This is a genomic window from Streptomyces sp. NPDC060028 (assembly GCF_042736725.1).
GTDB lineage: Bacteria > Actinomycetota > Actinomycetes > Streptomycetales > Streptomycetaceae > Streptomyces.
This window is the reverse complement of sequence record NZ_JBHWVJ010000062.1, coordinates 1-44,141: the sequence shown is the minus strand read 5'-3', so window position 1 is coordinate 44,141 and position 44,141 is coordinate 1. Positions and strand designations below refer to the sequence as shown.

Below are 44,141 nucleotides of genomic sequence, written 5' to 3'. Positions count from 1 at the left end.
ATGGGGCGCGGATCACATCGATCCGCGCCCCATCGCCGTATGAACGTACTGACCGACCCTACTGGTCGCGGTACATCTCGGCGACCAGGAACGCCAGGTCCAGGGACTGGCTGCGGTTGAGCCGCGGGTCGCAGGCCGTCTCGTAGCGCTGGTGCAGGTCGTCGACGAAGATCTCGTCGCCGCCGCCCACGCACTCGGTGACGTCGTCACCGGTGAGCTCGACGTGGATGCCGCCCGGGTGCGTGCCCAGCTCCTTGTGGACCTCGAAGAAGCCCTTGACCTCGTCGAGCACGTCGTCGAAACGACGCGTCTTGTGGCCGGAGGCCGCCTCGAAGGTGTTGCCGTGCATCGGGTCGGTGACCCAGACGACGGTCGCACCCGAAGCGGTGACCTTCTCGACGAGCTCGGGGAGCTTGTCGCGGACCTTGTCGGCGCCCATGCGGACGACGAAGGTCAGCCGGCCCGGCTCGCGCTCGGGGTCCAGGCGGTCGATGTACGTGAGCGCCTCGTCCACCGTGGTGGTGGGGCCGAGCTTGACGCCGATCGGGTTGGCGATCTGCGAGCAGAACTCGATGTGCGCGTGGTCCAGCTGGCGGGTGCGCTCACCGATCCAGACCATGTGGCCGGAGGTGTCGTACAGCCGGCCGGTACGCGAGTCCGTGCGGGTCAGCGCGCCCTCGTAGTCGAGCAGCAGCGCCTCGTGCGAGGCGTAGAACTCGACGGCCTTGAACTCGGCCGGGTCGGTGCCACAGGCCTTCATGAAGTTGAGCGCGTTGTCGATCTCGCGGGCCAGCTGCTCGTAGCGCTGTCCGGAGGGCGACGACTTCACGAAGTCCTGGTTCCAGGCGTGCACCTGGCGCAGGTCGGCGTAGCCACCGGTGGTGAAGGCGCGCACCAGGTTCAGCGTCGAGGCCGACGCGTGGTACATGCGCTTCAGCCGCTCGGGGTCCGGGATCCGGGCCTCTTCGGTGAAGGGGAAGCCGTTGACCGAGTCACCGCGGTAGGTCGGCAGGGTGATGCCGTCGCGGGTCTCGGTGTCCTTGGAGCGGGGCTTGGAGTACTGGCCGGCGATGCGGCCGACCTTGACGACGGGCACGGAGGCCGCGTACGTCAGGACGGCGCTCATCTGGAGCAGCGTCTTCAGCTTCGCCCTGATGTGCTCGGCGGACACGGCGTCGAAGGCCTCGGCACAGTCGCCGCCCTGCAGCAGGAACGCCTCGCCCTTGGCGACGGCTCCCAGGCGGGCGCGCAGCTGGTCGCACTCGCCCGCGAAGACGAGCGGCGGATACGACTCGAGGTCCGCGACGACAGCGCGCACAGCCTCGGCATCGGGGTACGAAGGCTGCTGCGCCGCGGGAAGGTCGCGCCAGGTCGCCTTGGCGGCGAGGGCTTGGGTCTCAGCGTTCACGGTCACCCCATACACATTACGGCGTCACAGGGCCCCTCAGGCCAGCCGCCCACTACGTGAGACGAAGATCCCTCGAAGGGTTCGGGGCCCCCGAATGAACGGAATCCAAGGTTCAGGGCCGGGTATGGGTTCAGTACAGCGTGATGGGGCCGACTTGGACTAGGGTGCGGTGCATGTACTCGCAAGCGAACCTGAACTGGTGGTGGACCGCTCCCGGCGGCCCACCTCTCGCGCGTACACACTGACAGCGACGCGAAGGCCGCCCCGAGGGGCGGCCTTCGGCGTTTGCGCGCCGAGTCCCCGGGCCGTCCCTCCCACCTCCACCGGAAGGACGCCCCACCCCCATGCGACTCAGCCCACTCAGCCGACTGCTCGACGACTCCTGCCCGCCGTTCGCCCTGCTGCGCCGGCGCACCCCGGGCCGGGACCACGACACCGTCGAGGTCCTGATCGGACCGGTGCACGAGGCCGAGCGGCTCGCCGACCTCCCCGTGCGCGAGCTGCCCACCCTCGCCCTCGTTCCCTTCCGGCAGATCCGGGAGCGCGGGTTCGACGTACGCGACGACGGCACGCCGCTGAGCGTCCTGGCCGCCGAGGAGGCGTACGAGATCCCGCTCGCCGAGGTTCTGGCCGCGCTGCCCGCGCACGAGGTACGGGTCGAGGACGGCGGCTTCGACGTCGCCGACGAGGAGTACGCGGCCACCGTCGAGCGCGTCATCGAGGACGAGATCGGCCGGGGCGAGGGCGCCAACTTCGTCATCCGGCGCACCTACGAGGGCCGGATCGACGGCTTCGGCCGGGCCGATGCCCTCGCGCTGTTCCGGCGGCTGCTGGAGGGCGAGCGGGGCGCGTACTGGACCTACGTCGTCCACACCGGGGAGCGCACGCTCGTCGGGGCCAGCCCCGAGGTGCACGTGCGGATGTCCGGCGGCACCGTCGTGATGAACCCCATCAGCGGGACCTACCGCTATCCGGCCGGGGGCCCGACCGCCGAATCGCTCCTCGCCTTCCTCGGCGACCGCAAGGAGACCGAGGAGCTGTCGATGGTGGTCGACGAGGAACTGAAGATGATGTGCACCGTCGGCGACCGCGGCGGGGTCGTCGTCGGGCCGCGCCTGAAGGAGATGGCGCACCTCGCGCACACCGAGTACGAGCTGCGCGGCCGGTCCTCGCTGGACGCGCGGGAGGTGCTGCGCGAGACGATGTTCGCGGCGACGGTGACCGGCTCGCCCGTGCAGAACGCCTGCCGGGTGATCGAGCGGTACGAGACCGGCGGCCGCGGCTACTACGCGGGCGCACTGGCGCTGCTGGGGCTGGACCCCTCCGGGGGCCAGACGGTGGACTCGCCGATCCTGATCCGTACCGCCGACATCGCCGCCGACGGGACCCTGCGGGTGCCGGTCGGCGCGACGCTGGTACGCCACTCCGACCCCGCGGGAGAGGTGGCGGAGACCCACGCCAAGGCGGCCGGGGTGCTGGCGGCCCTCGGGGTGCGGCCCGCGGCCCCGCGGCCGGCCTTCGGCGGGGTGCGCCTCGCGGACGACCCCCGGGTCCAGGCGGCCCTCGCGGCGCGCCGGCAGGACCTGGCACCGTTCTGGCTCCGGATGCAGGAACAGCCGGTTCCGGTGACGGGGCACGCGCTGGTGGTGGACGGCGAGGACACCTTCACGGCGATGCTGGGCCACGTGCTGCGGGTGGCCGGGCTGGACGTGACCGTACGCCGCTACGACGACCCCGGGCTGCGCGCGGCCGCGCTGGCCTGGGACGGCCCGATCGTGCTGGGCCCCGGCCCGGGCAACCCCGCGCGGTCGCAGGACCCGAAGATGCGGCTGCTGCGCGGGCTGGCGGCGGAGCTGCTGGCCTCGCACCGGGGCGGGATCCTCGGCGTCTGCCTCGGGCACGAGCTGCTGGCGGCGGAGCTGGGCCTGCCGCTGATCCGCAAGGCGGAGCCGGCGCAGGGGGCGCAGACCCGGATCGACCTGTTCGGGGCGCAGGAGGTCGTCGGCTTCTACAACACCTTCACGGCACACTGCGACGACGCGGCGGAGGCCCGGCTGGCGCTGTCGGGGGTGGAGATCTCCCGGGACCCGGCGACGGGCGAGGTCCACGCCCTTCGTTCGGCGTCGGGCTTCGCGGGGGTCCAGTTCCACCCGGAGTCGGTCCTCACCCTGCGCGGCACGGACCTGGTCCGCGAACTCCTGACGGGCGTGCGGACCCCGGCCCAGGCCTAGCCGGCCCAGTGCGGGCGTGCGCCCGACCGCCGGCGGGACCGGATGGACCGCCGGCGGTCGACGTCAGGAAGGGGAGGGAACCAGCGTGTTCTCCGAGCGGCGGCCCGCCACGTAGTCGGCGACGTTCTGCACCGTGGTGTCGATGATCTGGCCCACCGCCTCGTGCGTGTAGTACGCCTGGTGCGAGGTGACCACCACGTTCGGGAAGGTGACCAGGCGGGCCAGGGTGTCGTCCTCCACCGCCTCCAGGGACTTGTCCAGGAAGAAGACCCCGGCCTCCGCCTCGTACACGTCCAGGCCGACGCCCGCGAAGCGGCCGGCCCGCAGTTCCGTCACCAGCGCGTCGGTGTCGACCAGGCCGCCCCGGCTGGAGTTCACCAGCAGCGCGTCGTCCTTCATCGCCTTCAGCGCCGCCGAGTCGATGACGTGGTGCGTCGAATCCAGGAGCGGCACGTGCAGGCTGATCAGGTCCGCCGACGCGAACAGCTCGTCCTTGTCCACGTACTTCATGCCCAGCTCCACGCACGCCGGGTTCTGCGCGACGTCCCAGCCCAGCAGGTTCATCCCGAAGCCGTGCGCGATCCGTGTGAACGCCTCGCCGATCTTGCCGGTGCCGAGCACGCCCACCGTGCGGCCGCGCATGTCCCGGCCCATGAGCCCGTTCAGCCGGAAGTCGAAGTCGCGCGTCCGGTTCGAGGCCCGGACGATCCGCCGGTTCACGGCCATGGCCAGGGTCCAGGCGAACTCGGCCACCGAGTAAGGGGAGTAGTACGACACCCGGCTGACCGTCATGCCCAGCTGCCGGGCCACGTCCAGGTCGATGTTGTTGAAGCCGGTGGAGCGCTGGGCGATCATCCGCGTCCCGCCCGCCGCCAGCGTCCGCACCACCCGGCCGTTCAGGTCGGCGTTCACGCTGGACGAGACGATCTCGTACCCGGCCGCGATGGGCGCGGTGTCCTCGCTCAGGAAGACGTCGAGGCAGCGGACCTCGTGCTGCCCCTCGAAGGCGCGCTCCAGGAGCGGCTTCTCGTCGGCCGTCACACCGAATGCCAGGATCTCCACGCTCTGCTCCCGTACGTCGGACCATGGGTCGTTTGTCACCTTACGACCCATGATCCCATGACCCGCCCTCGCGCCCCGGCTCAGCCGAAGAAGACCCCGACCTCCTGGTACAGCGCCGGATCCACCGTCTTCAGCTTCGCCGTCGCCTCCGCGATCGGCACCCGCACGATGTCCGTCCCCTTCAGCGCGACCATCTTGCCGAAGTCCCCGTCCCGCACCGCGTCGATCGCGTGCAGGCCGAACCGGGTCGCCAGCCACCGGTCGAACGCGCTCGGCGTACCGCCCCGCTGGACGTGTCCGAGCACCGTCGTACGGGCCTCCTTGCCGGTCCGGGCCTCGATCTCCTTGGCCAGCCACTCGCCGACGCCCGACAGCCTCACGTGCCCGAAGGAGTCCTTGGTGGCGTCCTTGAGGACCATCTCGCCGTCCTTGGGCATCGCACCCTCCGCGACCACCACGATCGGCGCGTAGCTCGCCTTGAACCGCGAGGTCACCCAGGCGCACACCTGGTCCATGTCGAAGCGCTGCTCCGGGATGAGGATGACGTTGGCGCCGCCCGCCAGCCCCGAGTGCAGCGCGATCCAGCCGGCGTGCCGGCCCATCACCTCGACGACCAGCACCCGCATGTGCGACTCGGCCGTGGTGTGCAGCCGGTCGATGGCCTCGGTCGCGATGCCGACGGCGGTGTCGAAGCCGAAGGTGTAGTCCGTGGCCGACAGGTCGTTGTCGATCGTCTTGGGGACGCCGACGCACGGGATGCCGTACTCCGCGTACAGCCGGGCGGCCACCCCCAGGGTGTCCTCGCCGCCGATCGCGACGAGTGCGTCCACCTCGTACTTGGCGAGGTTCTCCTTGATCCGGCGCACCCCGTTCTCCTGCTTGAACGGGTTGGTGCGCGAGGACCCGAGGACGGTCCCGCCGCGCGGCAGGATCCCGCGGACGGCGGGGATGTCGAGGGGCACGGTGTCCCCCTCGACCGCGCCGCGCCAGCCGTCCTTGAAGCCGATGAAGCCGTACCCGTACTCCTGGACGCCCTTGCGGACCACGGCCCTGATCACCGCGTTGAGCCCGGGGCAGTCGCCGCCGCCGGTCAGCACTCCGACCTTCATTGAATCTCCCTTCGCCATGACGGTCACGCTAGTGGTGACTCAGGTCACAGCAAGGGCGCCGGTTGGGCCAATTCCGTTGGAATCACGAGGCGTTGCGTACACACGTTCACTCGGACGAGGAAGTAAGTACGACTACGCGTCGTCGAGGCCGCGCTCGATCGCGTACCGGACGAGCTCGACCCGGTTGTGCAACTGGAGCTTGCCCAGGGTGTTCTGCACGTGGTTCTGCACCGTGCGGTGGGAGATGACCAGCCGTTCCGCGATCTGCTTGTACGACAGACCCTTGGCCACCAGCCGCAGCACCTCGGTCTCGCGGTCGGTCAGTTGCGGGGCCTTCGGCACGTCGGCGGCGGCCGGCGCGGGGTCGGTGGCCAGGCGCCGGTACTCGCCGAGGACGAGGCCGGCCAGGCCCGGGGTGAACACCGGGTCGCCGGCCGCCGTGCGGCGGACCGCGTCGATGAGCTCCTGGGCTCCGGCGGACTTCAGCAGGTAGCCGGTCGCGCCGGACTTCACCGCCTCCAGGACGTCGGCGTGCTCCCCGCTCGCGGACAGGACGAGGACCCGCAGGGCGGGGTCGGCGCCGACGAGCTCCTTGCAGACCTGGACCCCGGGCATGCCGGGCAGGTTGAGGTCGAGGACCAGCACGTGCGGGGCGGCCGCGGGAGCCCGGCGCAGCGCCTCGGGGCCGTCGCCGGCGGTGGCCACGATGTCGTAGCCCGCGGCGGCGAGGTCGCGGGCGACCGCGTCCCGCCACATGGGGTGGTCGTCGACGACCATCACCTTGATGTCGCCCGGCCGGGTCGGCTGGCTCGGGTGGCTCGGCTCGTTCACTGGGTTCTCTCCCTCGGTACTTTCAGTTCCACTTCGGTGCCCTGCCCGGGGACGGACACCAGCTCGGCGCTGCCGCCGAGGTCCCGCAGCCGGCCGCGGATGGACAGGGCCACCCCCATGCGGCCCTCGCCCTCCGCCTGGTCGAGGCGGCCGGCCGGGATGCCCGGACCGTCGTCGCGGACGGTCACGATCACCTCGTCGCCCCAGTCCTCGACCAGGATCCAGGCCCTGGCCCCCTCACCGGCGTGCCTGCGCACGTTGTCCAGGGCGGCGCCGACGGCCGCGGCCAGCTCCCGCGCGGCGGGCACCGGCAGCGGCACCGGGGTGCCCGGTTCCGCGAAGGTCACCCGCGAGCCGGCGTACGGGGCGAGGAGGGTGCGCAGGTCCAGCTCGCCCTCGTCGGCGCCGGACTCCTCCACCTCGTACGCGGCCACCAGCGCGCCCCGCGACCCGTCGCGGGAGACCCGGGAGGCGGGCAGCAGCCCGCTGGAGACGAGCGTGCGCAGCGCGACCTCCTGCTCACCGGCCATGCGGCCGAGCTCGGCGGCCTCCCCGCCCAGGTCGGTGCCGCGCCGCTGGACCATGGCCAGCACCTGGAGGACCCCGTCGTGGATGTCGCGGGCCAGGCGCTCGCGCTCCCGGGTGGCGGCCTCGATCTCCAGGGCGCGGGCGAGGGTGGCCTCACTGGCCCGGGCGACCTCGACGACGTAGCCGATGGCGACGGAGGCGACCCAGACCAGCAGGACGTTGTGCAGGGTGTCCCGGGTGGGGGCGCCGCGCTGGACGATGTTGGCGGCGGCGACGAAGGTGGAGGCGAAGCAGGCCCAGCGCCAGCCGCCCTTGATGGCGAAGGCGAGGACGGACCCGGCGGTCCAGATCGTGGGCAGGGTCGGGCCGCCGGAGGCGATCCGCTCGTGGGTGTCGGCGAGCGGGGTGAGCAGGATCCCGACGCAGGCGACGGTGAGGTCGGCGCACAGGAACCGCTTGGTGCAGCTGGCCGCGTTCGCCGCCTTGGGGAGGGTGAGCAGCGTCCAGACCGCGAGGACGGCGAGGTAGCCGATCGCGATCCGGGGCCGGTCGAACTCCTTGTACGCGGAGGCGAAGAGCAGCACCGCGTAGACCATGGTGAGCAGCCGGTAGGCGGTCAGCGCCCGCCAGAGCGGCTGCTCGACCGACATGCGTACGACGCGCTCGCGTTTGGCCATCTCCCCCACCCACCCACCCCGGGCCCTGCGGGCGGCAGCGCCCGTACTGCTACTCCGCGGTCGTGTCGGCGGCGGCCTTGTCGGCGGCCGCCTTCTCCGCGGCCTTCTCGCTCTTGGCGGCCTTCTCGGCGTCGGCCATCTGGCGCTTGGCCGCCGTCGCGTAGATGTCCACGTACTCCTGGCCGGACAGCTTCATGATCTCGTACATGACCTCGTCGGTCACCGAGCGGAGGATGAAGCGGTCGCCGTCCATGCCGTGGTAGCGGCTGAAGTCCAGCGGCTTGCCGATCCGGATGCCCGGGCGCATCAGCTTGGGGACCACCTTGCCGGGCGGCTGGATCTTCTCCGTGTCGATCATCGCGACGGGGATCACGGGCGCGCCGGTGGCCAGGGCCACCCGGGCCAGACCGCCGGGCTTGCCGCGGTAGAGGCGGCCGTCGGGTGAACGCGTGCCCTCGGGGTAAATACCGAACAGCTCCCCGCGCTCGATGACCTCGACGCCGCTCTTGATCGCGGCCTCGCCGGCCCCGCGCGCACCGGAGCGGTCCACCGGGAGCTGGCCGACGCCCTTGAAGAAGGCGGCCGTCAGCTTGCCCTTGACGCCCGGGGAGGTGAAGTACTCCGCCTTCGCGATGAAGGTCACCTTCCGGTCCAGCACGGCCGGGAGGAAGAAGGAGTCGGAGAAGGACAGGTGGTTGCTCGCGAGGATCGCCGGCCCCTCCGCGGGAATGTTCTCGAGGCCCTCCACCCACGGCCTGAAGGCGAGCTTCAGGGAACCGCCGATGGAGAACTTCATTGCGCCGTAGATCAACTCGAAAGCCTTCCTGTGTCTGTCGAACAGACCTTATCCCCTGGCTCCGCCCGGAGGGGCCCGACGACCCTGGTCGGTGTCATCCCGGTCGCGTACGGTGAAGTCACACAGAGCAACGCACCCGCCAACCCCTCATGACCTAGGAGATCCTGGTGCCCGTCCTCCCTGGAGCCGAGCCGTTCCGCCACGAGGGCGGAGAGGTCGGCGTCCTCCTCTGCCACGGCTTCACCGGTTCCCCGCAGTCCCTGCGTCCTTGGGCCGAGTATCTGGCCGGGCGGGGGCTGACGGTCTCCCTGCCGCTGCTCCCCGGACACGGGACGCGGTGGCAGGACATGCAGCTCACGGGCTGGCAGGACTGGTACGCCGAGGTCGACCGGGCGCTGCGGGAGCTGCTGGAGCGCTGCGAGCAGGTGTTCGTCTTCGGGCTGTCGATGGGCGGAGCGCTCACGCTGCGGCTGGCGGCCAAGCACGGGGAGTCGATCAGCGGGCTCGTCCTGGTCAACCCGGCCAACAAGGTGCACGACCCGATGGCCTTCGCCCTTCCGGTGGCCCAGCACTTCATCCGCTCCACGGCGGGCATCGCCAGCGACATCGCGAAGCAGGGCTCGGAAGAGGTCGGCTACGACCGGGTCCCGACCCGTGCCGCGCACTCGCTGCGGAAGTTCCTCCAGATGCTGGACGCCGAGCTGCCGCAGGTGACGCAGCCGGTGCTGCTGCTGCACAGCCCGCAGGACCATGTCGTACCGCCGGTCGACTCGGCGCGGATCCTGGCGCGGATCTCCTCGGCGGACGTCACCGAGACCCTGCTGGAACAGAGCTACCACGTCGCGACGTTGGACCATGACGCGGAGCGGATCTTCGCGGACAGCTATGCGTTCGTCGGCCGACTGGCGGAGAGCGTGGGCAGGGAGGGGGCGGAGGCGGGTGGCTGAGCACGAGGAACAGTCGGGCGGTGTTCCGCCGCTGGACGAGGAAGCGGCGTGGGCAGCGATCGTCGCCGGGTACGGGCAGGAGCCGCCGGACCCGCCGGGGGCGCGGCCGTTCAAGCCGATCGAGAACCTGCTGCTGCCGGAGGAGGACGTGAAGCCGGAGCCGCCGGCTGCGCCCCCGGCGGCGGCGCTGGGGAGCTCGGTGGTGTTCGCCCCGGGCGTGGGCCTGAGCGGCCCCCGGGACCACTCGCCGGTGGAGCCGAAGGACGAGGACCCGGCCGACCGGGCGGAGGAGGGACACTTCGTCCCCCCGGAGCCGGAGCTGCCGCCGGCGGACGCGACGTCGAAGTTCGCGTGGCTGGCGGTGGTGGGCGGCCCGGTGCTGTTGCTCCTGGCCGTCGTCTTGCAGTGGGAGATGACGTGGTGGCTGACGACGCTGGGCATCGGCGGCTTCCTGGGCGGTTTCGCGACGCTGGTGGCCCGCATGTCGCAGGGCGACGACGACGAGGACGACCCGGGCCGCGGCGCGGTGGTCTAGCCCGACCCGGAACACCCGGGGCTCCGCCCCAGACCCCGCGCCTCAATCGCCGACGGGGCTGAATTTCGGCTGATGCCGCCTTTTCCGGGTGAAGATCAGCCTCGCCTGCGTTTGAGGTCAGGGGGCCGCGGGGACACGGAGGGCCGCCAGGACCGGGAGGTGGTCGGTCGCCGAGGAGAAGTCGGCGGGGGTCAGCCCCGGCAGCCCCGCAGGGACGCCGCAGGCCAGCACCTCCACCCCCCGCGTGGCGAAGACGGCGTCGATCCGCCGCTCCGGCGCCCGCGAGGGGAACGTGGACTCCCCTCCCCAGGGGGCGACGGCCCGGCAGTCCTGGAGCGCACCGGCGAGCCGGGTGAACGAGGGCCCGGCCGGGCCCTCGTTGATGTCGCCCGCCGCGATCCCGTGCGGGGCGCCCATCGCCGCGAGCCGGTCCAGGAGCAGCTCCGCCTGGGCCCGCCGCTCCGCCGCGTCGAGCGACAGGTGCGCGCTGACCACGCCCATCCGCGCCGCACCGAAGCGGACCACGGCCGTCGCGAAGCCCCGCCGGTGCCGGCCGGGCGTCAGCGGGAGCAGCACGTCCTCGGTGCGCTCCACGAAGGCCCGTAGCGAGCACAGCAGCAGCGGCCCGGCGGCGGTGGCACCGCCCGACAGCACCACCAGTTCGGACTTCGCGGCGAGCCGCGCCGCGTGCTTGCGCCACCGGAAGAACCGCGGCGCCTCCTGTACGAACACCAGGTCGGGCGCGCACGCCCGGATCACCCGGACCAGCGCCTCCTCGTCGTCGCGCAGCGAGCGGATGTTGTAGCTGAGCACCCGGATCACGGCGGAACCATCAGTGGCAGTGTGGGAGTTCGGCAAATCCATACGGGCAACATAACCAGACTGCCCGCCGCTCCCCAGGGGGCGCGGCGGGCAGTTCGAGTCGTACGGGTCAGCCCTGGCGGGCCAGGTCCGCCGCGCCGACCAGGCCGGCCTTGCCGCCGAGCTGCGCGGCGAGCACCTGCGCGTGCGGCCGCCACTGCCCGCCGATCAGCCAGCGCCGGAAGGACTTGCGGATCGGGTCGAGGACGAGTTCGCCCTCGTCGGAGACCCCGCCGCCGACGATGAACGCCGACGGGTCGAAGAGGGAGGCCAGGTCCGCGAGGCCCGCGCCGGCCCAGCGGGCCAGTTCGCGGAAGGAGTCCACCGCCACGGCATCGCCCTGCCGGGCGGCCGCGCTGATGTGCTTGCCCTCGATGCCCTCGACCGTGCCGTCCCCGAGCGCGAGGAGGATCTGCGCCCGCTCCGGGGTCGCGTTGGCGCGCTGCTTCGCGTACCGGACGAGCGCGCGCCCGGAGGCGTACTGCTCCCAGCAGCCCTGGCTGCCGCACCCGCACAGCAGGCCGTCGGGGACGACCCGGATGTGGCCGAACTCGGCGGCGACGCCGAAGCGTCCGCGCCGCAGCTTGTTGCCGATGATGATGCCGCCGCCCAGGCCGGTGCCGAGCGTGATGCAGATGACGTCGTCGTGGCCCTGCCCGGCGCCGAAGCGGTATTCGCCCCAGGCCGCGCAGTTCGCGTCGTTCTCGACGACGACGGGCAGGCCGATGCGCTGCTCGACCTTGTCCTTCAGCGGCTCGTGCCGCCAGTCGATGTTCGGCGCGAAGAGTACGGTCGCGCGCTTGTCGTCCACGTATCCGGCGGCGCCGATGCCGACGGCGTCGATGGTGTGGTTGCTGCTGACTTCGGAGACGGCGGCGCAGATCGCGTCCGTCACTCCGTCCGCGGTCGGCGGGGTGGGCACCTTGTACGTCTCAAGGATGGTGCCCTCTTCGTCGACCACGCCGGCCGCGATCTTCGTGCCGCCGATGTCGACGCCGATGGTGAGTCCCATTAGTCCCTCGGTTTCCGGTCAAACCCCGCCGCCGTCAACGGTACCCGAGTGAGCAGCAGGATCAGTCGAGATCGATCCGCTCGCCGCCGCCGCCGTCGCCCTCGTCACGGGGGTCGTCGCGGGGGTCGTCGCGCGGGTCCTCGGCACTGCCGCGGGCGGGCTCGCCGCGGGTCCAGCGGCGCTCGTGCCCCTCGACCGCCGAGCGGTAGGCGGCGAGGAGCTCGGAGCCGGCCGCGGCGAGGTGGTCGAAGACCTCGGGGTTGCGCTCGATGACGGGTTTGGCGGCGTTCTTCGCCTGGTCCACGAACTGGCGCACCGCGCCCTGGGCGGCGACGCCGAGCAGCGGGTTGTTGAGTGCGGAGACCTTGTCGGCGACGGCCTCGAAGAGTTTGAACAGCTCCTCGGCGGCGGTCCCCGTGGCCCCCGCGCCGGCGCCCTGCTCCGTGCGGAGCCGCTCCTTCTCCGCGGCCAGGTCCTCGGCGCAGGCCTTGGCCCAGGCGTCTTCGTCGGTGGGGCGGTCGGTGGCCTCGCTCATGGCGGACTCTCCTGCGGCGGCTGCTGGGCGTGCGGTACGGGCTACCTTCGACGTTACCCGAATGGTGGTAGGGCGTTCAGTGCGTCCGTGGCCAGAGGTCGGGGTCCGGGGTGAAGCGGATGCGGAGCCGGTCGTCGGCGAGGGCGGCGCCGGAGACCGTGCAGCGGCGCAGCGCCCCCGGCAGGGAAACGATCCTGCGGTACGGGCCGACCGTGAGCAGCAGCTCGTCGCCGCGGCGGATCAGGTCGAGGTCGCGCTTCTCGGCCCGGGGCAGCGGTACCGCCCAGACGAGTACCCCGTCCTCGGCGAGCCGGTCCTCGACGGGCCAGGCGGGCCGGAGCCCGGCGGCGGCGCCGGCCGGCCCGGCCGATCCGGCCGGCTCCAGCGACTCGGCCAGTTCCGTCAGGTCGGCGAGGCCGCGCGGGTCCCGCCCGAGGTGGGCCAGCTCCCGCAGCGGGACGTCGAGGCACCACTCGTCGGCGAAGGCGCGCTGCTGGGCCGCGAGGGAGGCGAGCCAGGGATCGGGGGAGTCCTTCGGCACCAGCCGGTTGACGACGAGGTCGCCGATCCGGACCTGGTGTAGGGCGAGCCCGAGCACCCCGGTCCGCAGCGCCGCGGCGGCGGCCGGCCCGGGCTCGGCGACGAGCCGTACCTCGGTGGTGGCGTCCTCCACGACGGCCTGCACGGCGGCCAGCTCCTCGTCCCAGCGCGCGGCGGCCTCGTACAGCCACTGCGCGGGCATCGGCACCCCGGCCAGCTGGGCCAGTACGGGACGCAGGGCGCGGGCCGCCTGGCGCTCCGCGGGCAGCAGCCGGGCGAGGTAGCGGCGCAGCTGTGCGGGGAGCGCGAGGGTGGTCACCGTCTGATGCAGCGGCGGCATGTCCACGACGACGAGGTCGAAGGCGGGCGCGGCGGCGGCCCGCCGCAGGGCGCGCAGCAGCGCGAACTGCTCGGCGCCGGGCAGCTCGGTGAGCTCGTCGGCCCCGAGCGGGCGGGCGCCGACCATGCCGAGGAGGGTGGAGCCGCGCTCCTGGAGGGCGACGAGCTCTTGGCGGAACTCCTCGCCGGAGTCGATCCGGCCGGCCCACAGGTTCGCCGCCACGGGTGCGGCGCGCAGCCCCGCCACGAGCTCGGCGGGCTCTCCCGTCGGCGCGCCCACCAGCGCGGCCAGCGGGTCGCCGGAGAGCACCAGCACCCGCCGCCCGTCGCGGGCCGCGGCGAGGGCGGTGGCGGCGGCGACGGTGCTCCGCCCTGCCCCTCCGGGGCCGGTGATCAGCAGCATGGTCATGGTGCGGGTGCTCCGGGGTTCGATTGGTGCGCGGCGGCACTGCTGGGACTCCGCCCCAGACCCCGCGCCTCAAACGCCGGCGGGGCTGAAATTGCCCTGCGGGCAATCCAGCCCGCCAACGGCGGGTCAGGCGACGGACTCGACGCGCTTCTTCAGGCCGGCCAGGGCGCGGTCGATGATGACCTTTTCCGCCTTGCGCTTGATCATGCCCAGCATCGGGATCTTGACGTCCACGGTCAGCTGGTAGGTGACCTCGGTGCGCTCGCCGCCGTCCAGCGGCGCCAGCAGGTACGAACCGTCGAGCTGGCGGAGCATCTGGGACTTGTCCAGGGTCCAGCTGACCTCGTCCGCACCCTTCCAGGTGTAGTTGAGGGTGTGGTCGTCCTTGATCGCGCCGGCGTCGAGCAGCAGCCGGACCTTCTCGGCCCGGCCCTCGGCGTCGGCGGCCAGCACCTCGGCCTCCTTCACCTCGCCGGTCCACTCGGGGTAGCGGGCGAAGTCGGCGATCACGGCCATGACGTCGGCCGGGGCCGCCTCGATCGTGATGCTCGAGCTGGTGTGTTCCGCCATCGCGGTCGCTCCTCCGTGGGTGTACCTCCCAGCGGTGGCTGGGGGAGAGTAGTCGAGGAATTGTGCGGCCTACGGCCGCCGCGTGAAGGCTATCGCGCGCGCAGACCTCACCACTCCAGGGCCCACGGCCGCCCGGTCGCCGCGAAGTGCCCGACGTTCACGCACTCCGTGCCGCCGATCCGCATCCGCCGGGCCAGCGGCTGGTGCACGTGCCCGAAGAGCGCGTACCGGGGCCGGGTCCGGCGGATCGCGGCCAGCAGCGCCTCGCTCCCCCGCTCGAACCGGCGCGCGACCGTGTCGTAGCAGAGCTCCGGCACCTCCGGCGGGATGTGCGAGCACAGTACGTCGACCTCGCCCAGCGCCTCGACCTTGGCGGCGTACTCCTCCTCCGCCACCTCGTACGGGGTGCGCATCGGCGAGGGCAGGCCGCCGCCGACGAAGCCGAAGACCAGGCCGCCGATCTCCGCCCGCTGGCCGTCGAGCACGGTCAGGCCCGGGCCCGCGTACTCCTGCCAGAGGGCGGGGACGTCGACATTGCCGTAGGTGGCGTACGTGGGGCTGGGGAAGGCGGCGAACATCTCGGCGTACTGGCGGCGCACCGCGCCCTCGATCAGCCGCTCCCGGTCCAGCCCGTCCCACAGCCGGCGGCCGAATTCGCGCGCTTCCTCGAAGCGGCGGGCCGTGCGCAGCTCGACGATCCGGTCCGCGTTCTCGACGCCGAAGAGGTCGGGGAAGATGCCGCGCGAGTGGTCGGCGTAGTCGAGGAAGAGCACCAGGTCACCGAGGCAGATCAGCGCGTCGGCGCCGTCGCCGGCCCGGGCGAGGGCCTGCGCGTTGCCGTGGACGTCGCTGACGACGTGGATCCGTGTGCTGCTTTTCCTGCCACCCATGCCGCCACCCTAGGGGCGCTTGGCCACGGCGGGTAGTGGCAGCGGCTCAGGCGGCCGGACCTGCGGTTACTTCCGAGTCCAGAACGGGGTCGACTACTGTCGGCTCGGTACCGGCGCGTCGTGTGACGCACGGAACATCTGGCCGGTTCCCTCTATCGGGAACCCACTACCGGTGGGTAACGTCCGGTCGGTCCACACGTGGCGATGGCGCCCAGAGGAGCAGCAGTCTTGCGCGAGTTCAGCCTTCCGGCCCTGTACGAGGTCCCGTCGGACGGGAACCTGACGGATCTCATCCGCCGCAATGCCGCTCAGCATCCAGACACCGCCGTGATGGCGCGCAAGGTCGACGGCCAGTGGCAGGACGTGACCGCGACCGAGTTCCTCGCCGAGGTGCGTGCCGCGGCCAAGGGCCTGATCGCCTCCGGCGTCCGCCCCGGCGACCGGGTCGCGCTGATCTCGCGTACCCGCTACGAGTGGGTGCTGTTCGACTTCGCGATCTGGAGCGCGGGCGGCGTCACCGTCCCCGTGTACGAGACCAGCTCCCCCGAGCAGATCCAGTGGATCCTCGGCGACTCCGGCGCCGTCGCGGTCGTCGTGGAGTCCCCCGGGCACAGCGCGTCCGTGGCCGCCCTGCGCGAGCGGCTGCCCGACCTGCGCGAGGTCTGGGAGATCGAGCAGGGTGCGCTGGAGAGCCTCAAGGCCGCCGGCGCCGGGGTCACCGACGCCGAGGTGGACGAGCGCAGCAGCCTCGCGGGCGCCGACGACGCCGCCACCATCGTCTACACCTCGGGCACCACCGGCCGTCCCAAGGGCTGTGTGCTGACCCACCGCAACTTCTTCGCCGAGTGCGGCAACGTGGTGGAGCGCCTGAGCCCGCTCTTCCGCACCGGTGAGTGCTCGGTGCTGCTCTTCCTGCCGGCCGCGCACGTCTTCGGGCGCCTGGTGGAGGTGGCGGCCGTGCTGGCGCCGATCCGGCTGGGCTGCGTACCGGACATCAAGAACCTGACCGACGAGCTCCAGTCGTTCCGGCCGACGCTGATCCTGGGCGTCCCGCGCGTCTTCGAGAAGGTCTACAACTCGGCGCGCGCCAAGGCGCAGGCCGACGGCAAGGGCAGGATCTTCGACGCGGCGGCCGAGACGGCGATCGCGTACAGCCGCGCGCTGGACGCCCCGGGCGGCCCGTCCTTCGGGCTCAAGCTCAAGCACAAGCTGTTCACGAAGCTGGTCTACAGCAAGCTGCACGGGGTCCTCGGCGGGCGCGGCGAGTACGCGATCTCCGGCGGCGCCCCGCTGGGCGAGCGGCTCGGACACTTCTTCCGCGGCATCGGCTTCACGGTCCTGGAGGGCTACGGCCTGACCGAGTCCTGCGCGGCCACGGCCTTCAACCCGTGGGACCGCCAGAAGATCGGTACGGTCGGCCAGCCGCTGCCGGGCTCGGTGGTGCGCATCGCCGACGACGGCGAGGTGCTGCTGCACGGCGAGCACATCTTCAAGGAGTACTGGAAGAACGAGACGGCGACCGCCGAGGCGCTGACCGACGGCTGGTTCCACACCGGCGACGTCGGCACCCTCGACGAGGACGGCTACCTCGCGATCACCGGCCGCAAGAAGGAGCTCATCGTCACGGCGGGCGGCAAGAACGTCGCTCCCGCGGTGATCGAGGACCGGATCCGGGCACACGCGCTGGTCGCGGAGTGCATGGTGGTGGGCGACGCGCGGCCGTTCGTGGCGGCGCTGGTCACCATCGACGAGGAGTTCCTGGGCCGTTGGGCCGCGGAGAACGGCAAGCCGGCCGGGGTGACGGCGGCGGAGCTGCGCGAGGACGCGGAGCTGATCGCCGCCGTCCAGAAGGCCGTCGACGACGGCAACGCGGCGGTTTCCAAGGCGGAATCGGTGCGGAAATTCCGCATTCTTCCCTCCCAGTTCACGGAGGAGTCGGGCCACATCACGCCGTCGCTGAAGCTGAAGCGCAACGTGGTGGCGAAGGACTTCGCGGACGAGATCGAGGCGCTTTACCGGGGCTAGTCCCCGTCCCCCTTACCGCGGGTCCTCGGCGAGGATCCGGGCCATGTTCCGTTCGGCGAGAGCGGTGATGGTCACGAACGGATTGACGCCGAGCGACCCGGGGATCAGGGAGCTGTCGACGACGTACAGCCCCTGGTACCCCTTGGCGCGGCCGTAGTCGTCGGTCGCGGCGCCGAGCACGCAGCCGCCGAGCGGGTGGTAGGTGAAGTTGTCGGCGAAGGCCCTGTTGTCGCCGAACAGGTCGTACCGGTAGATGGTGAAGTTCTTCCGGTTGATGCGGTCGAAGAGGTTCTTCGCCGCGTTGACCGAGGGCGTGTTCTGGTCCCGGGTCCAGTTCAGGCGCGCCGAGTCGGCGGCCGCGTCGTACGTGAAGTGCCCGCGCTCGGGGTTCTTGGTGATGGCCAGGTACATCGAGATCCAGTGCTCGATCCCCATGGGCAGCGGGGCGATCTCCGCGAAGACCGGGTTCGAGGCGTTGTCCCAGTCGTCGATGCCGAGGGCGGGCATGGTGGCCTGGTTGGCGCCGACGGTGTCCCACAGGTGGTTGGCGCGGGCGGTCATGACGTTGCCGTTGTGGCCCCAGCCGAGCCCGACCTTGTCGTTCAGCGCCGGGAGGGTGCCGGTTTCGCGGGCCCGGAGCAGGATCTCCGTGGTGCCCAGGCTCCCGGCCCCGAGGAACAGCTGCCCGCAGCCGAGTTCGCGCACCTGGACGACCCTTCCCGTGACGTCGCTGGTCCGCACGGTCAGTACGTATCCCCCGGCGGGGTCCTGGCGGACGCCGACCACGCGCTGCATGGTCTCGATGGTGACGTTGCCGGTGCCGAGTGCCGCGGCGAGGTAGGTCTTGTCGACGCTCTTCTTGCCGTGGTTGTTGCCGTAGATGACCTCGCCGGCGAGCGCGGACCTGGTCGCGGTGCCGGCGGCCTCGCGCTTCATGTACTCGAAGTCGTAGACGTTGGGGACGAAGGTGGTCTTCAGGCCGGTGTTCTGGGCGTGCTTGCGGGAGATCCGGGCGAAGCGGTACCACTCCGTGGACTCGAACCAGGCGGGGTCGATGTCGTTGACGCCGAGCATGGCGCGGGCGCGGGGGTAGTAGGTGCCGTACATCTCGTCGGCGTCGACCTGCGGGAGCACCTCGGAGAAGTAGGACCGCTTCGGGGTGGGCGCCATCCCGCCGTTGACCAGTGATCCCCCGCCGACGCCCCGTCCCACGTACACGGACATGTCGCCGTAGTTCACGCGGTCCAGGACTCCGGGGTACGGGCTGATGTTGCGGTTGACGACGTCCAGCCAGAGGAACTGCGCGAGGGGTGCCTCGGTGCGGGTGCGATACCACATGGAGCGCTGGTCGGGAGCGGACGTGGAGGGGAAGACCTTGCCGTCGGGGCCGGGGGTGTCCCAGAGCCGTCCCATCTCCAGGACGACGGTACGCACGCCGGCCTGTCCGAGGCGCAGGGCGGCGACGGCGGATCCGTAGCCGGAGCCGACGACGATGGCGGGGGCGTAGTGGGCTGCGCCCGGCTCCACGGCGGAGGCGGAGGCCAGGCCGATCCGGGTGAAGCCGAGGGCCGCGGCCGTCTGGAGGGCGCCGATCCCCAGAAGGTGACGACGCGTCAGGTTTGGTGTCATGGGCGCATCATGGGCGGAATCCGGCCTTCCAGCTAGACGCCGCCTTGACAGGCATCTGAGAGACAGTCAGACATGGCTCCGGCAAAAACCGGCCTCGCCGGCATGTGAGCGCGGGGGTCCGGGGGCGCAGCCCGCGCATCGGGGCCGCACCTGTCAGAGCAGCTCGCGCAGGCGCTCCGCCAGGAGGTCCCAGCGCCACTTCTCCTCGACCCAGGCGCGCCCGGCCGCGCCCATGCGCGCCCGCAGGGCCGGGTCCTGGAGGAGGGCGACGATGCGGTCCGCCGCGTCCTCGGGGGACCCGCCCCGCACGACCCACCCCGTCTCCCCGTCCAGCACCGCGTCCGGCGCGCCGCCCGAGTCCCCCGCCACCACCGGCAGGCCCGTCGCCGACGCCTCCAGGTAGACGATGCCGAGTCCCTCCACGTCCAGCCCGCCCCGCCGGGTCCGGCACGGCATCGCGAAGACGTCCCCCGCGCCGTAGTGGGCGGGCAGTTCGGACCAGGGGACCGCCCCCGTGAACACCACCGAGCCGGCGACCCCGGCAGACGCGGCCAGCGCCCGCAGGTCCGCCTCGTACGGCCCGCCGCCGACCACCAGCAGCACCGCCTCCGGCACCGCCGCCAGGATCCGCGGCATCGCCTCGATCAGCGTGTCCTGCCCCTTGCGCGGCACCAGCCGGGACACGCACACCACCACCGGCCGCTCCGTGAGCCCCAGCCGGGCCCGCACCTCGGCGCCGCCCGACCCGGGGTGGAAGGTCTTCTCGTCGACCCCCGGCGGGAGTTGCACCATGCGCGCCGCCGCCCGCCGCGTCACCGCCGAGGCGATCCGCGAGCGCGTGTACTCCCCCAGGTACGTCAGCGTGTCCGTGCCCTCGCCGATCCGCCGCAGCAACTGCCGCGCGGCCGGCAGCTGCGCCCAGCCCGCCTCGTGCCCGTGCGTGGTCGCGACGATCCGCCGCGCCCCCGCCCGCCGCAGCGCCGGACCCATCAGCCCGAGCGGGGCCGCCGCGCCGAACCACACCGACTCGCAGCCGTGTTCGCGCAGCAGGCCCACCGCCCGCCGGGTCACCCGCGGTGTCGGCAGCAGCATCGTCGAGCGGTCGCGCACGACCTGGAAGGGCTGCTCCGCGTCGAAGGCCGCGGTGGCCTCGCGGCCCTCCGCGCCGTGCTTCCAGGTGGAGGCGTAGACGACGATCCGGTCCGGATCCAGCCGCAGCGCCATGTTGTGCAGGAAGGCCTGGATGCCGCCCGGTCGAGGCGGGAAGTCGTTGGTCACGATCAGCGTCTTGTGCATCGCCTGCCGACATTACCGGAGCCGCTACCGGGCCAGCTCCCGGCGCAGGTCCTCCTGCCAGGCCCGGGTCAGCCCCGCCTGGTCCGTCCCGAGCGTCTCCTGGAGCGCCGTCGCCAGCGGCTCGCGCCCCGCCTTCCCGTACAGCGCGACCAGCGCCGCGTCACCCCACCGGTCCGCGATCAGCCGGCAGGCCAGCCACGCGCCCTCGTACGCCCGCGCCAGCGCGTCCGCGTCCCCGCCGAAGGCGAACGCCTCGTTGGCCGGGAGCGCGCCCGGCAGCTCACCCGCCCGCACCGCGCGGCCGAGCGTCGGCGCGGCCCGCACCGGAGCGCTGCCGCTGCCGCTGCCTCGGTACGCCGCCCAGTCCGCGAAGCCCTCGGAGAGCCACAGCGGGGTCGTCGCGGTGGTCTCCGCGCGGGTGGCCACATGCGTGGTCTCGTGGGTCAGGATGATCCGCCGACCCTCGGCCGTGAGCTGCCCGTACCCCTCCGGGTTGACGACGACCCGGTCCGCGGCGGCCGGGGCGCCGCCCACCCGCCCCACGGTGACCGCGCCCAGCCCCCGGTACTCGTCGGCCGGCCGGCCCAGCAGCTGCGCCATCCGCTCCAGCGACCCGGGGACCAGCACCACGACCCGCCCCGCCCAGGGCCCGGGCCAGGCGGCGCTCACCGCCGGGACCGCCCGGTCGGCTTCGGCGGCGACGGCGGCCAGGGTCCCGGGGCTCTGACCGGCGCCGCCCAGCACCAGTGCGTGCGCGCCCCGCTCCACCGTGACGGGCCCCTGGTCCCACAGTTGCGGCAGCGCGCCCGGCGCGGGCCGGTCGGCGGTGACCCGCCATCCCCCGTCGGCCGCGGCCGCCAGCTCGACCTCGCGGGCCGATCCGGCGGGGGCCGCGTCGTAGCCGGTGAGCCGGTAGTGCAGCTCCGCCCGCGCGAAGGCCCGTACGCCGTCCTCCCGGACGGAGGTGACCTCGTACGACCACCCCTCCAGCGGGAGCCCGGCGAGCCCCTCGGGCGGGGCCGCGGACCACGCGGCCACGGCGCGCCGTACCTCGCGTCCGGCGGTGTCGGCCGGCCGCGCCCCGGGCCCGCACCCGGCCAGGAGCGCGCTCAGCAGCATCGGCAGGGCTCGTACGGCGGTACGACGGAGGGGGTGGTGCGCCGGCAGCATCAGCCGATCGTACGCACGGCAGGGTCAGGGGCGGGTCACCGAGGACACCGGCATCATCCCGACGGGGTCGTACCGCACCCGGGCCCCGGGGTACGGGGCGTGCACCACCTGCCCGTTGCCGACGTACATGCCGACATGGCTGGCGTCCGAGCGGTACGTCACCAGGTCGCCCGGCTGCGCCTCCGAGAGCGGGACGCGCCGGCCGGCGTACCGCTGGGCCTGCGAGGTGCGCGGCAGGGAGACGCCCGCCTGGCGGTAGGACCACACCATCAGCCCGGAGCAGTCGAAGCCGGAGGGCCCGGTGGAACCCCACACGTACGGGCGGCCGACCGCGGACCGGGCCGCCATCACGGCGGTCGCGGCGCGCCCCGAGGAAGGGCCGAGCGAGGGCAGGTCGGGCGGCCCGTCGGGGCGGCCGCCGGAGCGCGAGGCACGCTCGAAGTCGGCGCGTTCCTGTGTGGGCATCGCGTTCAGCAGCCGGCGGGCGGCGGCGAGCTTCGCCGTGACCGCCCGCTTCTGCCGGGCCACGTCCGCGCGTACGACGTCCAGTTCGGCGAGCTTGCGGGAGGCCTCCTCGCGCTGCAGGGCGAGCCGGCGCTGCTCGGAGCGCAGTTCGTCGAGGCGGCGGGCCTGGGCTCCGGTCAGCCGGTCGAGGGCGGAGGCCTTCTCCAGGTAGTCGTCCGGGCTCTCGGACAGCATCAGCTCGACGGCGGGATCGATGCCGCCGGAGCGGTACTGGGCCCCGGCGAAGGTGCCGAGGATGCCCCGCATGGTGTTGATGCGGTCCTGGCCGCGGGCCACCGCGTCCTGGGTCCGGTTGACCTCGGCGCGGAGCTTGTCGGCCTTCTCCCCCGCCTCGTTGAAGTGCTCGGTGGCCTGCTCGGCCTCCTCCAGAAGCCGGTCGACCTGGGCCCGGGCGCTGGTCTTGCCCCCTCCGACCGGTTCGTGGGGCAGGCCGGGGGCCGCGCTCGCGGATGCGGCCGTCATGGCGACCGCGGCTCCCGCCGCGGCGGCGGTGAGGACGGTGACCTTCGTGTGCCGGTCGAGGGCACTGAGCCCGGGCCGGCGATGGGACGCCACGTGAAACCGCTCCCTTCCGCTGCGCGGGGCCCGGGTCCGCCCTCCGTGGACGGCCGTGTGCCGGGTTCCGCGCTGGCAGACAGTAGCCGCGTGGACACGCACCGGCCAACGACCGCCGACGGGCACACACAGTGACGCCCCACCGGAGACGCAGGTCACCGGCGGGGCGTGTGGTCAGAGCGGGGCCTCGGAATTCGCCCGGATGGGCGGTCTACGGCGCGCCTTGAGGGGGTGTCCGGGGCGGACGTCAGCCGACGCGGACGCCGAACTGGAAGGGCATGTTGTTCATCGATTCGTACTTGACGCCGCCGCGCGGGTTCGAGGCGTGCAGCACCGTGTTGTTGCCGGCGTACAGGCCGACGTGGTGGAGGTCGTCGTAGAAGAAGACCAGGTCGCCCGGCTGGAGCTGGCTCTTGCCGATCCGGGTGCCGTCATTGATCTGCGTGAACGTGGTGCGCGAGATCGAGACGTTGGCCTGCTTGTACGCCCACTGGGTCAGGCCCGAGCAGTCGAAGGAGTTGGGGCCGGTGGCGGAGGGGACGTACGCGCTGCCCAGCTTGGTCTGGGCGGCGGCGAGGGCGGCCCCGGCGCGGCCGGAGGGCTTGACGTCGCCGAGGTCGACGCGGTCGTTCTGCCCACGGCTGGCGCGGCTGTCCTCGTCCTTGAGCTGCGTCCGCTCCTGGGCGGTCAGGGTGTTGAGGAGCGCCTGGGCCTCGGCGAGCTTGTCCGTCGAGGCCTTCTTCTTCTCGCCGAGCTCCTTGCGGGTGGCCTCGAGGTCGGTGAGCTTGCCCGCGGCCTCCTGGCGCTGCTGCGCGAGGCTGCGCTGCTTGGCCTGGATCTTCTGGACCGCTTCGACCTGCTTGCCGCTCAACTGCTCCAGCGTGGAGGCCTTGTCGAGGTAGTTGTCCGGGTCGGCCGAGAGGAAGAGCGCGAGGGACTGGTCGATGCCGCCGGTGCGGTACTGGGCGCTCGCCATGGACCCGAGGGTGCCGCGCAGGTTGTTGAGGTCCTCCTGGCCACGGGCGACCTGGTCCTGGAGCTGCCCGATTTCCTTCTCGAGCTTGTCCTGGTGCTCCTTGGCCTTGCTGAACTTCTCGGTCGCCTGCTCCGCCTCTTCGTAGAGGGCGTCGACCTTGCTCTTGACCTCGTCCTTGCTCGGCTTGGCCGGGGCGGCGTTGGCGGCCTGCCCGGTGAGGGCCACGGCCGCGGCCGCGGTGACGGTGAGCACGGTCACGCGAGTGCGGGTCGGCTGCTTGGGTCGACGGTGGGACGCCACGAAGGCGAGCTCCTTCTTCCTAGAGCCGCCGAAGAACGCAGCTCGGCGACACCTTCGCTGCCACCCCGAATGGGTGATCTACCGCACGAAGGTTTGAGGTGACCCTAGTGACCCTTCTGTGATCAGTTCAAATCCTGCAAGGAAAAATTTCGCTCGCCGACCAGCTTCTTTACCTAGAGAGCACGCTCTGTGCAGACCACTTGACGGTACGTTCCCTCGGAGCCCTGCCAATTCCGGCATTCGACCCAGTAGTTATGAAACGCGCGAAAGCCGCTTCAGCAGCAATGCGGACGCCACCGGTCGTGCACCGGCCTTGGCCACCCCGTCGGCGACCTCACGGTCGGTGGAGACCACGACCACGGGCCGGCCCGGCGGCTCGGCACGCACCAGTTGGCGGATGAGCTCGTCCGCCGTCACCCCGGCCTTGGAGAACAGCACCCGCACCCCGCGGGGCGGCGCGAGCAGCACGGGGGCCGCCAGCTCCGCGCCGTCGAAGACACAGGTCATCTCCGCGCCCGTCTGCGCGGCGAGCATCGACAGCCCGCCCAGCAGCCGCAGCCGCTGCTTCTCCAGCGGCATCGTCGGATAGCCGGTCTTGGTGACGTTGTAGCCGTCGACCACCAGATGGGCCTGAGGCAGCGCCAACAACTGGTCCAGCAGCGCCGGATCGGTCTCCGACAGGGCGCGCGCCGCGATGTCCTTGGGAGTCATCAGGCCCGGCTCCACCGCGTCCACGGTGTCCGCCGGCCGCGTGGACACCGGCGGCAGCGCCAGCTCGCGGCGCAGCCCCGCCGCCGCGTCCAGCACGGTGTCGAGCAGCAGGCGCAGCCGCATGTCCTCGATGCTGCGGCCCTCGCGGGTGGCCCTGCGCGAGGTCTCCAGGGCCGTCTCCACCTCCGCGAGGCGGGACTTGAGCCGTCGGCTCTCGCTCTCGGCGACGGCCACCTGGGCGGCCGTCTCACCGCGGATGCCGTCGATCTCGGCGTTCACCTTGCGCAGGGCCGCCTCGCCCCGCTTGACGTCGCTGAGGGCGCTGCGCAGCTTGCGCTGAAGCGATTCCGCTTCCTTGCGGGCCGCGTCCAGCTCGACCCGCACCTGTTCGCCGCCGGTGCGCTGCAGCTCCCGTACGTGGGCCAGTTCCTCGCGGAGGCGGTCCAGCTCCCGCCGGGCCTCCTCGCCGACGCGCTCGGCGTCGGCACGCTGCGCCTCCTCGCCCGCGGCGGCCACCAGCTTCACCCAGCCGGCCGGCCGCAGCACGTACGCGGCCGCCGCCACGTCCAGCGGATCGGCGGCGGCGGGCGGGGCTCCGGACTCCAGCGCCCCGGCGAGGTCGGCCTGCGCCTCGCGGAGCTTCTCGGCGACCCGGCCGCGGAAGACGGCGTCGGTCTCGACGGCCGTCGCCATGGCATTGCCGGCGAACTTGGCGCGCCGGGTCGGGGTGAAACGGGCGTACTGGCGCAGCTGCGCCGGGAGGTCCGCGACCGTCAGACCGCCGAAGGCGTCCGAGACGAGCGCGACGACCCGGCGCCGCACGCCTTCCGGCAGCGGGCGGTCGAGCACCTCCGCGGCGTCGCCGGCCGCGTCGGCCGGCTCACCGCCGCTTGCTGGCTCCACAATCCGTCACCCCTACCGTATGTACGTGTGGGCACGGCTCCGTCAGGAGTCCGCGCCCGGCCTGTCCACGAGTTCGATCTGGTCCACCGCGTTGCACCAGCGGCAGCGGACCGACTCGATGGTCTCATTGACCACCTCGCGCTCCTCGACCTTCGGCTCCCCGGCGAGGTCCAGGTGGACGTATTCCACGACCTTCGACGAACGGGTGACGTCGAACCGCGTGAGGTTGCCGCACAGGGTGCAGCGCCACCGGGTGGTGTCGGTCGGCTGGGGAACCGTCATCAGGCCGCTCTCTCCTTCAAGGCTCGTTCAATGCATTCAATCAAAGCCGCCCGCGCGTGCGTGGCGGACGGCGCAGCTCGTAACCCTACGGCCTGCCACCGCTCCAAGTGGGTCGGCTTGGGTCATGCTCGGTCGCATGATCGTAAGGTGGCAGGCCCTGCGCGAGGCCGCCCGGGGCCCGGTGGTCACGCACACGCTCATCGCCGCGTGCTGTGTGGTGTTCCTCCTCGGCCCGGCGTCGGGCCTGAACCCGGGCTACGGGACGGGCGGGGAACTGCTGGTCTCGGGGACGGCGTACTTCCGGCGCTGGGGCGTGGTCCCGGACGAGCTGTTCACGGGGGACCGCCGCGCACTGCTGACTCCGCTGACGGCACTGTTCATCCACGGCAGCTGGCTGCACCTGCTGGGGAACATGCTCTTCCTCCACGTCTTCGGCGCGATGACGGAGCGACGGATGGGCCGGGCGGAGTTCCTCTGCTTCTACGTCTGTACGGGCTACCTCGCCCTGGCCGTGTACGCGGCGGCGAACGCCTCCTCGGACCAGACGCTGGTCGGCGCGTCCGGGGCGATCTCGGCGGTGCTGGGGGCCTTCCTGTGCCTGTTCCCCAAGGCCCGGGTGACGAGCCTGTTCCCGTTCCTGTTGTTCCTGCCGCTGCGCTTCCCGGCGTGGATCGTCCTGCTCTTCTGGTTCGCACTCCAGTGGCTGGCGGCGCACCGCGCGGGCAGCGGTCCGGGGGTCGCCTATCTGGCCCACGTGGTGGGCTTCTCGCTCGGCTTCCTCTACGCGTGGGTCCGCTACCGGCGTACGACTAGAGTGAGGCGACCAGCGACGGCCAGCGAGGGAGACAGCCAACCGTGATCACCGCGATCGTGCTCATCAAGACCAGCGTGGACCGGATCCCCGAGATCGCCGAGTCCATCGCCGCGCTGGACAGCGTCAGCGAGGTCTACTCCGTCACGGGTACGTACGACCTGATCGCGCTCGTCCGTGTCGCCCGCCACGAGACCCTGGCGGACATCATCCCTGGCCGCATCAGCAAGATCCCGGGCGTGGAGGTGACGGACACCCACGTGGCGTTCCGCACGTACTCCCAGCACGACCTGGAAGCCGCCTTCGCCATCGGCCTGGACGCCTGACACCTCCGGCGGGGTGAGCGGTCCGGGCACCGCTTCCCCCGGCCGGGCCGTCAGACGGCGGGGACGCAGCGGCCCTCTTCCGTGCGGTACTCCCACTTCGCGCCGTCCTCGACCAGCTCGCGCACGGCGCGGACGAAGCGCTCCACGTGCTCGTCGGGGGTGCCCGCGCCGAAGCTGACGCGGATGGCGTTCAGCGAGCGCTCGCCGGGGGCGGCCTCCGGGGCTCCGCATTCGCCCTGGGCCTGGGGTTCGCTGCCCAGCAGGGTGCGGACCAGCGGGTGGGCGCAGAACAGCCCGTCGCGCACGCCGATCCCGTACTCCGCGGACAGGGCCGCCGCGAAGTGGGAGCTGTTCCAGCCGTCCACCACGAACGAGATGACCCCGACCCGCGGCGCGTCGTCGCCGAAGAGGGACAGGACCCGCACCGCCGGGACCTCGGCCAGGCCCGCGCGGACCTGGGCGATCAGCTCCTGCTCCCGGGCCACCAGGGTGTCGAAGCCCGCCTCGGTGAGGGCGCGGCAGGCGGAGGCGATCGAGTACACGCCGATGACGTTCGGGGAGCCGGCCTCGTGCCGCGCGGCGGTGGTGTGCCACTCGACGTCCACACCGCCGTCCTCGCGCCGGGCGACCTTGCGGGAGGCGCCGCCGCCGGCCAGGTACGGCTCGGCCTGCCGGAGCCAGTCCGCACGGCCGGCCAGCACGCCCGAGCCGAAGGGGGCGTACAGCTTGTGTCCCGAGAAGGCGACCCAGTCCACGTCGAGGTCCTGCACCGAGACGGGGTGGTGCGGGGCCAGCTGGGCGGCGTCCAGCACGATGCGCGCGCCGTGGGCGTGCGCGGCCGCCGCGAGTTCCTTCACGGGCCACAGCTCACCGGTGACGTTGGAGGCGCCGGTGACGCAGACCAGGGCCGGGCCGTAGGGGTCGCGGGCGGCCAGCGCGCGCTCCAGGGTGGCGACGGCCTCGTCCGGGGTGCGCGGCGCGTTGAGGTACGTGACCTGCGCGTTCACCCACGGCAGCAGCGAGGCGTGGTGCTCGGTCTCGAAGACGAAGACCTGGCAGTCGGCCGGGAGCACGGCGGCGAGCAGGTTCAGCGAGTCGGTGGTGGACCGGGTGAAGATCACCTGGTCGGCGGCCCGGCAGTCGAGGAACTCGGCGACCGTGACCCGGCTCTGCTCGAAGAGGTCGGTGGAGAGCTGCGAGAGGTAGCCGGCACCGCGGTGCACGCTGCCGTAGTACGGGGCGTACGCGGCCACGTCGTCCCAGACGCGCTGCAGGGCCGGGGCGCTGGCCGCGTAGTCGAGGGCGGCGTAGGTGACCTCGCCGCCGGTGACGAGCGGCACGGTGACGTCGCGGCCGAGAACCGGCAGCGGCCCCGCACAGACGGGGTCGACGGGGGCGGTCACGGCGGCGGGGGCGGCGGCGTTCTGGTACGTGGACATGGCGGTATCTCCCGGCAGGACAGGCGCAATGGCTTCGGATGGCCCGTACGTGGGTGCGCGGATGCGCGGACGCACACGTGCAGTGGTACGGGAGTTGCCTCGACGCACGGACGACTGAGGGCCGCACGGAGGGTGAAGAAGGGGCGGACTCGCCCTATCGCATTCGCTTGCTCACGGAAAAACTCCTCGAGAGACCAGGACCCCTGGTGTCGAGGGATCCGCGCTTGCCGTAGGCCTTTGTGCCTACGACCTGGTCATCACCCGGGGCACCCCGCCACGGAAGGAGGGTTGCCGGACAGCAAGCCGGGGCCTAAACGCTGTCACTCGTGACCTGCCGAGCATCCTGCCACAAGATCCCTCCGCCGCAAGACCCCGGTCCACATTCCGGACCGGGGATCTTGGCCGAAAAGGATCAGCGGTTGCTGGCCTGCACCCACCGGGCCAGCGACGCCCGGGCCGCGCCCGAGTCGATGGACTGCGCCGCGCGGGCGATGCCGGCCCGCAGCTGCTCCTCCAGCGTGCCCGTGCCGGGGTCCAGGGCCACCAGCGCGGCCGCCGAGTTCAGCAGCACCGCGTCGCGGACCGGACCCGTCTCGCCGGCCAGCAGGCGCTGGGCGATGTCTGCGTTGTACGAGGCGTCCGCGCCGCGCAGCGCGGACACGTCGACGAGGTCGATGCCGACGTCGCGCGGGTCGAAGGGCTGCTCCTCGACCTTGCCGTCACGCACCCACCACACCCGCGAGGTCGCGGTCGTGGTCAGCTCGTCCAGGCCGTCGTCGCCCCGGAAGACCAGCGCGGAGGAGCCCCGCTCGGCGAGCACGCCCGCCACGATGGGGGCGATCCGGGCGTCGGCCACACCGGTCGCCTGCGCCCGCACCCGGGCCGGATTGGTCAGCGGGCCCAGGAAGTTGAAGGTGGTCCGGATGCCCAGCTCCTTGCGGGCCGCCGCCACGTGCCGCAGCGCCGGGTGGAACTTCACGGCGAAGCAGAACGTGATCCCGGCCTCCTCGACGACCTCCACCACCCGCCGGGGGGTGAGGTCGAGGTTCACGCCGAGCTTCTCCAGGACGTCGGAGGACCCGCTCGCGGAGGACGCGGCCCGGTTGCCGTGCTTGACCACCTTGGCGCCGGTACCGGCCACCACGATCGCCGACATCGTGGAGATGTTCACCGTCTGGGCGCCGTCGCCGCCGGTGCCGACGATGTCCACCGTCCGGCCCGGCACCTCGATCAGGTTGGCGTGTTCGTACATGGTGCGCACCAGGCCGTTGATCTCCGCGACCGTCTCGCCCTTGGCCCGCAGGGCGACCGCGAAGCCGGCGATCTGGGCGTCGGTGGCCTCCCCGCGCATGATCCTGTCCATGGCCCAGGCCGTGTCGTCCGCGCCCAGGTCCCGGCCGCTCAGCAGGGCGTCGAGGACGCCCGGCCAGCTGGAGGCCGCCACGCTGTCGCCGCCTGCCGGGGTCACAACGGTCATGGTCCGCTCCTGCTGCCAGTGGGGATTCCACGTCGGATGGGAAGGCCCTCAGCCTATCCAGCACAGATGAACGGCAAAGAGCCCCGTCCAATGATTGGACGGGGCTCTCGCCGTGGCGACACCAGGACTGACCGAAATCAGTCCCTCATGCGGGGATCACGGGGATCAGTGGTGGCCGTGGCCGCTCTGGATCTCCTTGTATTCCTCCACCGTGGGCTTCGGAATCTGGTTGTTCTCGCCGTAGTAGCCCTTGCTCAGCTTCGCGCGGAGCTTCTCGGTGAGCTTCACCTTGCGCTTGACACCGTTCTCGTCGACCGTCGGGCCGATCTCGACCGGCTTGTACTGCTCGTACGAGGTGAGCGTGTGCAGCTTGCCCTGCGAGAGCGGCTCGTGGATCTCGACGAACTCACCGTGCGGCAGGCGCTTGATGATGCCGGTCTCGCGACCGTGCAGCACCTTGTCCCGGTCCCGGCGCTGGAGGCCGAGGCAGATCCGCTTGGTGATGACGAAGGCGATGACCGGAAGGACGAAGAAGCCGATCCGGGCGAACCAGGTGATCGAGTTGATCGACAGGTGGAAGTACTGCGCGAACATGTCGTTTCCACCGGCGATCAGCAGGATGACGTACCACGCCAGCCAGGCCACACCGAACGCCGTCCGGGTCGGGACGTTGCGCGGGCGGTCCAGGATGTGGTGCTCGCGCTTGTCCCCGGTGACCCAGGACTCGATGAACGGGTAGACCGCGATCGCGACCAGGACCAGCGGGAAGATGATCAGCGGGACGAACACACCCAGGACGAGGGTGTGGCCCCACAGGTTGATCTCCCAGCCGGGCATGGCACGGATGAGGCCCTCGGAGAAGCCCATGTACCAGTCGGGCTGCGCACCGGTGGACACGTGGTCCGGACGGTACGGGCCGAGCGCCCAGATCGGGTTGATCGAGGCGATGGCCGAGATGGCCGCGATGACACCGAAGACCAGGAAGAAGAAGCCTCCGGCCTTGGCCATGTAGACCGGCAGCAGCGGCATGCCGACGACGTTCTTCTCGGTCTTGCCGGGACCCGCGTACTGGGTGTGCTTGTGGTACACGACGAGGATCAGGTGGGCCACGATCAGGCCCATCATGATGCCCGGCAGCAGCAGGATGTGCACCGAGTAGAAGCGTGCGACGAAGTCGCCGCCCGGGAACTCGCCGCCGAAGAGGAAGAACGACAGGTACGTGCCGACGACCGGCACGGACAGGATCGCGCCCTCCATGAAGCGGACACCGGTGCCCGAGAGCAGGTCGTCCGGCAGGGAGTAACCGGTGAAGCCGGTGAACATGCCGAGGACCAGCAGCAGGAAGCCGAAGATCCAGTTGACCTCGCGCGGCTTGCGGAAGGCGCCGGTGAAGAAGACGCGCATCATGTGCACGAGCATCGCGGCGATGAAGATCAGCGCCGACCAGTGGTGGATCTGCCGGATGAGCAGACCGCCGCGGACGTCGAAGCTGATGTGGAGCGTCGAGGCGAAGGCCTCGGACATCATGACGCCCTGCAGCGGCACGTACGAACCGTCGTACGTGACCTCGTTCATGCTCGGGTGGAAGAACAGCGTCAGATACACACCCGTGAGGATGAGGATCGTGAAGCTGTAGAGGCAGATCTCACCCAGCATGAAGGACCAGTGGTCCGGGAAGATCTTGCGCATGTTCGCCTTGGCGAGGGCGTAGATGCCCAGGCGGCCGTCCGCCCAGTCGGCTACGCGCTCGCCGGCAGGCGCTTTGCGTTCGGTTTCAGTGGCAGTGCTCATCCGCGCTCCCAGAAAGCAGGACCGACGGGCTCTTCGAAGTCGCCGAGCGCCTCGAGGAAACCTTCGTCATTGACGCCGATCCGCAGCTGCGGAAGCGCGTGACCAGCCGGGCCGAAGATGACTCGGGCGCCGTCGGAGAGGTCGAAGGTGGACTGGTGGCACGGGCAGAGCACGTGGTGCGTCTGCTGCTCGTACAGGCTGATCGGGCAGCCGACGTGGGTGCAGATCTTGGAGTAGGCCACGATTCCGTCGTGGGACCACTCCAGCTCCTGCTTGTCCTTGATGTCCTCCGGCTTGATCCGGACGATCATCAGGGCAGCCTTGGCGATCTGGACCTGGAAGTCGTGCTGCTCCTCCTCCAGGCCTTCCGGCAGGGCGAACGTCAGCGAACCGGTGATGACGTCCTCGGGACGCAGCGGCTCCATCGTGTTCTGGTTGATGAGCAGCTTGCCCTTGGCCCAGATGGTCTTGCGGAGCTTGTCCTCGGGCAGCGGGCCCAGGTCGCGCAGGATCACGACGGCGGACAGCGGCAGCAGGGCCAGCGCGCCGAGCATCGTGTTGCGCAGGAGCGGACGACGGGCGATGGCGGACTCGTCCGTGCCATCGGCGAAGTCCTGCATGACCTTGGCCCGGACGTCGGCCGGAGCCGCGATCTCGTGGCGCTCGTCGGCGATCTCCTCGTCGGACATCAGGGTGCGGGCCCAGTGGACCGCCCCCGCGCCGATGCAGAAGAGGGCCGTGCCCAGGGTCATGCCCAGGGCGAAGTTGAGCGCGCTCACCCTCCCGATCGGGAAGATGAAGACGATCTTTTCGACCGGGATGCTCACGTAGGCGGCGATGAAGCCGATCGTGGCCAGCATCGACAGCGTGAACAGCATCGCGACCGTGCGCTCGGAGCGCTTGGCCGCCGCCTCGTCGATGTCCTGGATGCGCGGCCTGTGGACCGGCAGGCCCGGGTCGGCGAACGGGTCGTCCGCGACCGCCACGCCACCGTGGTGCGCGTCGCCCTGCTCGCTCGGCAGGTGCTTCTCTTCGGGAATGTCTTGGCTACTCATGACTTCTTGGCCTTAGCGGTGTGGGCCGCGACCCAGACGGCGACAGCGATCAGCGCACCCAGACCGAAGATCCAGCCGAACAGACCCTCGGAGACGGGGCCGAGGCCACCGAGCTTGAGGCCACCGGGGCTGGTCGACTTCTCGCCGTTCACGGTCTGGAGGTACGCGATGATGTCCTTCTTCTGCTTCTCCGGCATGGTGCTGTCCGGGAAGGAGGGCATGTTCTGCGGGCCGGTGAGCATGGCCTCGTAGATGTGCTTCGGCTCGACGCCCTCAAGGTTGGGGGCGTACTTGCCGTTCGTCAGCGCGCCGCCCTCACCGGTGAAGTTGTGGCACTGCGCGCAGTTGTTGCGGAACAGCTCACCACCCTTGGCGATGTCGGCACCCGCCGGGTCGTACTGCTTCTCGTGCGGCGTGATGGGGCCCGCGCCGAGAGAGGCGATGTACGCGGCGAGCTGGTCGATCTGCGCCTGGGTGTAGATGACGGGCTTCTTCGGCACCTGGGCGCCGGGCTGCTGGGCGGGCATGCGGCCCGTGCTCACCTGGAAGTCGACGGCCGCGGAGCCGACGCCGACCAGGCTGGGGCCGTCAGAGGAACCCTGACCGCCGGTTCCGTGGCAGCTTGCGCAGCCCACGGCGTAGAGCTTCTTGCCCTCCTCGATGGCGAGGGACTGGGCGGTTTCATCGGCCTGCGCCTTGCCCGCGGGGGCGAAGGCGGCGTAAAGCCCCCCAGTGGCCGCCAGCGCGAGGAGTAGAACGACGACCGCCGCCAGCGGATGGCGTCGTCGTGCGGAGAGCTTTTTCACGGATTACCCCGGTGTCAGGATCTTCTGCGTCGGTGTTTCTGGATGGAGTGCCGGGTCGGGCCCGGCGACGTGTTCGCTACTTGATCAGGTAGATCGTTGCGAAGAGGCCGATCCAGACGACATCGACGAAGTGCCAGTAGTAGGACACGACGATGGCCGACGTGGCCTGTTCGTGGGTGAACCTCTTGGCCGCGTACGTCCGGCCGAGGACCAGCAGGAAGGCGATGAGACCGCCCGTCACGTGCAGACCGTGGAAGCCGGTGGTCAGGTAGAAGACCGAGCCGTACGGACCAGACGAGAGGGAGATGCCCTCGTGCTTGACCAGCTCGGTGTATTCGAACACCTGGCCGCCAATGAAGATGGCACCCATGACGAACGTGATGATGAACCACGTCCTGAGCTTCTTCACGTCACCGCGCTCGGCGGCGAATACGCCGAGCTGGCAGGTGAGCGAGGAGAGCACCAGGATCGTTGTGTTCGTCGCCGAGAAGGGCAGATTCAGGAACGATGCCTGTTCTGTCCAGTACTCGGCGCCTGTCACGGATCGCAGGGTGAAGTACATCGCGAAGAGGGCCGCGAAGAACATCAGCTCGGAACTCAACCAGATGATGGTTCCGACGCTGACGAGGTTCGGCCGGTTGACCGTCGGGTGCGCGTGCCCGGTATCTACTGTCGTTGCTGTCGCCACGACCGACATTATGTCGGTCGCTTATCCCGCCCTCACCCCGGGGGGTGCCGTTCGGAGTGTCAGGGGCGTGTGCAAGGCCCGAACGGCCCATCAGAGATGCTGTCCGAACCGATGTTGACACCGGGTCGGACGGAGTAGCATCCCGCGCATCATCAGCGTTTTTCGCGGATACGTGGAGGAACGAAATGCGGGCGACTGCGCGGGTTCTGGTCTACAGCGACGACGCGGGCACCCGGGAGCAGGTGCGGCTGGCGGCCGGGCGCAGGCCGGCCGCGGACCTGCCGCCCGTGGAGTTCCTGGAGTGCGCCACGCTGCCGGCCGTGCTGACGGAGCTGGATGCGGGCGGCATCGACGTCTGCGTGTTGGACGGCGAGGCGGCCCCGGCCGGGGGCATGGGCGTGGCCCGGCAGATCAAGGACGAGATCTTCAACTGCCCGCCGGTGCTGCTGCTCATGGGACGCCCCCAGGACGCCTGGCTGGCCACGTGGAGCCGCGCGGACGCCGCCGTCACCCTTCCGGTGGATCCTGTGGAGTTCGCGGCCGCCCTGGCGGGTCTGCTGCGCGCGCGGCTGTCTTCCTCGGCCGCGTAGGCGCTCCGGCCGCGCCGGTGGGGGCCGTACGGGCCTGCACGGCCCTGGCCGGGGCCTGTTGGGCCCTCGGGCGTGTCCGCCTGGCGGAGGCGGCCTCAGACCTGCGGGCGCAGGCGCGCCTGGTCGACGGGGCTGCGGCCTTCCTGGGTGCCCTTGAGGAGGGCGCTGCCCTCGCGCCAGTCCTTCCAGTCGAGGTTCCAGTCGCCGTAGCCGTTGCCGAAGTTGTCCATGTCGTCGCCGATGCTGTTGATCACCTTGACGATGTCGCCCTCGGTGATGTTCTCGTAGAACCAGGCGGCGTTGCCGGTGCTCATGCCGGTGCAGCCGTGGCTGACGTTCTCGTAGCCCTGGGAGCCGACGGACCACGGCGCGGCGTGGACGTATTCACCACTCCAGGTGACACGGGTCGCGTAGTAGACGGGCAGGTTGTAGTACTCGCTGCCGCCGATGCCGACCGTGTCGCCGCGCATTTGGACGTAGTACTGCTTGCCGAGCACCACCTTGATGCCGTTGCGGGTGGAGAAGCCCGGCTTCCCGGTGGTCACCGGGATGGTGTTGATCACTTCTCCGTTGCGCTTGAACGTGAGGTAGTGCGAGGAGGCGTCGGTGGTGACCTCGACGCGGTCGCCGATCTCCAGCTTGAGCGGCTTCGCGGCGACCCCGTGGAAGTCGTCGGAGATCTTGACGCCCTCCAGGTTGCTCCGTACGGAGACCTCGGTGTTGGCGGGCCAGTAGTCCTTGGGCCGGTAGTGGAGGGTCTTGTCGTCCACCCAGTACCAGGCGCCCTCGACGCCGGACGGGGCGTCGACGATCAGGCCCCGCTCGATGACGGCTCGGGCGGCCTTGTCCTTCACCGGCTCGTTGAGTTCGGCCGTGATGGGCTGTCCGACGCCGTATTTGCCCGCGTCAGGGCCGAATTCCACCTTGAGGACCTTCTTGGCCGGGGTGGTGTCGAAAGTCAGCGTGCGCTGCCCTGGAGCGCCTCGTTGGTCCTCCGTGCTCACGGTGACCGTGTAGCGCACGCCCGCGGCCATCGGGGCGGTGCTGTGCCAGCGGTCGCCGGTGGCGGACAGTTCGCCCGCCAGGCGGCGGCCGTGGTTGTCGACGGCGGTCACGTCGGTGATCCGGCCGTCGCCGCTCTTGGCCGTCACCTCGAGGGGCTTGTCGGGGTCGACGGGGCGGCTGCCGGAGGACTGGTTGAAGGCGACTTGATCGCCCGCGTCGAACGGGCGGGCTGACAGCGGGTTGTCGCCGGACCCGCATGCGGTGGCGCCGGCCCCGAGGGACGCGACCAGCAGGGAGCAGCTGAGTACCGTCCAAAGACGCGGTGAGTGCTTCATGGAGTCAACGCTATGAAGATATGACAATTACGGCGCGCGGGATGACTGCAAACGAGGGGCCCGGACCCCTCCATCGGAGGTGTCCGGGCCCCAAGTGCCTGGCTGCGCCGCCGCTCGGTGCGCGGCGCGTGGTGCGGCTACTGGTTCTGGTTCTCGCCGCGGTAGTACTCGTACACCCAGCCCCACAGGCCGACCAGGATGACGGGGGCGGAGAAGTACATCAGCCACCAGCCGAAGATCACTCCGCTGAAGGCGAGTGCGCCACCGATGGCCAGCGAGAGCGGCTGCCAGCTGTGCGGGGCGAAGAACCCCAGCTCGCCCGCCTCGTCGGCGACGTCGGCCTCCTTGTTGTCCTGGGCCATCTCGTCCACGCGCTTGGCCGTGAAGGCCAGGTAGTAGCCGATCATGACGCTCAGGCCGAAGGCCAGGAAGAGCGCGGTGGTACCGACGGGCTCCTTCGACCACACGCCGTACACGACGGCCATGATCAGGATGAAGAAGGAGAGCCAGAGGAACATCTTGCCCTGGATCTTCACTTGCCGGCCTCCTTGCCACCGGTGACGGCCTTGGCGCCGGCGCCGTGGTCCTCGAGGTGGTCGAGGGCCGCGATCTCCGGGTGATGCAGGTCGAACGCCGGGGACTCGGAACGGATCCGCGGCAGGGTGAGGAAGTTGTGCCGCGGCGGCGGGCAGGAAGTCGCCCACTCCAGCGAACGGCCGTAACCCCACGGGTCGTCGACCTCGACCTTCTTGCCGTACTTGGCGGTCTTCCACACGTTGTACATGAACGGAAGCATCGACAGGCCGAGCAGGAAGGAGCTGATCGTCGAGATCGTGTTCAGCAGGGTGAAGCCGTCGGCCGCGAGGTAGTCCGCGTAACGACGCGGCATGCCCTCGGCACCCAGCCAGTGCTGCACCAGGAACGTGCCGTGGAAGCCCACGAACAGCGTCCAGAAGGTGATCTTGCCGAGGCGCTCGTCCAGCATCTTGCCCGTGAACTTCGGCCACCAGAAGTGGAAGCCGGAGAACATCGCGAAGACCACGGTGCCGAAGATGACGTAGTGGAAGTGCGCGACGACGAAGTACGAGTCGGAGACGTGGAAGTCCATCGGGGGCGAGGCCAGGATGACGCCGGTCAGGCCACCGAAGGTGAAGGTGACCAGGAAGCCGACGGCCCAGAGCATCGGGGTCTCGAAGGACAGCGAGCCCTTCCACATGGTGCCGATCCAGTTGAAGAACTTCACACCGGTCGGTACCGCGATCAGGAAGGTCATGAACGAGAAGAACGGCAGCAGCACACCGCCGGTGACGTACATGTGGTGGGCCCACACCGTCACCGAGAGACCGGCGATCGAGATCGTCGCGGCGATCAGACCGATGTAGCCGAACATCGGCTTGCGGGAGAAGACCGGGATGACCTCGGAAATGATTCCGAAGAACGGTAGCGCGATGATGTACACCTCTGGATGCCCGAAGAACCAGAAGAGGTGTTGCCACAGCAAGGCGCCGCCGTTTGCCGCATCGAACACATGCGCACCGAACTTCCGGTCGGCCTCCAGCGCGAAGAGCGCGGCGGCCAGCACCGGGAAGGCGAGCAGGACCAGAACACCGGTCAGCAGCACGTTCCAGGTGAAGATCGGCATGCGGAACATCGTCATGCCGGGGGCGCGCATGCAGATGATCGTGGTGATGAAGTTGACCGAGCCGAGGATCGTGCCGAAGCCGGAGAAGGCCAGACCCATGATCCACATGTCGGCGCCGATGCCCGGCGAACGGACGGCGTCCGACAGCGGGGAGTAGGCGAACCAGCCGAAGTCGGCGGCACCCGAGGGGGTGACGAAGCCGGCCACCGCGATGGTCGAGCCGAAGAGGTACAGCCAGTACGCGAACATGTTCAGCCGCGGGAACGCCACGTCGGGCGCGCCGATCTGCAGCGGCATGATCCAGTTCGCGAATCCGGCGAACAGCGGCGTCGCGAACATCAGCAGCATGATCGTGCCGTGCATCGTGAACGCCTGGTTGAACTGCTCGTTCGACATGATCTGCGTACCCGGACGGGCCAGCTCGGCGCGCATGAAGAGCGCCATGATCCCGCCGATGATGAAGAACACGAACGAGGTGACCAGGTACATCGTGCCGATGGTCTTGTGGTCGGTAGTGGTCATCCACTTCACGACGACATTGCCCGGCTGCTTGCGCCTTACCGGCAGCTCGTTCTCATACGAGTCGGCGGCGGCACCCTGAGATTCGTTGAGGATGCTCACAGTTTGTTCACTTCCGCATTCCGGGCCGGGTCGGTCTGCTTGATGCCGGCCGGGAGGTAGCCGGTCTGCCCCTTCTCGGCCAGCTCCTTGAGGTGAGCGCGGTACTCCTCCGGCGAGACGACCTTCACGTTGAAGAGCATCCGGGAGTGGTCCACGCCGCAGAGCTCGGCGCACTTGCCCATGAAGACGCCTTCTTCGCTCGGGGTGACCTCGAAGACGTTGGTGTGGCCCGGGATGACGTCCTGCTTGAACAGGAAGGGGACCACCCAGAAGGAGTGGATGACGTCGTTGGACGACAGGATGAAGCGGACCTTCTCACCCTTGGGCAGGTAGAGGGTCGGACCGGGCCACCCCTTCTCCGCGTTCCGGTCACCGGGGACGCCCTTGGTGTAGACGCCCTCGGCGCCCGCGGGGAAGTCCTTGGTGAAACGGTCCGGGATGGAGGCGAGCTCCTTGGGAACCTCGCCCGCCTTGGGGGTCGCGGCGTCCCCGTCCACGTTCTCGATGTAGTTGAAGCCCCAGCTCCACTGGTAGCCGACCACGTTGATCGTGTGGGTCGGCTTGGCGGAGAGGGAGAGCAGCTTCGACTCGTCACGCGCGGTGAAGTAGAAGAGCACCGAGACGATGATGAGCGGGACCACGGTGTACAGCGCCTCGATGGGCATGTTGTACCGGGTCTGCGGGGGAACCTCGACCTTGGTCCGGCTGCGCCGGTGGAAGATGACGCTCCACAGGATCAGGCCCCACACGAGGATGCCGGTGATCAGAGCGGCAGCCCACGACCCCTGCCACAGGGAGAGGATGCGAGGCGCCTCCTCCGTGACCGGATAGGGCAATCCGAGGCGGGGGAAATCTTCCCAGTTGTACGAGCAACCAGTGGCGGTCGCCAGGACCACGCCCGCAGTCAGCGCCTGCAGCAGCTTCCGCCGCATCGGGCGCCGCGGCGAGCGGTCGGAGCCGTAGGGACTCACGTAGCGCCTTCCCGAGAGTCTCGGCCCGCGCGGCCGGCCGCGGCCGCATTCGGGTCGGTCGCCGGCCCTGACGCAGGCAGGGGTTTGGATGTTTATGCGGACCAAACCCTACTGGACGCTATTTGGGGTCGCGCGGGGAGGGTGCCCAACGCGCCGCTACTGCCCCCGAAGGGATGGATCCGCCGTACGGGGGACGGGCCCGGCCCCCCCGAATGGCGGGCTCGGGAACGCATCTGACGGCCCCTGACCTCGGACGGGCCGGGCCGGCGGCTAGCGTGACCGGATGCCGTACTTCGACACCGCGTCCGCCGCCCCCCTGCACCCCGTGGCCCGGCAGGCGTTGCAGGCCTCCCTCGACGAGGGCTGGGCCGACCCGGCCCGGCTGTACCGGGAGGGGCGGCGGGCCCGGCTGCTGTTGGACGCCGCGCGGGAGGCGGCGGCGGAGGCGGTGGGCTGCCGGCCCGACGAGCTGGTGTTCACTCCTTCGGGGACGCACGCGGTTCACACCGGCATCGCCGGGGCCCTCGCCGGGCGGCGGCGCGTCGGCGGGCATCTGGTCGTATCGGCCGTCGAGCACAGTTCCGTTCTGCACGCGGCGGAGCTCCACCAGGGGGGTGGCGGCACCGTCACCGAGGTCGGCGTGGACCGGCTCGGCGCGGTCTCGGCCGCCGGATACGCGGACGCGGTGGGTCCCGCCACCGCGCTGGCGTGCCTGCAGTCGGCCAATCACGAGGTCGGCACGGTGCAGCCGGTGGCGGAGGTGGCCGAGGTCTGCGCGGCGGCCGGGGTGCCGTTGCTGGTGGACGCGGCGCAATCGCTGGGCTGGGGCCCGGTGGAGGGGGCCTGGTCGGTGCTGGCCGCCAGTGCGCACAAGTGGGGCGGGCCGGCGGGGGTCGGGCTGCTGGCGGTGCGCAAGGGGGTGCGCTTCTCGCCCCAAGGCCCCGCCGACGAGAGGGAGTCGGGCCGCTCCCCCGGTTTCGTCAACCTGCCCGCGGTCGTCGCGGCGGCGGCCTCGCTGCGTGCGGTGCGCGCCGAGGCGGACGCGGAGGCGGCCCGGCTGCGGGTCCTCGTGGACCGGCTCCGGCGGCGGGTGGCGCGGCTGGTGCCGGACGTCGAGGTGGTGGGCGACCCGGACCGGCGGCTGCCGCACCTGGTCACCTTCTCCTGCCTCTACGTCGACGGGGAGACGTTGTTGCACGAGCTGGACCGGGCGGGCTACTCGGTCTCCTCCGGATCCTCCTGCACCAGCTCGACCCTGACGCCCTCGCATGTGCTGCGGGCGATGGGCGTGCTGTCGGAGGGGAACGTACGGGTGTCCCTGCCGGCCGGGACGACGGCGGCGGAGGTCAACGGCTTCCTGGAGGTGCTGCCGGGTGCGGTGGCCGGGGTGCGCGAGCGGTTGGGGGTCACGGAGCCGTCGCCGGTGGCGCCGGTGGCGGACTCCCTGGAGCTGGACGCGCTGGGTCTGCGCTGCCCCCAGCCGGTGATCGAGCTGGCCCGGGCGATCGGGCGGGTGCCGGTCGGCGGTACGGTCACCGTCCTCTCGGACGACGAGGTGGCCCGGCTGGACATCCCCGCCTGGTGCGCGATGCGGGGCCACGCCTACCTGGGCGAAGCCCCCCGCCCGGCGGGCACGGCCTACACGGTCCGCCGCCTGCACTGACGGGCCGACGCCGCCCCCTGGGGCTCCGCCCCAGACCCCGCGCCTCAAACGCCGGCGGGACTTGATTTTGGCTGATGCCGCCTGGCGAGGATCAGCCCCGCCGGCGTTTGAGGCGCGGGGTCCGGGGCTACGCCCCGCAGCCGGGGGCTACGCCGCGAGGTGGGACTGGACCTCCGCGGCCGCGGTTTCGCCGTAGGCCTTGGTGAAGCGCTCCATGAAGTGCGCGCGGGCCAGGGTGTACTCCTGCGTGCCCAGGGTCTCGATGACCAGCGTCGCGAGCATGCAGCCCAGCTGCGCGGCCCGCTCCAGGCCGACGCCCCAGCCCAGCCCCGTCAGGAACCCGGCCCGGAAGGCGTCGCCGACACCCGTCGGGTCGACCTTCGCGGTCTCCTCCGGGCACCCGACGACGACCGGCTCCTCGCCGACCCGCTCGATGCGCACGCCCCGCGAGCCCAGCGTGGTCACGCGCGTGCCGACCTTGCCGAGGATCTCCTCGTCGGTCCAGCCGGACTTCGACTCGATCAGGCCCTTCTCGTACTCGTTCGAGAAGAGGTACGTCGCCCCCTCCATCAGGGTGCGGATGTTCTCGCCGTCCATCCGGGCGATCTGCTGCGAGAAGTCGGCGGCGAAGGGGATCCCCCGCGTCCGGCACTCCTCCGTGTGGCGCAGCATCGCCTCCGGGTCGTCCGCGCCGATCAGGACGAGGTCGAGCCCGCCCACGCGGTCGGCGACCGACTTCAGTTCGATCAGCCGGGCCTCGCTCATCGCGCCCGTGTAGAAGGAGCCGATCTGGTTGTGGTCGGAGTCCGTCGTGCAGACGAAGCGCGCGGTGTGCAGCACCTCGGAGATCCGGACGGACTGGGTGTCGACGCCGTGCCGGTCGAGCCAGGCGCGGTACTCGTCGAAGTCGGAGCCGGCCGCGCCGACCAGGATCGGGCGGGTGCCGAGCTGCCCCATGCCGAAGCAGATGTTCGGGCCGACCCCGCCCCGGCGTACGTCGAGGTTGTCGACGAGGAAGGAGAGGGAGACCGTGTGCAGCTGGTCCGCGACCAGCTGGTCGGCGAAGCGGCCGGGGAAGGTCATGAGGTGGTCGGTGGCGATGGAGCCGGTGACTGCGATACGCACGGCGTGGATGCTCCTGCGAAGGACGGCGAGGGGACAATCCAAACTACCCGGTCGGCGGCCCGCGTCCGACCGGCCGAAACTACCCCGTAGTAGCTCTTTCTTACCGCCCCGCGCCGTGCCTAACGTGCCCCCATGACCTACACCGATGGCTTCGGGTATGCCGAACTCACCGCCGACGCGCGGCCCGGCTTCGCACGACTCCTGGGCGACTGCGCCAGGATGGCCCCGCACTGGGCGGTCCCGGCGGACCCCCGTCCGGACCGGGTGGCGCCCTCACAGATCCACGGGGTCAGCGTCCCTCCGGCCTCGGCCCGCCTGATCGCCTCCACCGCCGCGTACGGCGACTAGTGCTGTGGCCGGAAAGGTTTGCCGGGGCGCGGTGTCCGGTGCGGTGCATCGCAAGGCGGAGGACCGCGTCTCGTACTGGACGTACGTGCGCGGTCCGACAACGCGGCGAGGCGCCGTGCCGGGCGCCGCGACGCGGTGAACCTTTCCGGTCACAGCACTAGCCGGACCGCGGAACCGGATCCGCGTCTGTTCCGTCCCACCGGCACCATCAAGACGTAGGCCGGGACGGGCAAAGGAGCGATGCGGTGACCAGCGAACAACCCGACACCGACACACCCGACACATCACGGGCCACACGACGGCGGCCGGCCTGGGCCGTCGGCTCGATCGCCGCCGCCGTCCTGCTCGCCGGCGGCGGCACCGCGTACTGGGCGTCGACCGCCTACGGCGATGCCTCGCCGGGCCGTGGTCGTACGGGTGACAGCGCGGCCTCCGCGCCCCGCGTCGCCCCCTCCCCCTCGGGCCCCGGCATCGCCCCCGGCGAGCCGGACCCGTCCGGCGGCGGGGTGACCTACACGGCGGACGTCGCGCTGCCGGAGGCCCCGGCCGGGGCGCCCTCCTTCGCCGCGAGCGGCGAGGTGACCGCCGACGAGGTGGCCCGGCTCGCGACGGCCCTCGGCCTCGCCGGCGCCCCGCGGCTCAGCGGGGACGTCTGGGTGGCCGGGGAGAGCGGCGACGGCTCCGGCCCCCGGCTCACGGTGGCCCGTACCGCGCCGGGGACCTGGAACTTCTCCCGCTTCCAGGGGAACGGCAACGGCACGGGCAACGGCGCCGGGGACGACTGCGTGCGCGGCAAGGACACCTGCGGCCCGGCCACCCTCCCGCAGAGCGACCAGGGCGCCCAGGGCGAGCAGGGCGCCCGGAGCGCCGCGGGCGGCGCCGGCAAGCCGGTGACCGAAGAGGCCGCCAAGACCGCCTCGGCGCCCGTGCTGGCGGCGGCCGCCCAGAGCGGCGCCAGGCTGGACGCACGCCTCACCCAGGGCTCGATCCGCGTGGTGAGCGCCGACCCGGTGATCGGCGGGCTGCCCACGCAGGGCTGGACCACCAAGATCAGCGTCGGCGCGGACTCCCAGGTGGTGGCGGGCAGCGGTGAGCTGAAGGCCCCGGTACGGGCGGCCGAGCAGCAGGTGGTCGGCGCCGTCGAGGCGCTGGCCCGGCTGAACGCGGCGTCCTCGGGCTCCGACGGCACGGGTCCCGGCCCGAGCGGCTGCGCGACCACCGTCCCGCTGTCCCCGGACACCCCGGTCGGGCCCACGGACACGCTGCCGTGCAACCCGGAGCCGCGCCCGATGAAGCCCCCGCGGACGGAGTCGGTACGGGGGGCCGCGCTCGGGCTGGTTCCCGGGACGGTCGACGGGGCGCGGGGCCTGGTCCCGGCCTGGCTGTTCGAGGTGGCCGGCAAGGACGGCGGTCCCGGCCACACCGTGACCCAGCCCGCGGCGGCGGCCCAGGACCCCGGCCCGACGCCCGCGAAGGGACGTACCGTGCCCGGCTTCTCGTACGCGGCGCCCGACAGGAAGCTGACCGTGAACTTCTGGGGCGGGGTGTGCAGTACGTACGGCCTGGAGGTCCGGGAGGAATCGGCTTCCGTCATGGTCAAGATCACGGACACCCCGCAGAAGCCGGGTCAGGCCTGCATCATGATCGCCAAGGAGATGTCGCTGACGGCCTCGCTCCAGCAGCCGCTCGGCGACCGGAAGGTGGTCGACGCGACGACGGGCAAGCCGCTGCCCCGGCAGTAGCCGCTCGCGGCCACGCGCGTACCGCACATGCGCGAGGGGGCCACCGGTCGGATC

40 protein-coding genes and 1 riboswitch are annotated in these 44,141 nt (G+C 71.2%); of the genes, 10 read left to right on the top strand and 30 right to left on the bottom strand.

Annotated features, from left to right (window positions below):
• Positions 1-58: 58 nt before the first annotated feature.
• The gene (locus ACFWBF_RS26560) at positions 59-1,414 is read right to left on the bottom strand and encodes a class II 3-deoxy-7-phosphoheptulonate synthase (protein WP_385606277.1); all 1,356 of its coding nucleotides are present in this window, start codon (positions 1,412-1,414) and stop codon (positions 59-61) included.
• A gap of 338 nt (positions 1,415-1,752) precedes the next feature.
• Between ACFWBF_RS26560 and ACFWBF_RS26555 the strand changes: the two genes are divergently transcribed.
• On the top strand, positions 1,753-3,639 hold the full coding sequence (locus tag ACFWBF_RS26555; RefSeq protein WP_385606275.1) for an anthranilate synthase family protein: 1,887 nt from the start codon (positions 1,753-1,755) through the stop codon (positions 3,637-3,639).
• Between the two features lie 63 nt (positions 3,640-3,702).
• Here ACFWBF_RS26555 and ACFWBF_RS26550 read toward each other — a convergent pair whose 3' ends face one another.
• The 5 genes from ACFWBF_RS26550 to ACFWBF_RS26530 all read right to left on the bottom strand — a co-directional run bounded on the left by ACFWBF_RS26550 (position 3,703) and on the right by ACFWBF_RS26530 (position 8,642).
• Positions 3,703-4,701 (bottom strand): 2-hydroxyacid dehydrogenase, encoded by a 999-nt coding sequence (locus tag ACFWBF_RS26550; protein ID WP_385606284.1) that lies wholly within the window; start codon positions 4,699-4,701, stop codon positions 3,703-3,705.
• 80 nt (positions 4,702-4,781) lie between these two features.
• The gene (locus ACFWBF_RS26545) at positions 4,782-5,810 is read right to left on the bottom strand and encodes a 6-phosphofructokinase (RefSeq protein WP_385606274.1); all 1,029 of its coding nucleotides are present in this window, start codon (positions 5,808-5,810) and stop codon (positions 4,782-4,784) included.
• A gap of 132 nt (positions 5,811-5,942) precedes the next feature.
• Entirely contained in the window at positions 5,943-6,587 is a 645-nt protein-coding gene (locus ACFWBF_RS26540) for a response regulator (RefSeq protein ID WP_385606282.1), read from the bottom strand.
• 50 nt (positions 6,588-6,637) lie between these two features.
• On the bottom strand, positions 6,638-7,846 hold the full coding sequence (gene macS / locus ACFWBF_RS26535) for a MacS family sensor histidine kinase (protein ID WP_385606272.1): 1,209 nt from the start codon (positions 7,844-7,846) through the stop codon (positions 6,638-6,640).
• Between the two features lie 49 nt (positions 7,847-7,895).
• Positions 7,896-8,642, bottom strand: coding sequence for a lysophospholipid acyltransferase family protein (locus ACFWBF_RS26530; protein WP_385606280.1), 747 nt, complete (start codon positions 8,640-8,642; stop codon positions 7,896-7,898).
• 167 nt (positions 8,643-8,809) lie between these two features.
• Here ACFWBF_RS26530 and ACFWBF_RS26525 point away from each other — a divergent pair, with 167 nt between their 5' ends.
• Positions 8,810-9,589: an alpha/beta hydrolase gene (locus ACFWBF_RS26525; RefSeq protein ID WP_385606271.1), complete on the top strand. Its 780-nt coding sequence runs from the start codon at positions 8,810-8,812 to the stop codon at positions 9,587-9,589.
• The gene (locus ACFWBF_RS26520; protein WP_385606269.1) at positions 9,582-10,124 is read left to right on the top strand and encodes a hypothetical protein; all 543 of its coding nucleotides are present in this window, start codon (positions 9,582-9,584) and stop codon (positions 10,122-10,124) included. The genes ACFWBF_RS26525 and ACFWBF_RS26520 overlap by 8 nt, the downstream gene beginning before the upstream one ends.
• Positions 10,125-10,241: 117 nt before the next feature.
• Here ACFWBF_RS26520 and ACFWBF_RS26515 read toward each other — a convergent pair whose 3' ends face one another.
• From ACFWBF_RS26515 to ACFWBF_RS26490, 6 genes are all read right to left on the bottom strand, one after another.
• Positions 10,242-10,988, bottom strand: coding sequence for an endonuclease/exonuclease/phosphatase family protein (locus ACFWBF_RS26515; RefSeq protein WP_385606267.1), 747 nt, complete (start codon positions 10,986-10,988; stop codon positions 10,242-10,244).
• Positions 10,989-11,055: 67 nt separating this feature from the next.
• Positions 11,056-11,997 (bottom strand): ROK family glucokinase, encoded by a 942-nt coding sequence (locus ACFWBF_RS26510; protein WP_385606265.1) that lies wholly within the window; start codon positions 11,995-11,997, stop codon positions 11,056-11,058.
• Between the two features lie 61 nt (positions 11,998-12,058).
• Positions 12,059-12,532, bottom strand: coding sequence for a DUF5304 domain-containing protein (locus ACFWBF_RS26505; protein WP_385606263.1), 474 nt, complete (start codon positions 12,530-12,532; stop codon positions 12,059-12,061).
• Between the two features lie 76 nt (positions 12,533-12,608).
• Complete coding sequence (locus tag ACFWBF_RS26500) at positions 12,609-13,820, bottom strand: ArsA family ATPase (protein ID WP_385606261.1); 1,212 nt, start codon at positions 13,818-13,820, stop codon at positions 12,609-12,611.
• A 126-nt stretch (positions 13,821-13,946) separates the two neighbouring features.
• The gene (locus ACFWBF_RS26495; protein WP_385606259.1) at positions 13,947-14,390 is read right to left on the bottom strand and encodes an SRPBCC family protein; all 444 of its coding nucleotides are present in this window, start codon (positions 14,388-14,390) and stop codon (positions 13,947-13,949) included.
• Between the two features lie 107 nt (positions 14,391-14,497).
• On the bottom strand, positions 14,498-15,280 hold the full coding sequence (locus ACFWBF_RS26490) for a metallophosphoesterase (protein WP_385606257.1): 783 nt from the start codon (positions 15,278-15,280) through the stop codon (positions 14,498-14,500).
• 228 nt (positions 15,281-15,508) lie between these two features.
• On the opposite strand from ACFWBF_RS26490, the gene ACFWBF_RS26485 reads away from it, so the two are divergent.
• Positions 15,509-17,305 carry an AMP-dependent synthetase/ligase gene (locus ACFWBF_RS26485; protein ID WP_385606255.1) on the top strand — a complete coding sequence of 599 codons (1,797 nt, stop codon included), beginning with the start codon at positions 15,509-15,511 and terminating at the stop codon, positions 17,303-17,305.
• Between the two features lie 12 nt (positions 17,306-17,317).
• On the opposite strand, the gene ACFWBF_RS26480 is transcribed toward ACFWBF_RS26485, so the two are convergent.
• The 7 genes from ACFWBF_RS26480 to ACFWBF_RS26450 form a co-directional block, all read right to left on the bottom strand.
• Positions 17,318-18,934, bottom strand: a complete 1,617-nt coding sequence (locus ACFWBF_RS26480) for a GMC oxidoreductase (protein WP_385606253.1) — start codon at positions 18,932-18,934, stop codon at positions 17,318-17,320.
• Positions 18,935-19,087: 153 nt separating this feature from the next.
• On the bottom strand, positions 19,088-20,230 hold the full coding sequence (locus tag ACFWBF_RS26475) for a glycosyltransferase family 4 protein (RefSeq protein ID WP_385606251.1): 1,143 nt from the start codon (positions 20,228-20,230) through the stop codon (positions 19,088-19,090).
• Between the two features lie 24 nt (positions 20,231-20,254).
• The gene (locus ACFWBF_RS26470; protein WP_385606250.1) at positions 20,255-21,400 is read right to left on the bottom strand and encodes a hypothetical protein; all 1,146 of its coding nucleotides are present in this window, start codon (positions 21,398-21,400) and stop codon (positions 20,255-20,257) included.
• 24 nt (positions 21,401-21,424) lie between these two features.
• On the bottom strand, positions 21,425-22,480 hold the full coding sequence (locus ACFWBF_RS26465) for an NlpC/P60 family protein (RefSeq protein WP_385606248.1): 1,056 nt from the start codon (positions 22,478-22,480) through the stop codon (positions 21,425-21,427).
• 247 nt (positions 22,481-22,727) lie between these two features.
• On the bottom strand, positions 22,728-23,756 hold the full coding sequence (locus ACFWBF_RS26460; protein ID WP_385606246.1) for an NlpC/P60 family protein: 1,029 nt from the start codon (positions 23,754-23,756) through the stop codon (positions 22,728-22,730).
• Positions 23,757-24,008: 252 nt separating this feature from the next.
• Complete coding sequence (locus ACFWBF_RS26455) at positions 24,009-25,373, bottom strand: NYN domain-containing protein (protein WP_385606279.1); 1,365 nt, start codon at positions 25,371-25,373, stop codon at positions 24,009-24,011.
• Between the two features lie 39 nt (positions 25,374-25,412).
• Entirely contained in the window at positions 25,413-25,652 is a 240-nt protein-coding gene (locus ACFWBF_RS26450) for a hypothetical protein (RefSeq protein ID WP_215027827.1), read from the bottom strand.
• A 136-nt stretch (positions 25,653-25,788) separates the two neighbouring features.
• Between ACFWBF_RS26450 and ACFWBF_RS26445 the strand changes: the two genes are divergently transcribed.
• A complete protein-coding gene (locus ACFWBF_RS26445; RefSeq protein WP_385606244.1) occupies positions 25,789-26,511 on the top strand; it encodes a rhomboid family intramembrane serine protease in 723 nt (240 codons plus the stop codon).
• On the top strand, positions 26,508-26,789 hold the full coding sequence (locus ACFWBF_RS26440) for an Lrp/AsnC ligand binding domain-containing protein (protein WP_365917310.1): 282 nt from the start codon (positions 26,508-26,510) through the stop codon (positions 26,787-26,789). Before ACFWBF_RS26445 ends, ACFWBF_RS26440 begins: the two co-directional genes overlap by 4 nt.
• Positions 26,790-26,839: 50 nt before the next feature.
• Here ACFWBF_RS26440 and ACFWBF_RS26435 read toward each other — a convergent pair whose 3' ends face one another.
• The 6 genes from ACFWBF_RS26435 to ACFWBF_RS26410 all read right to left on the bottom strand — a co-directional run bounded on the left by ACFWBF_RS26435 (position 26,840) and on the right by ACFWBF_RS26410 (position 34,054).
• On the bottom strand, positions 26,840-28,228 hold the full coding sequence (locus tag ACFWBF_RS26435; protein WP_385606242.1) for an aminotransferase class V-fold PLP-dependent enzyme: 1,389 nt from the start codon (positions 28,226-28,228) through the stop codon (positions 26,840-26,842).
• Positions 28,229-28,443: 215 nt separating this feature from the next.
• A riboswitch (SAM riboswitch) is annotated at positions 28,444-28,560 on the bottom strand.
• Between the two features lie 80 nt (positions 28,561-28,640).
• A complete protein-coding gene (trpD, locus tag ACFWBF_RS26430) occupies positions 28,641-29,705 on the bottom strand; it encodes an anthranilate phosphoribosyltransferase (RefSeq protein WP_385606240.1) in 1,065 nt (354 codons plus the stop codon).
• A 165-nt stretch (positions 29,706-29,870) separates the two neighbouring features.
• Positions 29,871-31,496, bottom strand: a complete 1,626-nt coding sequence (locus tag ACFWBF_RS26425; protein ID WP_385606238.1) for a cytochrome bc complex cytochrome b subunit — start codon at positions 31,494-31,496, stop codon at positions 29,871-29,873.
• Entirely contained in the window at positions 31,493-32,551 is a 1,059-nt protein-coding gene (locus ACFWBF_RS26420; RefSeq protein WP_385606236.1) for a Rieske 2Fe-2S domain-containing protein, read from the bottom strand. The genes ACFWBF_RS26425 and ACFWBF_RS26420 overlap by 4 nt, the downstream gene beginning before the upstream one ends.
• The gene (locus ACFWBF_RS26415) at positions 32,548-33,357 is read right to left on the bottom strand and encodes a c-type cytochrome (protein WP_385606234.1); all 810 of its coding nucleotides are present in this window, start codon (positions 33,355-33,357) and stop codon (positions 32,548-32,550) included. Before ACFWBF_RS26415 ends, ACFWBF_RS26420 begins: the two co-directional genes overlap by 4 nt.
• Positions 33,358-33,433: 76 nt before the next feature.
• Positions 33,434-34,054, bottom strand: a complete 621-nt coding sequence (locus ACFWBF_RS26410; RefSeq protein ID WP_385223116.1) for a heme-copper oxidase subunit III — start codon at positions 34,052-34,054, stop codon at positions 33,434-33,436.
• A gap of 176 nt (positions 34,055-34,230) precedes the next feature.
• Between ACFWBF_RS26410 and ACFWBF_RS26405 the strand changes: the two genes are divergently transcribed.
• On the top strand, positions 34,231-34,635 hold the full coding sequence (locus tag ACFWBF_RS26405) for a hypothetical protein (protein ID WP_385223118.1): 405 nt from the start codon (positions 34,231-34,233) through the stop codon (positions 34,633-34,635).
• Between the two features lie 95 nt (positions 34,636-34,730).
• On the opposite strand, the gene ACFWBF_RS26400 is transcribed toward ACFWBF_RS26405, so the two are convergent.
• From ACFWBF_RS26400 to coxB, 4 genes are all read right to left on the bottom strand, one after another.
• Positions 34,731-35,975, bottom strand: a complete 1,245-nt coding sequence (locus ACFWBF_RS26400; protein WP_385606232.1) for an Ig-like domain-containing protein — start codon at positions 35,973-35,975, stop codon at positions 34,731-34,733.
• 137 nt (positions 35,976-36,112) lie between these two features.
• Positions 36,113-36,511 (bottom strand): cytochrome c oxidase subunit 4, encoded by a 399-nt coding sequence (locus tag ACFWBF_RS26395; protein ID WP_385223122.1) that lies wholly within the window; start codon positions 36,509-36,511, stop codon positions 36,113-36,115.
• A complete protein-coding gene (gene ctaD / locus ACFWBF_RS26390; RefSeq protein ID WP_385606230.1) occupies positions 36,508-38,238 on the bottom strand; it encodes a cytochrome c oxidase subunit I in 1,731 nt (576 codons plus the stop codon). The genes ACFWBF_RS26395 and ctaD overlap by 4 nt, the downstream gene beginning before the upstream one ends.
• On the bottom strand, positions 38,235-39,209 hold the full coding sequence (gene coxB / locus ACFWBF_RS26385; protein WP_385606228.1) for a cytochrome c oxidase subunit II: 975 nt from the start codon (positions 39,207-39,209) through the stop codon (positions 38,235-38,237). The genes ctaD and coxB overlap by 4 nt, the downstream gene beginning before the upstream one ends.
• A 283-nt stretch (positions 39,210-39,492) precedes the next feature.
• On the opposite strand from coxB, the gene ACFWBF_RS26380 reads away from it, so the two are divergent.
• Positions 39,493-40,872 (top strand): cysteine desulfurase/sulfurtransferase TusA family protein, encoded by a 1,380-nt coding sequence (locus ACFWBF_RS26380; RefSeq protein ID WP_385606226.1) that lies wholly within the window; start codon positions 39,493-39,495, stop codon positions 40,870-40,872.
• Between the two features lie 147 nt (positions 40,873-41,019).
• On the opposite strand, the gene ACFWBF_RS26375 is transcribed toward ACFWBF_RS26380, so the two are convergent.
• Positions 41,020-41,997 (bottom strand): carbohydrate kinase family protein, encoded by a 978-nt coding sequence (locus ACFWBF_RS26375; protein ID WP_385606224.1) that lies wholly within the window; start codon positions 41,995-41,997, stop codon positions 41,020-41,022.
• Between the two features lie 132 nt (positions 41,998-42,129).
• Between ACFWBF_RS26375 and ACFWBF_RS26370 the strand changes: the two genes are divergently transcribed.
• Positions 42,130-42,345 (top strand): hypothetical protein, encoded by a 216-nt coding sequence (locus ACFWBF_RS26370; RefSeq protein ID WP_385606222.1) that lies wholly within the window; start codon positions 42,130-42,132, stop codon positions 42,343-42,345.
• Between the two features lie 245 nt (positions 42,346-42,590).
• A complete protein-coding gene (locus ACFWBF_RS26365; RefSeq protein WP_385606220.1) occupies positions 42,591-44,087 on the top strand; it encodes a hypothetical protein in 1,497 nt (498 codons plus the stop codon).
• Positions 44,088-44,141 lie beyond the last annotated feature (54 nt).

Excerpts from the sequence above, each read along its gene's own strand:
- ACFWBF_RS26480 (WP_385606253.1), bottom strand. The coding sequence starts at position 18,934 with ATGACACCAAACCTGACGCGTCGTCACCTTCTGGGGATCGGCGCCCTC.
- ACFWBF_RS26370 (WP_385606222.1), top strand. The coding sequence starts at position 42,130 with ATGACCTACACCGATGGCTTCGGGTATGCCGAACTCACCGCCGACGCG.
- ACFWBF_RS26500 (WP_385606261.1), bottom strand. The coding sequence starts at position 13,820 with ATGACCATGCTGCTGATCACCGGCCCCGGAGGGGCAGGGCGGAGCACC.
- ACFWBF_RS26515 (WP_385606267.1), bottom strand. The coding sequence starts at position 10,988 with ATGGATTTGCCGAACTCCCACACTGCCACTGATGGTTCCGCCGTGATC.
- ACFWBF_RS26545 (WP_385606274.1), bottom strand. The coding sequence starts at position 5,810 with ATGAAGGTCGGAGTGCTGACCGGCGGCGGCGACTGCCCCGGGCTCAAC.
- macS (WP_385606272.1), bottom strand. The coding sequence starts at position 7,846 with ATGGCCAAACGCGAGCGCGTCGTACGCATGTCGGTCGAGCAGCCGCTC.
- ACFWBF_RS26505 (WP_385606263.1), bottom strand. The coding sequence starts at position 12,532 with ATGAGCGAGGCCACCGACCGCCCCACCGACGAAGACGCCTGGGCCAAG.
- ACFWBF_RS26450 (WP_215027827.1), bottom strand. The coding sequence starts at position 25,652 with ATGACGGTTCCCCAGCCGACCGACACCACCCGGTGGCGCTGCACCCTG.
- ACFWBF_RS26410 (WP_385223116.1), bottom strand. The coding sequence starts at position 34,054 with ATGTCGGTCGTGGCGACAGCAACGACAGTAGATACCGGGCACGCGCAC.
- ACFWBF_RS26400 (WP_385606232.1), bottom strand. The coding sequence starts at position 35,975 with ATGAAGCACTCACCGCGTCTTTGGACGGTACTCAGCTGCTCCCTGCTG.
- ACFWBF_RS26445 (WP_385606244.1), top strand. The coding sequence starts at position 25,789 with ATGATCGTAAGGTGGCAGGCCCTGCGCGAGGCCGCCCGGGGCCCGGTG.
- ACFWBF_RS26495 (WP_385606259.1), bottom strand. The coding sequence starts at position 14,390 with ATGGCGGAACACACCAGCTCGAGCATCACGATCGAGGCGGCCCCGGCC.
- ACFWBF_RS26555 (WP_385606275.1), top strand. The coding sequence starts at position 1,753 with ATGCGACTCAGCCCACTCAGCCGACTGCTCGACGACTCCTGCCCGCCG.
- ACFWBF_RS26510 (WP_385606265.1), bottom strand. The coding sequence starts at position 11,997 with ATGGGACTCACCATCGGCGTCGACATCGGCGGCACGAAGATCGCGGCC.
- ACFWBF_RS26540 (WP_385606282.1), bottom strand. The coding sequence starts at position 6,587 with ATGGTCGTCGACGACCACCCCATGTGGCGGGACGCGGTCGCCCGCGAC.
- ACFWBF_RS26435 (WP_385606242.1), bottom strand. The coding sequence starts at position 28,228 with ATGTCCACGTACCAGAACGCCGCCGCCCCCGCCGCCGTGACCGCCCCC.
- trpD (WP_385606240.1), bottom strand. The coding sequence starts at position 29,705 with ATGACCGTTGTGACCCCGGCAGGCGGCGACAGCGTGGCGGCCTCCAGC.
- ACFWBF_RS26420 (WP_385606236.1), bottom strand. The coding sequence starts at position 32,551 with ATGAGTAGCCAAGACATTCCCGAAGAGAAGCACCTGCCGAGCGAGCAG.
- ACFWBF_RS26475 (WP_385606251.1), bottom strand. The coding sequence starts at position 20,230 with ATGCACAAGACGCTGATCGTGACCAACGACTTCCCGCCTCGACCGGGC.
- ACFWBF_RS26530 (WP_385606280.1), bottom strand. The coding sequence starts at position 8,642 with ATGAAGTTCTCCATCGGCGGTTCCCTGAAGCTCGCCTTCAGGCCGTGG.
- ACFWBF_RS26490 (WP_385606257.1), bottom strand. The coding sequence starts at position 15,280 with ATGGGTGGCAGGAAAAGCAGCACACGGATCCACGTCGTCAGCGACGTC.
- ACFWBF_RS26405 (WP_385223118.1), top strand. The coding sequence starts at position 34,231 with ATGCGGGCGACTGCGCGGGTTCTGGTCTACAGCGACGACGCGGGCACC.
- ACFWBF_RS26380 (WP_385606226.1), top strand. The coding sequence starts at position 39,493 with ATGCCGTACTTCGACACCGCGTCCGCCGCCCCCCTGCACCCCGTGGCC.
- ACFWBF_RS26425 (WP_385606238.1), bottom strand. The coding sequence starts at position 31,496 with ATGAGCACTGCCACTGAAACCGAACGCAAAGCGCCTGCCGGCGAGCGC.
- ACFWBF_RS26470 (WP_385606250.1), bottom strand. The coding sequence starts at position 21,400 with ATGCTGCCGGCGCACCACCCCCTCCGTCGTACCGCCGTACGAGCCCTG.